Below are 57,671 nucleotides of genomic sequence, written 5' to 3'. Positions count from 1 at the left end.
AATGGCAGCGAGACGATCATGGGCGAGAGCATCATCATACCCATGGCCATTAAGACAGAAGCGACCACTAGGTCAATGATGAGGAAAGGCAAAAAGAGCATAAAGCCGATTTGAAACGCCGTCTTGAGCTCAGAAGTAATGAACGCCGGGATCAGCACCGCCATCGACACCTCTTCTGGAGCGGTTGCGTCGGAGCCCGAAATGTTGACAAAGGTTTCCAGATCTTTAACACGCGTCTGTTTAAGCATGAAATCTTTCATTGGCACTTGCGCCAAATCGAACGCGTCACGTGCCGTGATTTGTTCATTGATGTAGGGTTGAATCGCGTCGTCGTTAATTTTACTCAGTACTGGCGACATGATGAAAAAGGTCAGAAAGATAGCAATGCCAATGATCACTTGGTTCGACGGCGTCTGCTGCAAACCCATCGCTTGACGCAAAATCGACATCACGACAACGATGCGGGTAAATGAGGTCATCAAAATGACCATGGCGGGCAAAAAGCCCAGCATGGTCATCAAAGCGAGAATCTGTAGATTGACGGAATAGTCTTCTGTGCCGTCAGGGTTGGTGGTCATGGTAAAGGCAGGGATACCGCCGCCACCGCCGGTCAAGCTACCGGTCGACAACGTTTGTGCGCTGCTACCAGAAGCGCCTTGTTCACGCTCCATCGCCGAGACAGTCACCGACGATGCGCCCGCCGCATTACTCGGTACCGATGTCGCTAACTCCTCCTGTGCGACCACCGCCGTAGAGAGAAGAGACCATAGCAAGGTCATCCAGACCCAAAAAGTTCGACTACGATTTATCATTCTTTTTCAATAGCTGAGTCAGTTGGCTTGCAAACGGACTGGTGGCTAACTCCTCCTGAGAAAGTGGCTTATCCAACTTCGCAATCAACTGGATAGACTGAGCCGTCACGCCGACTAAGAACTGCTCTTCTCCGGCTTGAACAATCACGATACGCTCTTTGGTACCCACCGCGATTTGGCGTACTACACTCAACCCCGACTGATTGCCAATAGCGGGAACGCGCATTCGCTTGAGTAGCCAAGCCAAAAACAAAATAAAAGCAACAACGAACAAAAGCGACCCAAAGGTGGTCGCTATGTCTAACTGGCTATCGGTTGCAGGCCCCATGGCTTAACGAAGCTTCTTAATACGCTCAGTTTGGCTGATAACGTCAGTCAAACGGATACCAAACTTGTCATTGACCACCACCACTTCACCGTGGGCAATCAAGGTGCCGTTGACCAATACATCGAGTGACTCCCCGGCCAAGCGCTCAAGTTCGACCACTGAACCTTGGTTGAGTTGCAGTAGGTTACGAATGCTGATCTGCGAGCGGCCCACTTCCATAGAGATGGTGACCGGAATGTCCAAGATGGTATCGAGCTTACGGCGCTCGTCATCGGAAATGGGTGAGGAGGTATCTTCTAACTCATCCAATTGCGCTGACATCACTTCATCCACATCGATCTCTGGCGCGTTGGGATCTTCTCCTAGGGCTGCCGCCCATTCGTCCGCCAGTTTCTGATCGTCACTTGGTTCCATACCTAATTCCTACTCTTCAATTAATCTTCAATGTCGCCTTCGTCATCTTCTAACTCGGAGATGACATCTTTGCCCAAGAAGGCAATATCGGTTTTCACTACATCGGGACGCTTAATTTTTTCCGATATTTGCACCGCAAGGTTTTCCCCTGAGCGGCCCATTTTGACCCGATAGGTCGGTAACTCTTCCACAAACATGGTGGCGTGCTCTGGCATATGGATCGGGATAATATCGCCAGGGCGCAGCTCCATCAGGTCGCGCAGGGAAATATCTTGCTCGAGCAAGTTAACGCGAAAGTTCACTGGGACATCCATGATCTCTTCGCGTAGCGCCGTGCTCCAGCGCACGTCAGTTTCCATCTTATCCGATTGAACACCGGCATCGAGCAATTCACGGATCGGCTCTACCATTGAGTATGGCATCACGACATGGAAATCGCCGCCCCCGCCATCCACTTCGATATGAAACGAGCTCACAACGATCACTTCTGTCGGGCTGACAATGTTCGCCATGCTCGGGTTCACTTCGGAGTCGAGATACTCAAACTCGACCCCCATCACAGGCGACCATGCTTCTTTATAATCTTCAAAGACGATTTTGAGCAACAATTGAACAATTCGACGCTCGGTCGGGGTAAATTCACGCCCTTCAATCCGCGCGTGAAAACGGCCGTCACCGCCAAAGAAGTTCTCCACCAAAATGAACACTAAGCGTGCTTCCATGGTGATCAGCGCCGTACCTTTTAGAGGTCGAAAGCGCACCATGTTGAGACTGGTCGGTACGTAAAGTGTATTTTGATACTCGCCGAACTTCATCATCTGCACGCCGTTGATCGAGACTTCAGCGGTTTTACGCAGCATGTTGAACAGGCTGATACGCATATGACGAGCAAAGCGTTCGTTGATCAGCTCGAGGGTTGGCATCCGACCACGAACAATGCGGTCTTGAGAGGAAAAGTCAAAATCGACGGCGCTCGCGTCTTGCTCGTTACTCTCTTCTTCTATCTCATCGACGTCATCGACGCCGTGAAGCAGCGCATCGATCTCATCTTGGCTTAATAGATCAGTCACGCGTCACCTATTGCATTACAAAATCAGTAAATAGCACACGTTCAATCACAGGCTGACCCACAGCTCTGGTCAAACTGGCCTTGATGTCATCCGTCGCTTTGTCGCGCAACTCCACGCGTCCATTGACGCTGCGTAGTTGGTCCACCGTTGCCGAGGCAAACGTGCTCAGCAGGGAACTCTCGATCAGTGGCGAGTGATAGCGGGCAAGGTTTTCATTTTCGCTGCCACGCACCATCAACTGCACTTTGATCTGTACCATGCGGTCACGTTTATCGCCCGTCACGTTAAACAAAAACGGCTGAGGAATATTGACATAAGAGACAGGCTCGGCGGGCGTCACCACTTGCTGTTGCGTTGCAGCCTGTTCACCCGAGGGCTCATCTGACCCCATCAAAAAGAACGCGGCACCACCACCGCCAAGCAGCAAGACAACAACAACGGCCACTATGATCAGTAATTTGCCTTTCCCTTTGGGAGCTTCTGCGGTGATATCTTCGTCTGCCATAACTTAACGGTCTCTAAATCCTAGTTTTTCTAACAGTTTAAGCGTAATAACTGATTCCATCACGCTTTGTTGCTACATTCAAATCAAGATTGGTGTCTGGTTCAAGGTTTTCTTCACCGCCAAAGGCGTGATTGCTGCTCCCTTGACCATTTCCTTGCCCACTGCCTGTTGCATAGCGTCCTTGCTGCTGGCCAGAGGCCTGTTGCTGAACGGAGGTGTCTCCCAGCTGAACCCCTTGCTGAGCGAGCATTTCACGCAGTCTTGGCATCGATTGCTCGATAATATCGCGCGCGCCTTGGTTGGCGACAGTAAAGTGGACAGTGGCGCCGTCACCATTCATGTTCATGCGAATTTGTAAGCGGCCTAGCTCAGGTGGATCAAGGCGAATGTCGATGTTTTTCAAGTTTTTCGACATCATCATCTGTACGCGCTCTGCCACTTGATCCGCGGCTACATCACGGCTGAGCTGCAAAGGAACTTGCGCAGGATTGGCTTGCTCCGCACGCATGCCATTAGGTTGAGTGCCAAGCTGCTGCCCACTCGCGGCAGCCAACTGCTGAGCAAAATGCTCGCCCGATGCCGCCTCTTTGCTCTCCCCACTTTGGGCGGCGCCCATCGCGACTTTCGCTCCCAACGCCGATTTTAACAGTGCCTGCTCTTGCAGTGCCGGGTTCGCTGCCACATTCGGCATCACGCTGGCGCTTAGGTCGGTGGGTATGGGCGATGTGGGAATCGCTTGCGCGGCAGCGTTAGGAATAGGCGAAGTGGCAGCCTGTTGCAGCGGCGTAGGTGTCACTGACTGCGTTTGATGCATCGCTTGTTGTACTGAGTGTGCGAGCACCGCTTGCTGAGATTTCACTTGCGGATCTCGGGCCAGATTGACCTCCTCTTTGACCACCGCCTCACCTTGTACGGCCCATGGAATGGCTGTTGCTTGCGTTGGCGTTTCGGTATCCGTAAGAGTATCGGCCGATACGGTTTGGGGCTCTGCAGTCAAGGAGGCAGCAGAGACATTGGCCGCTTGCTCTGCTCTGTTCGTATCAACGCCAGCTTCGCTTAATTCCGTGCCTACCGTCATGGCGCTGGCATTCAGTGCGTTTGGCGCTGCGGTCGCATCGGCTTGATGTTGCTCGGTGTTGAAACCGTGTTGAGTCGACTTATCTACAGGCAGTGCATCGGTTGGTGTGGGTTCTTGTCCCGCTTTTGCCGCCACACTCGCGGTCACTGCAGCGGCAACCTGAGGCGAAGCACCATCTTGTTCGCTATCCACAAGTGGAGACTCCACATTAAGGTACTTTTTCGCCGATTCCGCTTTCGCCTGCTCAGATACCTCGCTTACAGCAAGCGATTCGCCATCGCTGCCAGTGGCCGAGGCCGAAGACGCGGCGGCTTGCACTACATTTGTATCTTGACCTTCATCTCTCGCCTGGCTATTTGCGTGCAGGGTTTCGCCGTGCACTCTCACCGTTTCACTCTCATTTGAGCGCACAAAGGATTCTGGTTGGGTCTTTTCATCGCCTTGAGCGGAGATGGCGGCGGCTTGAACAGACACTTGCCCTTCAGCAGACACTTTAGGCGTATCCGTTGCAGGATCGAGCTTGGCGGCATTGGCTTCATGAGGCAAGTTCTTGCCGTCTTTTGCCTTGAGGGCGCGATTAGATTCATCCAGACGCTGCAATACTTGGTCATTGTCGGACACAATTTTCGCCGCTTGGTCTTTCGGTAGGGAGGCGTCGCTATCATCCGTCGCAGCCAACACCTTAGCTGAGGCTGCATGGTCACTTTCGCCTTTTGCACCGTCGGCTTTCGAACTTACCGATTCGGCCTCGAGTAACTCGTCGGTAGATTGATTGGCAGTCGATGTCGACTTATCGCTGTTAGACGTTGACTTTGACGTTTCACTTGCGCTTGCTTGCTCTGTGGAGGCTTTTTCTGCGGGTGCTTTCTCTACAGGGACTTTGCCTTGCGCTTTTACCCCATCACCGGAGCCGTCGCCTTTTCCGCCTTCACCTTTAATCAGCCCAGCGAGTTTAGAAAAAAAGCCTTCTCCACTGTTTTTCTCAGTGCTGGCCTCACCCGTGCTTGGCGCGACCTTAGCGGCTTTTCCGCTGTCAGAAACAGACGATAAATTGATATTCATAGTTGAGCTACTCACAGTTAATCATCTCGAAACAGCGCAGAGACGGAACAGGGGTTAGCTAGATATCAGCAAAAATCACGCCATAGTTGGATGCTAATACGAAGTTTTTACGATGATAATGAGCGATCAGTTCGGCTTTCGACGTGAATATTGCAAGGTGGCAAACTCATCCATCAGCTTTTGCTCGCGATGCTCTTGTTCACGCGCTTTTTCACTGCGTTTTTTCTCCATCAGCCATTCATACGAACGTCGCTGTTTGCGACGCTCCAGCCAGTGCTGCTCACAGCTTTCTACCTGACTCTTAAAATGGTGCTCGGCTTTCTGCTGCTTGGCGAGGGTCTCATCGAGCGTGGTTAAAAAGCGGTTTAAGTGGGTATATTGGCTAGCCGTTAACCCTTGCTGACCTCTTTCAACCAGTTGCTGGCAGTAATCTAAACGGTATTGCTCAATCTGTTTGAGCTGTCGGTAATAGCCTTCTAGCTCACCGCGAGCCTGTGTAAGCGCCATGACCGCCTGATTTTCCTGTTCTTTCGCCTGCTCTAGCAAGAATGCCAACGCGTTATCCATCGACTATCACTCCCCTTGCAGCAAGTTCTTGAGCATATTTACGCACATATCGTACGGCACGCTCTCTTTCATTCCTTGCTGTAGATAACCATCGAGTTTCGGCTTGATAGTAAACGCGCCATCAATCGCTGCATCGGTACCCGGTTTGTAAGCACCAATAGAGACCAGATCTTGATTCTTGCGACAAATCGAGAGGATTTGTCTCACCGCTTTGGACATCAAAATATGCTCATCGGTGGTGATCTGTGGCATGACACGACTGACCGATTTTTCGACATCAATCGCTGGATAATGACCCGCATCGGCCATTTCTCGCGAGAGCACAACGTGACCATCGAGAATGGCTCGCGATGCGTCTGCTATCGGGTCCTGCAGGTCATCCCCTTCGGTCAGTACGGTAAAAAATGCGGTAATGGAGCCCTGATCGGGGCCACCGTTACCGGCTCGCTCCACCAAAGCGGGCAATTTGGCAAAGACCGAGGGCGGGTAACCTTTGGTTGCGGGCGGTTCGCCAACCGATAGCGCAATTTCACGCTGCGCTTGAGCAAAACGGGTTAAGGAGTCCATTAGAAGCAGGACATCGAGCCCTTGATCGCGAAAATATTCTGCGATGGTCAGGGCAGTCTGGCACCCTTTCAAACGCATCAACGGTGAGGCGTCGGCGGGCGCTGCAACCACCACGGAGCGTTGGCGACCATCCACGCCCAAAATTTCTTCGATAAACTCTTTCACTTCTCGGCCACGTTCACCGATCAAGCCGACCACCACCACTTGCGCAGTTGTGCCTCGAGTCATCATACCGAGTGTCACCGATTTACCGACACCAGAACCGGCGAACAGACCAATACGTTGGCCTTTGCCCACTGTCAATAAGCCGTTGATCGCTTTAATGCCGACATCCAGCGGCTCCGTGATCGGTTTACGTGCCAGCGGATTAATCGGTTCCACATTAAACGAGGCTTTTTTCTCGGTATAAATCGGGCCAAGACCATCGAGTGGGTTGCCTACGCCGTCAATCACTCGACCAAGAAGCTCCATACCAACAGGCAGGCCTGCATCACTGGTCAGCGGCGTCACTTTCGCCCCGGGCAGCACGCCGGTGATCTGCTCACTCGGCATCAAAAAAAGGTTGTCGCCAGAAAAACCGACCACTTCGGCTTCCATTTCACCGTGCATGGTTTCCACGGTACACAAACTGCCGATCGGAGCCCGGCACCCGGTCGCTTCGAGCGTTAATCCCACCACGCGAATCAACTTACCGGACGCCACTGGGCGACACGTTAACCCGTGGGTTTTGTACTGGCCAAGACGCTGAGCGAGCTCGAGCATCACTCACCACCTTGATGACGATTGACACCACAAAAGCTTTGGATCACGCTGCGAATCCTATCTTCAAGGCGATAGTTGACACTCGACTCCCCCGCTTCAATTTGTACATCGCCCCGATTAAGAGCAGGCTCACTCATCAAGCTCCAATTACGCAGGTTCAATTCGTCTTCGCCATAGGCAGAACGGATAATAGCGACATCGTCGGGGTGAAGTTTTAAGGTAATCGCGTGACCGGAAATAGGCAGAGATTCCACCGACTGTTTGATGGTGTCTAGAATGACTTGAGGATTGGTTTGAACTTCGACATGCACCACCTCTTTCACCAAGACGAGGACCATATCGACTAACTGTTTTTCCACTTGGGCATTCATCAGTTCAAGCGGCTGAGCGAATTGGTTGGCTAAGTTGATGAAGGTATCCACTTGTTCTTTGATAAAGGCTTCGCCTGCCGTGACACCTTCTTGACGGCCCGCTTCGAGCCCTTCTTGATGGCCTTCCGCTAAGCCTTGCTCTTTGCCTTTCTCATAACCTTGCTTGAAACCGGCTTCTTGACCTTGCAGCAATCCGTCTTGATACGCCTGCTGCTTGATGTGCTCAATTTGCTCATCGGTCAGCTCAACGGGCGCCTCTTCTTCAGGTTCGGTGGGCAAAGGCATCCAGCTCGGATCGTAATTCAGCGCCGTTTCTTTGGCTTGCTTGTGAGTGTGTGACGTGTAGTCAGGCATGCCCCAGCGCTCCGCTTTTTGGACCACCACTTCTTCATCATCCAATCGTAAAAAACCGCGCTTTCTTTCTCCGGCCATAACACTTTTACTCACTGAGTTACTGATCGTTCACTGAATTACTGATCGCTCTTCGCGTTGATTTGCGTTGCGGTCATCACTCGGTTGAGCGGTGATGACCCAAACCATTACAAGAACTCGTCTGCGCCGCCACCAAGCATAATTTCGCCCGCATCGGCCATGCGACGGGCAATCGCCAAGACTTCTTTTTGAGCGGTTTCCACGTCCGACACCTTGATCGGAGGCATGGCTTCAAGATCATCACGCATCATCTCAGCTGCACGCTTAGACATGTTCTTGAAGATCTTCTCGCGCAATGCGTCATCGGCACCTTTGAGTGCACGCTGCAACGCATCTTGCGGAACATCACGCAGCAATTTTTGGATACCTTGGTCGTCGACCTCGATCAAGTTCTCGAACACGAACATCAAATCTTGGATCTGTGTCGCCATATCTTCGTCTTGATCGCGCATCTGCTCCATCAAGACGCCTTCGATGTTGTTGTCCATGTAGTTCATGATTTCGGCTGCGGCTTTCAGGCCACCAATCTTGGCGGCTTGCGCCCCTGCTTGACCCGCAAACTGCTTCTCCATGATTTCGTTTAGCTCGGCCAATGCTGAAGGCTGCACTTCCTCGAGGTTCGCAATACGCATCATCAAATCGAGACGATCGCGCTCGGCAAATTGAGACAAAATCTCCGCCGATTGATCGGGCTCTAGGTAAGACAAGACAATCGTTTGAATCTGTGGGTGTTCGTTGACGATGATGCTGGCCACTTGACGTGGGTCCATCCACTTGAGGGAATCAAGGCCTTTTGAGCCCGTACCCAGTAGGATTTGGTCAACCAAGTTATTCGCTTTGTCTTCACCGAGCGCCGCCACTAGGGCATTACGCATGAAGTCTTCGCTACCCATACCAATGTTGGTGTATTTTTGGATATCTTCAAGAAAAGCACGGTGCACCGCCCCAACTTTGTCTTGACTTAAATCCGACGCGCGCGCCATAGCGCTACCCACGCGTTGTACTTGTTTGGGCTCTAAGTGGCGAATAATGCCTGCTGCGTCCTCTTCGTTGAGACTCAACAATAGAATCGCCGCGCGCTCCTCACCCGGTATTGATTCAATATCCACGGTGTTTTCAGATTCTTCACCGCCACCCTGTGGGACCATTTCGTTAGGCATTTTGCATCCAGTTCTTCACAACTTGTGCCGCGAGTTCCGGCTCATTCGCAACCAATGCACGAACCGCTTTCAGCACGTCTTCATCTTTGTGTAGATTTGGAAGGTCAATACTTGAGCCAAACTCAAACAGCTCGCCACCTTCTAAATCACTCCCAATTAAACTTGTTTCACCATCGGCGCCAATCGGTAAGCCATCTGGGCCATACAATTGATCGTCGTCATCCGATGCTGGGTTGAGCAGTTTCTTCATGGCTGGGCGCACAAGTACCAGTACCACCACGATAATCACGAGCGCACTAGCAAACCAACGTACCCAGTCGTTGAAATTCGGGTGTTCCCATAGTGGCACATCTTGGACGATATCCATCTCTGGCTCAGCAAATTGCATGCTCAGCACATTCAATAAATCACCGCGATTTTCGTTAAAGCCAACAGCGCCGACCAACACTTGTCGAATCGAGTTTAGGTTCGCATCCGAGAGCGGCTGGTAGGTCGTCTCACCGGTTTCAGGATTGACCACAGCACGATTTTTTATCGCGACGGCGACCGTTTGGCGATTCACGACACCGGTTTGACGACGCTCATGACTGATGGTGGTATCGAGTTCGAAGTTGCGCGTCGCCTCTTTATGCACAGAACCTTGGCCAAGTAGCGACCCATCTTTCATTTGGGCCACATCTTGAGGAATGGAGGCGTCAGCAGGCGGTTGGTTACTCAGTGCGCCTGGCACGCCAGCGACCACATTACCATTGTTGTAATCTTCAAGGGTGTATTCACTGCGCGTTGCCGGCGTATTAGGGTCAAAGCTCTTACGCGTTTGTTCGACCGCACTAAAATCAAGTTGGATATCGACCTGCGCGGTGTAGTTACCAAAACCTAATATCGGGATCAATACGGAATCAATTTTGTCACGCAAGGCTTGTTCTTGTTTACGCTCTAATTCATGCTCTTTTCGTCTTGCCGCAGAGGCTGGATCTTGCGAGCCAGAGCTCAGTAAGCGACCATGCTGATCAGTCACGGTAATGCGGGTCGGCTTCATGCCCGGAACTGCGCTCGCAACCATATCCACAATCGAGTCAACCTCTTCTTGCTTAAGGCTGGTGCCGGTACGCAAAGTCAAAAATACCGACGCTGAAGCCTCTTGATTGTGACGCACAAACACACTTTGCTTAGGCAGCGCAAGCAGCACACGCGCTTTGCGTACTTGGGTCATCTCTTCTATCGCTTTAGAGAGTTGGCGCTCACGGCTGAGCTTAAGACGCTCTTGCTCGAGACGTTGCGAAACCCCAAATCCCATGTCTTGCAATAAGATCTCGTCGCCCGCCTGTTTCTCGGTGTTGAGCCCCGCGCGGACCATATTGAGTTTGAGTGAGTTGTAATCGCTCGCAGGCACCAAAATAGTGTTGCCGTCGAGTTTGTAGTCTAGCTTTTGCTGGTCAAGGTAGTCTAAGACAGGAATCAATTCCTCGGTATCGTACGCACCGAGTGGACGCATATCGGGCTCTTTGACCCAAAAAAACAGCATCACAATCAATGCGACACAGATTGAGATCGACAGAACCAGCACCACTTGACGCAGCAGGTCGAGATCGCCCACCGCCATATCAAACTTGGAGCTGCTTTTTTCATCAAGATCGGGGTTTTGACCACCGCTATCGATATCCGTAGATAGCATAGTGCTATCGACATGGTCATCCGCTACGGTTAGGTCTGTGGATTGAGTTGGTTCTGCCACCGTCGATACCTACTATTAAACTGGCATATTCATCAATTCTTTGTACGCTTCAACAAACTTGTTTCGTACTTGGATTGTCGCATCAAAAGCCACGCTCGATTTGTTGCGGGCAATCATGACATCAGACAAAGAGACATCTTCATCACCGCGGTCAAAGCGCATTTGTAAGTTGCTCGAGGTTTTCGAAAGTTGATTGACGTTATTGATGGCGTTGTTGAGTAAGTCGCCAAAATCCGCCCCGACCGTATGACCAGTGGCAGCAGGTCTGGTGTTACTTGCTTCAAACATCATGGCTTGCATTTCGCCTTGAAAACCGTCAATTTTCATCCGTACCTCGATTGTCAACTCTTTGACATTTTGTTCTGCTGTTTCTCTGACGCTGCAAACTGCATGCCACGTTTGAATGAGACGAAAAATAGCACGTTAGTTAGGAATATCAATCCCCGCATCACGCATTTTCGCTAACTTGTAGCGCAAGGTACGTGGGCTGATACCCAGCTTCTCGGCCATCTCTTTGCGGCGGCCTTGGCACTCGGCCATGGTCTCCAAAATGATCGCGTATTCTTGGTCACGAAGCTCGCCTCCCAAGCCACTTCCCCCTGAGAGCTGACGCGATGCCTCCGCTTCAGCAATCGGCTTGACGTCCGGCGCCATCACATGACTCTCTTGAACGGCTTGTTGTAAGCTTGACGCATCATGCCAATCGTGCCCTTCCAAAAGAATGTGCTCAGCGCGAATCTGCCCTTGATCGCTAAGAATCAGGGCACGTTGCACCACGTTATCCAATTCACGTACGTTGCCAGGCCAACGGTAAGTCAGCAATTTATGAATCGCACTTTGCTCCAACTGCGGAACCGGCATCCCAAGTTTTGAACAGTGACGCTGGATCAAGTGATTAGCGAGCGGTTCAATATCCCCCGGTCGGTCACACAGTGCTGGCCAAGTAATCGGAAAGACATTGAGGCGGTAGTACAAATCTTCGCGAAAATGCCCTTCTTGGACGTATTGCTTAAGATCGCGGTTACTGGTCGCCAGTACGCGCACGTCCAGTTTGATGCTTTTGCGACTCCCCAAACGTTCCACTTCTCGCTCTTGCAAAACACGCAGCAGTTTGGCTTGTAGGCTCAAGTCCATCTCACTGATTTCGTCGAGCAAAATCGTACCGCCTTGCGCTTGCTCAAACTTACCCGGACACGCTTGAACGGCACCCGTAAAGGCCCCTTTTTCATAACCAAATAAGGTGGCTTCGAGCATGTTATCAGGGATCGCGGCGCAGTTAATCGCGACAAAAGGGCCCTCTTTGCGCAATGACGCATTATGTATGTAGCGCGACATCACCTCTTTGCCCGAACCGCTTGGGCCAAGCACCATCACGCTCGCATCGGTTTTCGCCACTTTATCGGCCAACGCCAGCAGCTTAAGGCTTTTTTGGTCCGCGACTACAGCGTCGCCATTGTCATCCGATTTGATCGGCGCGTATCGGCTGACCATATTAAGTAGGACTTCTGGAGCAAAAGGTTTTGCCATGTAGTCAATGGCGCCCTCTTTCATCGCTGACACGGCATCTTCGATATTGGCGTAGGCCGTCATCAATAGCACCGGCAAGTTAGGCCAGTGCTGCTTGATGTTTCTTAGCAAGGCGAGACCGCCCATGCCTGCCATTTGCACATCGGAAACAACGATATCCACCTCTTGGCTTTTCAGCTTAACCAACGCATCTTCGGCGCTGTCCGCTTCAAGCCATTCGTACCCCGCCAGCGCTAACGTATCGACCAACGCTTCGCGTAGACCTTCATCGTCTTCAACGATTAGTACTTTGCTTTGAGCCATTGTTATTCTCCAGTGCTTAAATCTTGATTGGGTTCCACGTTGCGCTGCAACGGAATACACATGGTGAAGCATGCGCCATCACCCGGTTCTGATATGAGCTCTAAACGCCCATCGTGCGCTCGACACACCATCTGTACCACCGCAAGGCCAAGCCCAGTACCTTGGGAGCGTGTGGTGAAAAAGGGCTCCATGATTTTGCTTTGCAGCTCAGGGGGTACCCCTGGGCCACTGTCTTGAACCGAGATTTTCAGTTCACCCTTCACGGGCCTAAAAAAGACGTCGAGTTGAGACTCTTTGCCTGCAATTTGGATCGCATTCATCACCAAATTGCTCAAAGCTGAGGCTAGCGCATTGGCATTGCCGAGTAGTAATGTCTCTTCTTGCTCTACTTCTAAATGATAGTCTATCTGATTGTTCTTTAACGCGGTCTCCACCATGGGGGAGAACTCATCCACTAACTCGCCAATGCAAAAAGGTTTAACGACTTTGTTGTCGCCACCTTTGGCAAACAGCAACATGTCATTGACCTGTTTTTCCAAATCGTGCAATCGATCCATTAATTTGGATTGGAAGCGGTCTTTCGTTACAGGAGGCAGATTCGGCGCCGCCAAATTGGAAGCGTACAACATGGCACTCGACAGAGGCGTTCTCACCTGATGGGCCAGCGACGCCACCATGCGTCCGAGCGAAGAGAGCCGCTGCAAATCACTGATGCGCGACTGCAGCAAACGCGTCTCGGTAAGGTCAGTGATGAGAATCAATTGCCCCGTCGCCGAGGCGGAAATCGCCAATCGGACTTTGCGCCCGTTGCGCAAAGAAATTTCATGGCCGTCGTCCTCACGCGGCGCAAACGCGTGCTGAATCACTTCAAACCAACGCGACCCCACCAGCGGAACTTCAAGTAATTTTTGCGCTTCAGGGTTGGCTTCTCGCACAACACCTTGTGTATCGAGCAAAATGACGCCTGCAGGCATCACATCCAACACTTGCTGATAACGTGCTACTTGCTCTTCGAGCGTGCCCAATGGCATCGCGGGTTCTGTCGGTGGGTTTGAGGTCATGTCGACATTCTTATCGTAAATACAACAATAGCCTGAAATGCAAATTGCATACCAGGCTATTTTATATATTTTTCAAAGACTTACAAAAGTCGATTATTTGACAGTTGAGTTTTTGTCGCTTTAGCGCTGCAAATTATATTTGCGCATTTTCTCAACTAAGGTGGTGCGTCGCATGCCTAGCATGTCCGCTGCGCGTGCCACAACACCACTTTGCGCTTCAAGGGCTTGATTGATCATGTTGACCTCAAGCTCTGCGAGCATCTCTTTAAGATTGACGCCTTCGGGCGGCAGATCTTGCGGCGCGTTATCAAACTCTTGAAATGGGTCGCTCCCTTCGAAGCTAAAGTCTTCAGAGAAAATATCATGCAAGGCATCACGCTCCTGCTCTTCAACCGACTCCGTGGAGTGGTACTCTGGTTGAAACTCAGGAATGTCACTATAACGATACTTGGTGGGTAAGTGGTTAACGTCAACCAAACTGTTGGGATAGAGGATAATCATACGCTCTACCAAGTTCGCGAGCTCGCGGACATTGCCAGGCCACTCATGTTCCATCAATGAATTGATAGAACGAGGCGTGAAGCAAATAGGCTGCGATCCTTCCGATTCCATTCGCGTCATCAACTCTTGCAATAGCAACGGAATGTCTTCTTTACGATCACGCAGAGCGGGCATTTCGATTGGAAAAACGTTGAGACGATAGTAGAGGTCTTCGCGGAAAGATTGATCCACAATCATATTATCAAGGTTACGGTGAGTAGCGGCAATCACTCGTACGTTGACACGAATCGTGGTGTTGCCACCAACACGTTCAAATGTTCGCTCTTGCAAAACCCGCAACAGTTTAACCTGCATCGGCATCGGCATATCGCCGATTTCATCCAAAAAGAGCGTACCGCCTTCTGCCAGCTCAAAGCGCCCTTTTCTTGAAGTGATCGCGCCGGTAAACGCGCCCTTTTCATGACCAAACAGTTCGCTTTCCAGCAGGTCCGGTGGAATAGCGCCGCAGTTGATCGGCACAAAAGGCCCATTGCGTCGCGCTGAGTGGTAATGAATATTGCGTGCCACCACTTCTTTACCTGTACCGGACTCACCCAGAATCAACACATTCGCTTCCGTGCCAGACACTTGCTCGATTAGGTGACGCACTTCCTTAATGCCCATGCTCTGGCCAACCAGACTTCGGAACAAGGTGTTTTTTCGAGTCGATGCAGAGACATTCACACCTTTGCGGCCTAGAAAGTCTTTGCAGTGGCGTAAGGCTTCACTGAGTTGCGGGTAATTTAATGGGTATTCGAGATCGCCAACATAATTGGTCAGCTCATCGACGGGATAAGAATGCGTACCGGCTATCAGTAAAGGGATATGGTTGGCAGAGGCCAGTTTTTCACTCAGGCTTGCAGGCAGTGAGTCTCCAATCAGGGAACCGACGATACAGCCGCCCCACAAACCAGACCAATTGGGCTCTTCTAATTGGCGAGAAGAGATGGCCTCACACTGTTCTCCTACAAACTCCAATATGTTACTCAGATTGATTCGCGCCTGCGCGTCATCCTCAATCACGAGAATTTTTGCTAAACCTTGCATAGGTGAGAATATTTGCCTTTTATCAGAAACGTTGTGGCTGTTTTATCTGTTCTAACGTCTTTCAATTACAGTGTAGGTGTAACGACAGAGAATGTATAAACTTCTACAACAAAAATAAGCCACTAGGCTACGTAGTGGCTTATATTCTATGTGATAAATAGCAAAAGGCAACCGAGCAATAACTCGGTGTGATGTTAAGCCAAAAGCGCGTTAATGAAAGGCTTTCGACTTAACATTTCTTGACCGAAATGCGGGTTAAATGCCCACATCTGCTGCGGTAAGATTATGAAACTCAGTGGGTATTTGATCCCATGCTGATTTGATTTCACGGATAATCTCAATCACATCATCAATAGGCTGAGGATCATTTTTATGATTCGCTTCCGTGATCTGAGTGATCATAAACTCATAGAGTTGGTCGAGATTCTGTGCAATGTCACCGCCATCATCCATCGATAAGCAGCTGCGTAAGCTGATGATGATGTCTAACGCTTTACCCAAACGCTCTCCCTTCACTGGGACATTGCCAGCTTGCATTGCTGCTTTCCCTTGAATAAGACGCTCGATAGCTCCAGCCATCAGCATTTGCACTATCTTATGCGGGGAGGCCGCACTGAGCTGGCTATCAACCGATACCTTCTTGTAAGCCTGTAAAGAACCACGCATAACTATCCTCTTTTATAAAAACTTTTTGTACTGCTGAACCGAGCGTTGACCATGACGATACTGTTTTAGCGCTTGGCCTGCGAGGGCCGTTTTCTGTTGCATCAACTGCACCATGGCCGCAGTGTCATCTATGGCGCGTTGCCAAGCCGGCAATTGCGCCAACTCAGGGCACTGTTCGATCATGCAGAGTAACTTCTGCAATATCTGTTCCCTTGTATCGACTTGGGCGGTGATTTCTTCAGTATTTATGTCATCTATTGAAAGCAGATGGCCAATAGCTTGATCAATATCACACAAAGTGGCCAGTTGCGCCGAAAAATCATCCGCCAAGTGCATTCATCATCCCTGCTAACTGTGATTGCATTTTACCGGTCGCGTCCTGCATCGCCGAAAATTTGGCGTGAGTTCGCTGCTCCAAACTCGCCATGCGGCGATCCAGTGCCGCCTGATCATCTCGAAGACCATAGTTGCGCTCAATCATGCTCTGCTCACGAGTTCGAATCGAGCCTGTCGCGCCAGTTAACCCTTGAATGGCATCTTCCACTTTCTTGGCAAACCCTTGATTGCCGCCAAAAAAGGCTTCAAGCTTATTGAAGTTATTGTTGATTTGCCTGTCGAGCATCGCGTAATTAATCTCAAGATTACCCTGACGTGTGGTGGTGATACCAAACTCGGTTAATGTTTTGAGGTCATCGGGCGCAGGCTCGATAGCGGATGAGAAGACAGATTTCAACCTAGCATCGGCATTGCGGACGATACTGTCGCCTGATAGTGGGCCCGCCATACCTGTACGGGGATCGACTCCAGACAGTTCTTTTGAGACTTGATAGAACTGATTGTAAGCAGCAACGAATTGCTCAATATCTTCGCGTACACCTTCTCGGTCATACTCAATATCGATTTCCGATGCGGGTTTTCCGGGTGTCGTACGACCTTTTAAGGTTAAATCGACCCCTTCAATGGCATTTTCGATAATGTTGTTGTCACTCGACAACTGGGCGACACCATCAAGCATCACTTTGGAGTCTTGGGCTGCTTGGACCTGCGTCATCCCGCGATAAGACTCAAAAGAGCGTTGTGCGTCCTCAAGGGCTTTTTGCGCTGCATCGACACGTTCTAGATATTCGCGCTCTTCTTTCGGTAATTTTGCTCGCTCCAACTCTTTGGCTTGTTCCGCCGTCAATTCGCCAGCATCAACGCGCTGCTGAAGCGCGGCTTTTTCGTCGGCCACCTTCTGCTCAATACGGGCTTGTTCTGCTTCGAGCTTGGCTTGCGCCTCTTTCGGCGTCACGTAGGAGTCTGTCAGTGTGCCTGACGCGGTGTTACTCCACCCAGGGACATCACCGGCTTTCTCGCGCGCTTTGGCATCGAGCTCAGGCTCTGGTTCCCAATAAGAGTCGAGCAAAGTCCCTGAAGCGGTTTCCGTCCAACCTGGAATGCGATCTTCTGGTTTGATGTACTTGTTCGCCTCAACACCCGCGCCGGCCGCCGCTGCTGCTGCACTATCGGACAGCTCATTCCCTGCTGACGCATCTTTGGCGGCGTTAGGGTCGGCTTGAATGGCCGCTTGCTTTGAGGCATCGGCAATTTCCTGATCGACAAGTTTTGCCGCTTCGATGTTTCTTTGCGCGATGTTGTCGGCAACCGCTTGCTCTTCTGGAGTGAGAGGGACAAGCAGTTCTTGCGCCTGAGCACGTGCACGTTCGAGATCTTTCACGCGCTGCTCAAGCGTTTTGTATTCTAGATTTTTAAGTAGATCACCCGGCTGTGCGTCTGCAAGCAGCGATACGCTGTTCTCTTCACCGGATTTATTGGAGGCGACGATAAGACGAGGGCCGTCTACGTCGTTAATGATTGAGGCGCGAACGCCTGGATTGGCTTTATCGTTGTTGATACCACGTACAATATCGACCAGTTTCGAGCCGGATTGAACATCGACATCAAAACTTCGGTTGCCCATCGAAATCTGCAGCTTGCCCGGTCCAAATTTGCCATCTGCTGGCAAAACATCAGACGCAATTTTATGACTTTGGGCAAGCTGCAACACATCGATAGCGTATCGACCAGCGATAGCTTCTGTGGTTGCCGTCGCGGAGACAACAGAGTCATCGGTCGTATCGACCTTTCTTGCTGCAAACGCTTTCTCTGTACGAAAGTTTTGCATCAAGCTTCTCATCGTATCCAGCGACTCTCTGAGTCGCCCATAGGCACTGATACTAGACTCAATTTCGGCTCGCTCATTGTCGATACGTTGCTGCTTAGGCACACGCTCCGAATCAACAATTTTGCTGACCATGGAATTGATGTCCATGCCAGTGTTCATCCCAATAGGGCCAAAACTCATTCAATCACCTCGAAGTACGATCACACCGTTTGGTTTACTAAGCCCGATGAGTATCGAGCCGTTTGTTCCCTTAGGCGCCGCAATATTACCAGCATCTCTTCGTCGGGTATCTGGCGGATAATATCGCCAGTACTCGCTTCGTAAATAGTGACCACATCTCTCCCCGACTCTTCATCCACTCGAAAGGACAACCCTTTGTTGATGGACGAAATGAAATCATTCATCTCCTCGACCAAACGTTGCCTTTCTTGGCTATTGAGCTTTTCACGAGCTTTCGCCGCTTCTATCGCTTGCGTGACAGACTCGGCAGACTGCTTGCTCATTTCCTGGGTAGAGGCCTTTTCTTTACTTAAAGAAATGGACTGCGCACCATCATACTTAGAAGCAATTTTAGTGCCACTTTCTGAGCCGTAAGGCTGGATGTTCGATGTGTTAGATGGTATGTCCATAACAATCTCCCTTCCACCTCATAGGTCAGTAGCGCATGCTACTACCAATAAGCTCCTGCGAACCTACCGATTAACCTAATAAGCTAAGAGCTGCCGACGGTGACTGCTTAGCTTGCGCTAGAACCGACGTACTCGCTTGCTGGAGAATTTGCGATTTGGTCATCGCTGTCGTCTCTTTGGCGTAATCTGTATCAAGGATACGGCTACGAGACGCATTGACGTTCTCGTTGATGTTATCCAAGTTACTGATCGCATGACCAAAGCGGTTCTGGAACGCACCGAGCTCCGCGCGCTGGCTGTCCACGCTCTTTAGCGCGCCATCAATCACTGACACTGCCAGTTGCGAGCCCGCAACGGTCGTGACATCGACATCTGCGACAGTTTTATCTTGCGCGGCGCCAAAGCCGATCTCTCCACCAAGACCACCGCCAATGGTGACATCACCAGAGACTTTATTGGTCGCAGCGAACAGTTGCAGTTTGCCATCTTCGCCAACCGACGCTTTCACATCTTCACTTTGACCATTGATGTAAGTGGCCAATTGCTCGATGTCGTCGCCTTCTTTCGCGTTGATGGTCAAGCTTTTCGCCTCACCGTGCACGTCAGTATAGTCTAAAGTCAGGTCGCTCGCCCCTGCACTCACTGTCCAATCGGGTGTTTTACCCGCCGTAGCAATATACGCTTTACCGCCCATGTCTGCTGTATCAGAACGCATGTTGCCCATGGATAACATCACCGCCTCACCGGAACTAGCACCAATCTGGAACGACTGACTGCCATAAGTACCATTGAGCAACTTATTGCCACCAAACGAAGTGGTTTCGGCGATACGATTCAATTCATCGTTCAGCGCCGTGACTTCTTCTTGGATCGCAATTCGCTCTGAGCGCGAGTTCGAACCATTTGACGATTGTAGTGCCAAATCACGCATACGTTGAAGGATGTTGGTGGTTTCATTCATCGCACCTTCAGCCGTCTGAGCAATAGAGATACCGTCATTGGCATTCTTCACCGCCATGTCAAGACCACGACTCTGAGACGTTAAACGGTTTGAGATTTGTAGACCGGCAGCATCATCACGGGCACTGTTGATTTTGTAACCCGATGACAAACGCTCCATGGATTTCTGCATACCATCCGACGCCCCATTGAGGTAGCGTTGAGCGGTCATCGCAGACACGTTCGTGTTTACGTTAATTGCCATATATTGATCTCCTTTGGCATTAGGGGTGATGCGCTGTCGTGTCTCTCACCTCACTTCAGCGCATCTCATTTCTCTCAGTCTTGTAACGGCGAAGCAAAAAATACCTTTAGAAAAAAAATGAAGTTTTTTTCTCTTTGCCTCACATCCGTACAATTTCGTGAAACTGATCTAACTACCATGAAAATTCTTGCAAACATCAAACGTAAAAAATCCAGCCGAAGCTGGATTTTTATTTGATAAGCGCGGAGGGCGATTAGCCAAGTAGGCTGAGTGCCGAGTTTGGCGCCTGTTTCGCTTGAGCCAAGATTGAGCTTGACGCCTGAGACAGAATCTGAGATTTGGTCAGTGCTGTTGTCTCTTTCGCGAAGTCAGTGTCTTTGATTCGGCTCTTCGACGCGTTGACGTTTTCGTTGATGTTGTCCAAGTTGTTGATCGCGTGGTTGAAGCGGTTTTGGAACGCACCCAACTCTGCACGGTGACTATCCACATATTTAAGCGCCGCATCAACAATCGCGACAGACTCTTGCGCGCCGCCTACCGTCGTCACGTCAATGGTGTTCACTGTTACGTCTTGACCTGGGCCCATGTTTAGCTCGCCCGCTAGACCACCAGAGAAGCTCACTGCGCCGTCAACTTTGTTGGTACCTGCAAAGATTTGCAGTTGGCCATCTTCATCAACCGAGGCTTTTACCATGTCAGTTTGACCGTTGATGTAAGTCGCAAGCTCTTCAATATCATCCCCTTCTTTCGCGGTGATATTGATGGTTTGTGCTTGGCCGTCGGTGTCAGTCAGGTTGATCGTTAGGTCATTGGTACCCGCTTGAACAGACCAGTCCTTATCTTTACCGTTTTGTGCAACGTAGCTAGTACCGCCCATGCCAACGTTGTCAGAACGCATGTCGTTGAGCGTCAGCATAACGGCTTCACCGTTGTCTGCACCGATTTGGAACGATTTCGTTGCGTAAGTACCGTTAAGCAACTTGTTACCACCAAAAGAGGTCGTTTCCGCGATACGGTTTAGCTCGTCGTTTAGAGCTGTGACTTCTTCTTGAATCGCCACGCGCTCAGATTTTGAGTTCGAGCCATTCGCTGATTGTAGCGATAGGTCACGCATACGTTGCAAGATGTTGGTTGTCTCGTTCATCGCACCTTCAGCAGTTTGCGCGATAGAGATACCGTCGTTCGCGTTACGTACAGCGACATCAAGACCGCGGCTTTGCACATTCAAACGGTTTGAGATCTGTAGACCTGCTGCGTCGTCTTTCGCACTGTTGATTTTAAAACCAGAAGATAGACGCTCCATTGAAGCTTGTTGTGCATTGTTCGCGCTATTTAGGTAACGCTGTGCTGTCATTGCTGCTACGTTAGTATTTACATTCACTGCCATGGTGATTTCTCCAAATTGATTTTCCGATGTATCCGGTTTCCGACGTCTCGGAAAACCAAAGTAGTTCTCTCAAAGTTACTTTTATTAACGGCGTGAGGCGGAAAAGCTTGAGACATTTTTTTTGTTTTTTTCGAAAAAAAGGCAGTTGGGGAGGAAAACGTGATTAACGAGCAATAATCGTTAAAAAATTCATTTTTTCGCTAAAGCTTTATTTAGACCTGTCGATACCTTTCTCTTTTTTGAGATTTTTGTTTTCTCAATAATGGTCATTAATTCAACAGCGTTAACGCCAGATTGGGTTGCTGTTTCGCCTGGGCAAGGATAGAGGTACTCACTTGTTGCAAGATTTGCTGTTTGACCATCTGCGTCGTTTCACGTGCGTAGTCGGTATCCTTGATGCGGCTGTTGGAGGCGGCAAGGTTTTCGTTGATGTTGCCTAGGTTGTTGATCGCATGATCAAAGCGGTTTTGCATTGCGCCTAATTCTGCTCGATGGCTATCGACGTACTGCAGCGCCGTATCAATCACTGATACCGCTCGTTGCGCTCCGCCGACGTTGGAAATATCTAGATTATCGACCGCCTCGTAACCCACCAGCCCCAGTTGCAATTCATTGGCTAAGCTGCCCGAGAAAGATAAGGTTCCTGATGTTTCTTTACCGGCGATAAACAGTTGCAGTTGCCCGTCGTCATTCACCGAGGCGGAGACTGTATCCGTTTGCCCATTGATGTAAGTCGCCAGTTGCTCTATGTCATCACCCTGTTTGGCTTTTATTTGGATTTGTTCTTGCTCACCTGCGGCGTTGGTGTACTGAATATTGAGCATTGATGCCCCTTGCGAGACCTGCCAATCTGAACCTGCAGATAAGCCAGCACGGTAGCTAAACCCGCCCATCGCTAGGGTGTCGGTGCGCATGCTTTTTAGTGACACCTGAACCGCCTCCCCTGAGCTAGCACCGATTTGAAACGAAGAGGTTTCAAAGCCACCATTGAGCAATTTTCGCCCACCAAAAGAGGTCGTTTCTGCTATTCGATTCAATTCGTCGTTTAAAGCGCCCATTTCTTCTTGTAACGCCTGCCTTTCAGCTTGACTGTTCGAACCGTTGGCCGACTGCAAAGAGAGATCGCGCATACGCTGTAAGATGGAGGTCGTCTTTTGCATCGCCCCTTCCGCGGTTTGCATGATTGAAATGCCATCATTGGCATTGCGCATTGCAACATCGAGCCCGCGCATTTGTGACTCAAGACGATTAGAGATTTGTAAACCCGCCGCGTCATCTTTGGCGCTATTGATCCGGCTGCCCGAAGAGAGCCGCTCCAACGATTGATTGAGCATCTCTGTCGCGCTACTCAAATATCGCTGCGCCGTCATTGCTGACACGTTGGTGTTTACGGTGATCGCCATGATTTCACTACAAATTCAATTAAAGTCCTACAGGTTATATCGGCCAATCACGCCATTCTTTAATGACAAATATGAAAAAGCCGAAGCTGGATGCTTCGGCTCTCGAGTTTAAGCTTTATGGGGGAGATTATTTGACGCTTAACGCCGTTAACATTTCCTCAGAAGGCGCGAAGAAGTAAGCCCCGGTTACCGCGGTGGTAAAACGCAACAGTTGATCCGTCTTGCCATCTGTCACACCGTACATACTCTCAAGCATCGCTTTGAAATTGTGCAGCGTATTACAGTAAGCAATGAAGAGCAGACCATGCTCACCCGATACTGAACCATACGGTAAGCTGTGACGCACAATTTTCAGTCCTTTCCCGTCTTCTTTGATGTCAACGCGGCCAACATGCGATGCCGCTGGCACGTCATCTAACTCAATAGAATCCGGTTTTGTACGACCGACCACTTTTTCTTGCGCTGACACGTTAAGGCGATTCCATGCAGGTAAATTGTGCACGAAACGCTGAACCATCACGTAACTACCGCCGGCGAATTCACCTTCAGGGATGATCGCCACTTCATGACGTTGCCCCTCTTTCGGGTTTTCTGTGCCATCGACGAAATCGGTCATATCACGAGAGTCTAGGTAGCGGTAACCGTATGTCTCATCCACAATCTCGACCTCATCGGCCACCTCCGCCATCAGCGTACGCAGAAGGTAAAAATGCAGATCATGACGCAGTGAGTGACAGTGAATCAGCACATCGACATCACTGCTTGGCGCCACCACACTTCCCGTTCCCAAAACAGGGAACGCCATCAATTCACTTGGCATTGGCGCATCGAGCTGCGACCAAAATGCGTGCGTAAACGCAATCGACAGGGTTAACTGTGCGCCCGGTTGCTGCTGATTGAGCTCAGCCACCTTTTGCGGCAGAGCTTGAAGCTTTTCAAGTACCTTTTGCGGATTCTGTTTGATTTTGAGAAGTGTGTATTGAGCAAATGGGCCAGCCTCAGGGAGAATGGCACTTTGTGGCGATGACATTGTTATAACCTCACGTATTTATTGTTCTTTATCCCAGTACGTTGGGAAATCAGTATCTGTTCAATTCTTCTTTAATGGTGAATGCACGATTTACGTAGATGACTTGATTGACTCATTTTCGACGCCAAGCTGAAAGCAATCTTTCACACTGCGACTATTAATTAGATAGATAATGAGCCAAGTCAGCAATAACCCGATACCACCCTGTGTCCAACTGAAGGCACCGTGATGCAAGTATACCTGGTAAGCCCACTGCAGCCACTGAGCAACCGCAATGACTAAGGTGAGCGGGCGACCGTAATACAACACACGAGTGAGCCAAGTGCGCTCGGGACTGCGCAAACCATAAAGCCACATCAACGCAATCGTCGGCAACCCCATCAGTAATCCAAGATAGAGCCCTGTTTGATTAGGGTACACGATAGTCAGTATTTCACTTCCGGACTCTCGACTGGCGCCAGCGACGACGAAGACAATCCAAGCGCGAGCAAGAAAAAACCACCCTAGCCATAGCCATTTTGGCGCTTTTAAAAAACCGTGTTGATCATAGTGTTCGATGGCGTAACGCACGACGTTATTCATTTTCTAAGACGACTAACCCACACTGTAAAGTAAAAGCCGCCACTTTGCGACCCGCAAGCCCCCACAAGCCAAAGCGGCGTGCTATGATAAGCCTTTGTTTACTTTCTCAATAAAGACAGCCATGAAAACCAGCCCTTCCCCTTCACCTGAAACCAAGCAAGACGCGCTAGCCATCGCAAAAGCGACGCAAAAGCCGGGGCAGACCAAAGAGCAAACCAAACTTATTGCTCAAGGGATCGAGAAAGGCATCGCATTGTATAAAAAGCAGCAAAAAGAGAAAGCTCGCCAAGCGGATAAGGCTCGTAAGAAAAATCAGAAAGCCAAAACCGCGCCGACACAGGAAGTGGCGCTTTCCCCTGAACCACAATCGGTTCCTTCTCGCTCAAAGACCAACACTTGGCTCCCTTGGGGGCTACTTATCATCAGTTGGATAGGATTTATTGCTTATGTCGTTAGCCAATAAACATCGCACTTTACTTAACTTTTGCGCGCTCACCTTTTGCGGACTTGCATTGGTAGGGTGCGCGTCACCGAGCATGAGCCTCAACCCTGCGGCGCAGCACGTTCATCTTCGCCAAGATGCCACCTTTGATCCTCTGCGATGTCAGTTCCTTGGTGAAGTGACCGGCAGTGAAGGCCATTGGTACAGCTACTGGTTCTTTGCCAACGATGTGATGATCCAAGGTGCAACCAATGACATCAAAAACCGTGCTCACGCACTAGGCGCAAACACGGTGTATATGGTTTCTCCGCAAGATTTCGTGACTTCATTTACACTCATGGGCAACGCCTATTTGTGTCCGTAAACGAGTACTTGGTATGAGCGGTGCCCCAAGTGGGTTCCACTCACTGGCTAAGCTTTAAAGCCCAAACTGGCTGCGATGTCTGAGCGTCGCTCAATCACCCACTGGCTGTCAAACGGACCCCAGTCTGAAAGCTGGTAATAGCCGTCATTATGGCGGCGTCCATCTTGAACAAACATCAATTCAATACCGATACCGGGCAACGCTTTGATCACATCTTGTATGGTGCGGCGTGGCCACCCCGTCTGTTCAATCAGCTTGGGGACATTGGGCCTTTCTAAATTTTCAACGAGCAGTGCAAGATACAGGCGTCTTGCAAACACAGGACTCAACTCCATTGATAACCTCCTAAAGATTTCTATGGTCATTATTTCTGTTTTGCCTAGCGATGTGTTGCGTTTGATCAATAACTCGACAATCGAAATTCGTTGCAACACATTTTTTTTGCTCAATGAAATATATCGATCACACTTTTGTCTCGTTGCCCAGTTCCTGCTACGATGCGAAAACAATAAAAACAGTCATAAAAAGGTAAGTCATGACCATCACTATGTACGGAATTCCTAACTGCGATACGATCAAAAAAGCCAAAAAATGGTTGGAACAACAAGGCATTGAGTACCAATTTCATGACTATCGCAAACAAGGTATAGAAACGGAGCTCGTCGAGCGCTTTTGCCAACAGCTTGACTGGCAGCAAGTCCTCAACAAACGCGGCACCACATACCGCCAGCTCAGCGATGAGCAAAAAGCCACTTTAGACAAAGAAACGGCCGTGTCGCTGCTCGTTGAGATGCCAGCGATGATCAAACGTCCGATTCTCGATGTCGACGGTACGCTCCACCTTGGTTTCAAAGCAGACCAGTACACAGCGATTTTTTCGTAGAATCCCTCATATTGCATCACCCACATTGTATTGAAATGAATAATTAAGGAACTCAAGGATGACAGATAGCCCAACATTGGCTCTCGCAAAAGATTTAATTAGCCGCCAGTCGGTGACCCCAGAAGATGCCGGCTGCCAAGATGTAATGATCGAACGCTTAAAAGCCTTGGGGTTTGACATCGAAGTAATGGTATTTGAAGACACCACCAACTTCTGGGCAAGACGAGGAACTGATGCGCCGCTGTTTGCCTTTGCAGGCCACACCGACGTCGTGCCAGCGGGTAAGATAGAACAGTGGCAGACGCCCCCTTTTGAGCCGACCATCAAAGATGGCGTCTTATTTGGTCGCGGTGCAGCGGACATGAAAGGCTCACTGGCCAGTATGATTGTGGCGGTGGAGCAGTTTATTGCTGAACATCCTGATCATAAGGGGTCGATTGGTTTTTTGATTACCTCAGACGAAGAAGGCCCCTTCATCAATGGCACAGTGCGCGTGGTTGAAACCTTAATGGCACGCAATGAGCACATTGATATGTGTATCGTTGGCGAACCATCCAGCACAGACATCGTTGGCGACGTAGTGAAAAATGGTCGTCGTGGCTCCATCACCGGCGATTTGACCGTTAAAGGTATTCAAGGCCACGTTGCCTACCCGCATCTTGCCAAAAACCCAGTGCATGAGTCGCTGCTCGCCATTCATGAACTGGCCACGACAGAGTGGGACCAAGGGAACGATTATTTCCCACCCACCAGCTTTCAGATCCCCAATGTGCACGCAGGTACCGGAGCATCTAACGTCATCCCGGGGGAATTCAACGTTCAATTTAACTTGCGTTTTAGTACCGAACTCAATAACGACACCATCGTCAAACGCGTCCACGACACGTTAGACAAGCACCAACTCGACTACGTTCTGAAATGGACATTCAATGGCGACCCGTTCCTAACCGATACCGGAGCGCTACTTGACGCTGTTGTGGATGCGGTGGATGCGGTCAACCAAACGAAACCGCAACTCCTCACGACGGGCGGCACCTCAGACGGCCGATTTATTGCCCGAATGGGGGGGCAAGTGGTTGAGCTTGGTCCGGTCAACGCAACCATCCACAAAGTGAATGAGTGTGTAAAAGTCGATGATCTTGAAAAGCTGACATTGATGTACCAGAAAACGCTCGAAAATCTGCTGGTGTAGTCATGACGCCCTCGCAACTGACCGGCAAAGCCTCCGATCACCTAAAAGAGGTGTTGGTGGGAGAAAAAGCGTTTCTGGTACACCCGAACGCCACACACGCATTGCTGACGTTAAGAGAAGCGGCGCTTGAGGCTGGATTTGACCTGTGCGTTGCGAGCGGTTTTCGGGATTATGATCGGCAAAAAGCGATTTGGAATCGAAAAATGAGCGGAGAGGCTGCCGTGCTCGACAGCCACAGCCGTCCGCTCGACGCTCAGTCGCTCACCATTGAAGAGCGCATCCATGCCATCATGCGCTGGTCTGCGGTGCCAGGCGCGAGCCGCCATCATTGGGGTACGGATTTCGACGTGTATGCGCGTAACTTACTTCCTCGGCATACTTCTCTAAAACTGGAACCTTGGGAATATCACACCGGTCACCAGCAGCCTTTCTATCTGTGGCTTAGTCACACCCTGCAGGACTCCGGTTTTTTCTTCCCCTATCACACCGATCGTGGCGGTGTCGCTCCCGAGCCTTGGCACATCAGTCACCGAGCGACTGCAGATGCTTGCCTTAGCCACCTCACCCCGGCCTTGCTGACTGAGCAGTGGCACGATCCCGAGCTACTGGGAAAAGAGTACCTGATCTCAAACGTCGATACGCTGTATACTCAGTTTATCACCAATATTAGCGCGTAGGCTTGCAATGGAACTGTTCACTAACCCTTGGTTTATCATCATTCTGGTCGTCTGTTTTATGGTCGGCAACATCGCGGCACTGCGCTATGTCTCCTACTTGAAACTCAAGCCGACTAGCAAAACGCAGCCAACAGACGCAGAGCAAGAGCGACGCAGCGATGAAGCGCTACTCAAAGAGCTACTCGAAGAAAGCGAGGAAAGCACGCCAGAGGGCAGCGACCCAATGACCAATAATAGTGCCACTAGCAACACCACTCACCCGCAGAACAAAGACTAAGTTACCTCTCCTATTCTGAGCATTACGCGGAGCCACCTCCGCGTATCAGCCAAGTCGGTTTAGCCCAGCGATCTATTTGATATGATCCCACGACATGTTTGAGACCAATCGGCACTCGTCGCATTTAAAATGAAACACATCATGAAGCGGCTCGTCTAAGCGCCAGTCGCCACCACACTTGGGGCACAACCTAGCCTGCTCAGTCGCGAGGCTCTCGCCTCCGACGCGATACTGATAGTAGTAAGTGGGGATTTGCGTGATGTACTCAATCCGGCCGCGCAAATCCCAGCCACGCTTAAATAGCACGCTGTCCACGTCACCAATCTCATGCAAGGCCGCATGTTCGGCGCGGCACGCACCGGCCATTTGCAGCTCATCGCACGCTTGCCATTCCGTCTGCCATTTGATCACCGCTTTATGATCGCCATTGAGCGTTGGACCATTGCGGTATAAAGGGATAGGCAGCAAGGTATCGCCACTACGAAGCGGCGAGCAAGTATGCACATACGTGGTGTAGAGCACCTGCCAGCTTGGTGTACTGTCATCGGCGGCCTCTTCCGAGTTCATGTCTCGGCCCAACAGACGCATTTTGGGAGCCAGCAGCGCCGCCTCAGCTAGGCGCTTGAGACACACTTTGACAAAATCGGAATGATGTCTTGGGTGTAAGCTCTCTTTCTCTGGGCAGACGACACGGACAAAAAATTCGCCATCGCCCATCACAATAGGGAACTCTCTGCCGAGCACCTGACCGTTGTAACGTAGCGCATCCATCAAACCGTTAATGGCTTTGTCGACCGCACTGATGGTGGTGTTATCAAAACACTCAAACTGTAACTCAACCACGTACATCGATTGATACCACCGGCTCTAACTGGGAAAGAAACTCATCGATACTTGGCGCGAGGACGTCTCGCTTTGACGTGCCGAGGCGCTCAAGAATCACGTTCCCCGTCAAATTGCAGATCGAGACCACATCGAGCTCCGCCTCTGTCGCTCCGATAAACACCGTAGGTTTGAGTTTTAAACGACGCTGGGTAACCAAATGCCCCAGAATGTTCTCTTGCAGGCGCTCAAAGTCGTCATCACTCCACACTTGCAAGAGCGTCAGCTCATTGCCTTGCCAGGTCACGTCCATATCGGCGCTGTATTGAGTGCCGTAAAAGATTTTGATGTCATCGTGAAGGGTCAGCTCAATCGCTTGCTCAACGTTGGAAAAATCCGCTTGACGCTCTCTCGGCTGAGCTTGCCACCAGACTGCGTCCTCATCCTTGTGTACAACACAGGGTGAGACCAAGTCCGCCAACTCTGCGCTTTTCGGCAAATGACCTTGACGATCAAGGTAGGCTTGGCGGTAGCGGTCACTCAACGAGAGCAACGCCTCAGCTACGATATCTTGCATTCAAATCTCCAACATCAATGTTCGCTTTTAGGGGCGGGATTGCGTAAAATTCTCGCCATTCTAATGGAAAATGAACAAAAGTATGAGCAAATATTCTGATGCCAAAGAGCTGGCTGGCCTAACCCTTGGACAAAAAACCGACTACGCCAACCAGTACGACCCAAGCTTGCTTCAACCGGTCCCGCGCAGCCTCAACCGCGACGATCTTCAGTTGGGTGACACCTTGCCATTTATGGGCTGCGATCTTTGGACTTTGTATGAGCTCTCATGGCTAAACAGTAAAGGGCTGCCTCAAGTCGCGATTGGTGACGTCGCCATCCCTGCCACTAGCGCCAACTTGATTGAGTCGAAGTCGTTCAAGCTTTACCTTAACAGCCTTAACCAATCCCGCTTCGACAGTTGGGATGAGGTCGAACGCACGTTGACCCGCGATCTCTCGGCCTGCGCAGGTGAAACCGTGTCCGTCACCCTGCACAGCGTTGAGGACTATACCGACAGCGTGATTGTGACCATGAATGGCGAGTGTATCGATCACCAAGACATCGAAATCACCCACTACGACTTTGATGCGAGCCTGCTGGAAAATGCCACGCTCGCGGAGGACGTGGAAGAGAGCCTCCACAGCCATCTATTGAAATCGAACTGTTTGATCACCAATCAACCTGACTGGGGCAGCGTCGAGATTCAGTACCAGGGCAAGCAGATCGATCGTGAAGCGCTGCTGCGTTACCTTGTCTCTTTCCGTGAGCACAATGAGTTTCACGAGCAGTGTGTGGAACGAATCTTTACCGACATCATGACCTACTGCCAACCAGAGAAGCTCACGGTCTATGCCCGTTACACGCGCCGTGGTGGTCTTGATATCAACCCATACCGCTCGAATCAATACCCAGAACCGTTGCACAACCAACGCATGGCGCGCCAATAACATTCGCTCCTCTTAATTTGGTCAACAAGGATAGCTACCACCATGATTTCACTTCGCTGGCGCTCGATTGTCTTTGCGTTTGTTTTGCTGATTTCTCGCCCGTTATGGGCCAACACGATCTATTCATCCGCCGCGTTGAACGAGGCCAGCGGCGTGGTGGATGTCGTGCCAGCGCAAGCCCGCCAGTTGGTGCAAAATTTCTTAGAGCAGCGTGATTTAATTGGTCAGACGGAGCAAAGCCCGAACGCTTTATCCCGTGACGATTCTGAGAGCCGCACTCGCTCACCAGGTAGCACCATTGACGCTCTGCGAATTCTGTCAAAAGCCGAATACAATCTGCACAACCCAAGAAACGCGCTCCTGCACCTTGAGCAAGCGGAAGAATTAGCAGCGAAATACCAACTCCCCTATCTGCTGCTTGACGTGCGTATCGATGAAATTCAACTGCGTTGGCAAATCAGCGCTGATGGCGCCGCCGCCCGTGAAGGGCTCGAGCTGGTCGAGCAAGAAATCAGTCAAATCGCCAATCCACAGCAATTTGCGCGCGGATTGCAATACCGCACTGCCATGTTGCGCGCCGCGATAGCGTCACAGGAAGGGCAATTGGATCTCGCCAATCAACTCTACCTGCAAAGTAAAGAGTATGTGGACAACTCCAATTCTGACCGTACGTTTATCCGCTTTCACACCACCTATGGACAGCACTTACTCGCGCATAAACAGTACAACCAAGCGCTCTCCGAGCTTCTTGCTAGTTATTGGAAAGCGATTGAAGTGGACTCAGGGCAACAATTGGCAGAGGTCAACCAAGTGCTGGGGCAACTCTTTTTTGAGCGCCGAGTGCTGGATAAAGCGGCGGACCACCTCTCCCAAGCAGCGGATTTTTATGACAACTTTGACTCCTCACCTCGATTAGCCCCCTTGCTCAAACGTATGGGCGATATCTACTACCAGCAAGGGAAATACAACTTGGCGTTGGTGCACTACTTCAACGCCATGGACCATGAAAAGATGCGCACCAATATCGAAAGTGTCATCGACATTCGTCTCTCGCTCGCGACCACTTATCTAAATTTGGTCAACTACCCACTGGCAGAGCAATATTTAGAGCGCGCGCAAGATCTGTTGCAGTACACAGATACCCCACGTCTAAAGGCACACGCTCTGTTGCTTGAAGCCGGTTTGGCGCGTCATCAAAAGCTCGCAAAAGTGGTGTTGGATCGCGCCTTCAAAGCGCTCGCTATCGGTGAATCGCTCAATGACATCACCATCCGTAAACACGCGTTCCAACTGCTCTACTACGGCTATGAACTGAGTGGGGAATACAAAGAAGCGTTAGAGTTTCTAAAACAATTTAACTCCCTATCCATTATTGAGCAGCAGCAACTCGACATCATAAGCGAAGACGCGTTTCGCCAACAAAAAGAGTTCGTCGAGCAATCGCTTCATCTAGCGGGCCAAAAAGAAGAGCTGATTGAAACCCACGCCGAGTACCTCAAATTTCAGAAAATCACAGTGACGCTGTTTGTGGTGTGCGCGCTGCTGTTTATCTTCTTAATACGTCGAGGGCATGTCATCAATGTTCAACGTGAGGAGTTGGATCTGCTCAACGAGCTGATCTACACCCATTCACGTTCTGGCTTGAAAAACCTACGCATGTTGAACGCGAAACTACCGGCGTCATTGGAAGAGAGCAGCCATAAATTTGAGAAATGGCATGTTGGCGAGCTGATTCATGAACCACTCAATGACCGTCTGCGCTTTGTCATGATTGATGTCCCTTTCCTGCGTAACATGTATTTGCAACACGGCTACGCAGAGGGGTTAAAACTGGAAAAAGCCTTTGGTGATTATCTGCACAGCCGAATTGAATCTCCGGCGCGTATGTATCACTTTTCCGATGCCAACCTCCTCTACATTGAGCCAGCCAGCGAAGAGAACCGAGATCCTGAACGACTGTTTGAACGCATTCAGCAGTGGATCTGTGAGTTTGAGCCTCAACGCTCGCTTAACCGCATCGTACGAATTGGTATGGCGGATTACCCCTTCCTACCAAGGGCTTATACGGCCGTGAATGATAAAGAGTTGATTGATGTGTTGTTGATGTCCACCAGCACGGCGCGTACCTTAAGTATGAAAGAACACAGTAGTCAGTGGGTTTACCTCAAGGCGATTGAGAATGCCCCGGCGGCGAGCCTTGCAACTGGTAACATACGTAAAGCGTGTAAACATTCCATTAATCAAGGGTTAATAAAGGTCCATTCATCGTTCAAGAATGAGGACAGTATCAAAAAACTATTAAAAGATGAGTAAAACCTGGGCAAACGACGTCGGTATGTCGTGACGGGCGGATTTATTTTGATATTATCGTTAAATTCGTTATTAAGGTTAGGCTTTTCCTATCCGTCTTAAGTTTAGATTTTCATGGGCGTTCTTGAGCAAGATCTTCAGTCACAGCTGTACAATCTGAAATCTCAATTGGAACAAGTCCGATTGAATCACAGAGATACCTCGTTCAAGTTTCAACGAGAACAAAAGGTATTGAAGCGAATCGTCGCGTCCCTAAGTAGCGCCTATACTTATGAGAACCCTAGGCTTCAAGATGGCTTGATAGAACTGCGTCGAGCCTTAGAACAGCAGCAAGATGTCACTACCATGATACCGAAGCTCGCCGTTCTTGAACGCCTGCTTAAACAGCAGAGCATAGCGATGGACAAACAGAGCGACAATTTAGACTCGAAAATCAAAGCAAGCGGTGAAACCCTGCTACGCTTGACAGGTTTGCCTGCCAAGATTAAGCGTGATCTGCGCGATTTACTCAGTTATTCCAACGGCATTGAGCGGCCAAAAGCAGAACAAGCTTTGACTCTACTTGGCCTCTACGAACGCTCCATCAAAATCATTACTTCCAACCCTGACACTTCCATCAATCAAATCGCCAATAGCTCGGATCGCGAACTGCTTCTGCGCCTTTCGGATGAACTGCAACATCTCATCACTGAATTGGATTTTGAAGGTGAGTCAGGGGATCTCTTAGCGGATATCCGTGCCAAACTGCTGATTGGTGTCTCTTCACATGTACTGCTTGAGCTCACCTTACAAACGCTCAAGTTGGTCATCGAAGGCACCAAGTATGAACGTAAAACCTCTGAGCAGTTTTTAGAGCAAGTGAACACTTCTCTCGCGACGACACTAAAAAGTAGCGCGCAAAATACGCAGCAGTCGGAAAGCTACTTTGAGCAGCGTAAAGAGATGAATATCGAGCTCTCCGAGTTACTGGGCAGTACTCAATCTAAGGTCAACAACGCGCAGTCGCTCGATGATCTCAAGCAAGATCTCAATCCACTGTTGAGTCAGCTCAATGCATTAACCGAACGGTTACACTTAGCGGAGCAGCGTGAGCAAGCCCTCATCGAGCGGATGGAATATGGCAATAATCAGTTGGAAGCGCTGTTCGAAGTGACGCAAGATTACCGTCGTCGACTTGAAGATCAAGCGCAGCGCATGTTACTTGACCCACTGACCAAGGTCTACAACCGCACTGCCTTTAACGATCGTTTAGAGCTTGAATATCGCCGCTGGATTCGCGCGCAACATAATCTTCGCGTGGTGATGTTTGATATTGATGGTTTTAAAGTCATCAATGACAGCTTTGGGTATTCTGCGGGCGACAAAGCACTCAAAATCATTGCACGCACTATTAAGAGCCAGTTGAATAGCACAGATACTGTTGCCCGTTTCTCAGGCGAAGAGTTCATCATTTTACTGCCTGAATCCGATGACAACGCCAGCTTTAAGCTCATCCAAACTGTTCAGTCTCAGGTCTCGAAGCTGCCATTCAAGTTCCGCGACCAAAACCTCTCTATCACCTTGTCGGCGGCCAGCACCTCCTTCAAAGAGTCCGATACCCCAGAAGAAGTACTCGAACGCCTAAACCTTTCACTGAAAGAAGCGAAATCCGTCGGCAAAAGCCAACTGGTTTGGAAATAACCCTCCCCTCATTTCTCAGCTTGATATAAACATATCAAATACTTAGCCTTTATTATCTGTTAAAGCATGCTAAGCTAGTAGTAACTCAGTTATTCACTCCCTCTCCATTTTCCACTGAGCACTAACAATAATAAATCACCGCATGAAACAATTCTGGTTAAGGAGACTTCATGATCACACATATCAGCCCAGCCGGTAGTATGGACTTACTGTCTCAACTTGAAGTTGAGCGCCTTAAAAAAACGGCCTCGAGTGATCTCTACCAACTGTATCGCAACTGCACGCTGGCGGTGCTTAACTCCGGCAGCCACACGGACAACTCAAAAGAGCTACTCGACAAATACAAATCCTTTGATGTCAATGTTTTACGCCGTGAGCGAGGCATCAAACTCGAACTCATCAATGCACCAGAGCACGCCTTTGTTGACGGGGAAATCATCAAAGGTATTCAGGAGCATCTCTTCTCTGTGCTGCGCGACATTGTCTATGTCAACATGCACTTAGCGGACAATCAACGTCTAAACCTGACCAATGCCAGCCACATTACCAACTTGGTGTTTGGCATTTTGCGTAACGCCGGAGCCCTAATCCCTGGGCTTGAGCCTAACTTAGTCGTCTGTTGGGGCGGCCATTCTATCAATGCGACGGAGTACCAATACACGCGCGAAGTGGGTAACGAGCTGGGTCTGCGTGAAATGAACATCTGTACCGGCTGTGGTCCTGGTGCGATGGAAGGCCCAATGAAGGGGGCTGCGATCGGTCATGCCAAACAGCGCTACTACGAGCAGCGTTATCTTGGCCTCACTGAGCCATCGATCATTGCTGCTGAGCCGCCAAACCCGATCGTCAATGAACTGGTCATCATGCCGGACATTGAAAAGCGCCTCGAAGCCTTTGTGCGTATGGCGCACGGCATTGTGATTTTCCCCGGCGGTGCGGGCACAGCGGAAGAGCTGCTTTACGTGTTAGGCATTATGATGCACCCAGAAAACGCCGATCAGCCGCTGCCCATCGTACTGACCGGGCCAAAAGAGAGTGAAGAGTACTTCCGCTCCATTGACCAGTTTATCGGTGCCACGCTAGGAAAAGCTGCACAACAACACTACGAAATCGTGATTGATGATCCCGCGCGTGTGGCGCAAATCATGAAACATGGAATGAGTGAAGTGCGTGCTCATCGTAAAGAAACCGGCGATGCATACAGCTACAACTGGTCACTTAAAATTGAGCCTGAGTTCCAACTGCCCTTTGAACCGACCCACGACAACATGGCAAGTTTGGATTTGCACCTCAATCAACGACCTGAAAACCTCGCCGCTTCTCTGCGTCAAGCGTTCTCGGGTATTGTGGCGGGTAATGTTAAGGCAGAAGGTATTCGTGAGATTGAACGCCACGGCCCGTTCGAACTCGATGGCGATAGTGAGCTGATGAAAAAGATGGACAGACTATTAAAAGACTTTGTCAGCCAAGACCGGATGAAACTGCCCGGAGGCAGTGCCTACGAACCGTGCTATCGGATTAAGACCGCCTAGCAATCTATCACTCAATCATTACAATAAGGGCCTTAGAGCCCTTATTTTATGCCGTTTTGGTAACGCTGTTATGTCTATACACCTTGTGATCATCGATGCCCTCAATTTGATTCGCCGAGTCCACTCAGCGCAGCCCGATCCGTCAGACATCGCACGTACCGCTCAAACCACCTCGCGCACTTTAAGTCGCATCATCAATGAAAGCCAACCCACCCACATCATTGCGGTGTTTGATCATCACCTGCAAGAGCGAGGCTGGCGCGCCGAACTGTTGCCTGAATACAAACAAAACCGCAAACCGATGCCCGAACCACTGCAAGAGGGCCTAGAGAGCATTCAAGAAGCATGGTGGCAATTGGGGGTGGATTCGCTGTTATCTGAAGGTGATGAAGCGGACGATCTGGTCGCTACACTGGCGATGAAGGTCGCGAGTCACGGCGAAAAAGTGACCATCATTTCCACCGATAAAGGCTATTGCCAATTGCTCTCTCCCACCTTGCAAATTCGCGACTATTTTCAGCATCGTTGGTTGGATGCGCCATTTATCGAACAAGAATTTGGTGTCAAACCCGAGCAATTGGCCGACTACTGGGGATTGGCTGGCATTAGCTCAAGCCAAGTGACTGGAGTTCCGGGCATTGGCCCGAAAGCCGCCAAAGAGATCCTGACCCAATTTGCCAACATCGATGAGGCCTACACCAGCGAGAGTTTAGCGCCCAAATATCGTAAAAAATTGGACGAGCATATTGAGCAAGCCAAACTGTGCCGCCAAGTTGCCGCGCTGAAAACCGATATCGAGCTTGGATTCAACTTACAAGATTTGCGCTATTCACCGCCCGAACAAGGATAAAAAAACAGCCCTGACGATGCAGGGCTGTAACTTGACCTTTATCGGTTAGCTTAGTGCGGCGAGATGTTCGATAAACACTGGACGTGTACGGTGATCTCTTCTCGATCATGATACAAGTGCTTCGCTTGCAGCTTGAATTTTACCTTGTTTTCAATCAGGAAAATCTTCAAGTTTTCAATATCTTCCAACACTTCATCGTAACGCCCTTTCATCGGCAACTTTAAATTAAAGATCGCCTCTTTCGCCCAGCCACTGATGATCCATTCGCCCATCAATTGCGCCACACGTGACGGTTTTTCAATCATATCACACACGAGCCAAGTGACGTTCTTACGCGCGGGTTCGAACTTAAAACCATCTTCTTGGTGGTGTTTCACCTGCCCCGTTTCCATCAAGCTGTCCGCCATCATGCCGTTATCAACCGCATGGACAAACATCGAACGCTTGACCAGTTGATAGGTCCAACCGCCCGGACACGCTCCTAAGTCCACACCCCACATGCCAGAGGCAAGACGCTCGTCCCACTCTTCTCTTGGGATAAAGACATGAAACGCTTCTTCAAGCTTCAACGTCGAACGACTAGGCGCATCAGCAGGGAACTTAAGACGCGGGATGCCCATAAAGAATTGGGAGTTGTTGCTAGGTAACGAGTAGCCAACAAAACAGTGCCCTGGCGCCACAAAGCAGAGGTGCAAGACTGGTTTTTTCGGGCTCTCTCTATCAAAAAGAATGCCTTTGCCGCGCATCGCTTGGCGCATCGGTACGGTAAATTTTCGGCAGAACTTGAGTAGCTCTTTGGCCTCATTGGTGTCTGGCGTCTCAATTCGGATATCGCCGCAACGAGGAAAATCTTCGACCTCAGCCATAGATTGTAAAATCGGCGTGATGCGATCTTCACGAGGCAGCTCGTCAATCTCTACCGCCACCGCAAACATCTGACGGGCAAAAATGAGCGACTTAAAGTCGAGCTCTTTGACCAACTTCTCGGCATCGCCCTCTTGATAGCATTCAAACAGCACGTATCCCGAATTCTTTTTCAGGCGAGGGAAACCATACACTTCCAACTGGGTGGCGCGATCTTGAATTTCTCCGGCACACTCTTTCTCAAACCCAGAACGGCAATAGAGCATTAACTGTTTCACTGATTCACCTCGTTACTTTGCAGTGCGGCGACAACAAACAGCGCCCAACCAATCAGAAACATCACTCCACCGAACGGAGTGATCGGGCCAAACCATTTGATGCCCGTGATCGCGAGTGCGTATAAGCTGCCGCTAAAACAAAAGATGCCGATGATAAAGCAAATTGCCGCACGTGCGAAATTTTTTTCTCCCGCGGAAAATGACGTCAACCGAAGGAAAAGCGCGCAGAGCATGATCGCGATAGCGTGGAGGAACTGATAATGGACGCCGGTTTGGAACACCTCCAGAAGATAAGGCGGCAGCATGGCTTTTAAACCATGAGCAGCAAAGGCTCCTAACGCGACACCAAGACCGGAAAACGTGCCCCCCAAGGCAAGTAAGTGGTTACTTTTCACTGTAGACTCCTTGAATAAACTCGGCCAACTTCTCGACCGCTAAGGCGATATTCCTTTGCTCAGTATGCCCAGAGCGTTTGCGAGGTTTAAAGCTATGATCGCCATCTGGAATGAACACAAGCTCGGTACATGACGACAAAGAGAAATTCACGCACTCATCTTTTGAGCCGAACGCATCACGCTCACCTTGCAAAATCAAGGTGGGTTTGTGGATAGTGCTTAGGTGGTCGCCCTTAAAGTTCTCTGGCTTGCCCGGCGGATGAAAAGGAAACCCCAAACATGCCACCGCGCGCACCTTATCGTCATCAGCCAATAAACTCGCCATGCGTCCTCCCATCGACTTACCGCCGATCACCACAGGGGAAGCGGCATGTTGCTCAAGTACCTGTTGATAGGCTTCCAGTAACTTGGGCGCTCTGTCTGGCGGGCGGCGCTTGCCATCTTGTTCGCACTTTTCCATATAGGGAAAATTAAAACGAATCACTTGAATACCGTGACTCGCGAGCCCCTTGGCGACGGCATCCATGAACGCATGATCCATTCCCGCCCCCGCGCCATGAGCAAAAATAAACACAGGATCATGGCTGTGGCCGTCAATACGTCGATTATTCATCCAGCAATACCTCTTGTTCTTTGTGCGCCTTGGCCAGCATCCAATCACGGAAAGTGGCAATACGCCCCATATCCGCCTGCTTCTCATGGCAGACCACATAAAAGGCGTTCTTGGAGACCAATACCTCATCGAATGGTGCAATTAAGCGTCCTGCCTCCAACTCTGGTTGGGCAAGAACGTTGTTACCCAAGGCGACCCCTTGGCCGTGAGCAGCCGCCTGCAGCACCATGGTTGAGTGGCTAAAGATGGGGCCGTGGTTGACATTGACGCCTTCAATGTCATGCTCTTTCGCAAACTGCTTCCAATCTTTGCGCGAGGTATCGTGAAGCAGAGTATGTTGCTTGAGGTCACTTAATGTTTCTAATGGTTTGTTACCTAAAAGTAACGACGGAGAACAAAGTGGGATTAAAAATTCTTGGTAAAGTTTGTCTGCCCGAAGCCCGGGCCAATTACCGCGCCCGTAGTAAATAGCCACATCGACATCATCGGTCAGAGACCCCTCATCCATATCAACAGCTTTAATACGCACGTCGATATCTGGCTCTTGCTGGTTAAAGTCCGCCAGTCTTGGAACAAGCCATTGGATCGCAAAGCTCGGCGGTAAGCTGATGGTTAGGGCACCTTTCTCACTTCTTTCCAGAACTTTATCTGTCGCTTCGGCCAGTGAAGAGAAGATATCTTTGATATCAAGGAAATAACTTTGACCTTCCTCGGTGAGCAGTAACGAACGATTTCGGCGACGAAACAGTTTCAAGCCGAGAAACTCTTCCAGCGCTTTAATCTGGTGGCTCACTGCCGCTTGAGTCACAAACAACTCTTCGGCAGCACGGGTAAAGCTCAAATGACGTGCGGCGGCCTCGAACACTTTTAATGAGTTCAAAGGGGGCAATCTTCTGGACATTAGGGTCGCCTCTAGATGGATTAGTTTTTTTAATCTGAAACATTATAAATTGTCCATTGCCTGACGACTAGAGAAATTCTATATTTCTCACCGCACCAAGAGCCTGAACGGCTTGATATTTCGGTATCAATTGGCTTCTTGTTGCGATGTTGTGTTTGCAAACTCGAATTTCGAGTTCGGTAGTATTCTACCCGCTTTGATAACTATCAAAGCGCATACTTCCTGTATTTATTTTGACCTGTCTGTCAAATTTTTTAGCACCGCCTTATGGCGGTGTTTTTTTATGCCCTGTATTCGTGTTCTTCAGACAATAACGGCTTAACGCTTCCTTATCTGCTCACTTACCCAGTCAAACAAAAACGCGCAGCGTGAGACAATTCAGGCTGCGCGTTTATAGGGTTTAAAAAACCACTATGGGCGATAGACTTTGACGTTACTAAAGCCTTGCTCTTGCAGGTAGAGCGCTTGTAAGCGACTCATCACCCCACGCTCACAGTAAAGCAGATACGTGTGCGACTGATCGAGATCGCCAAATTGCGTGGCTAGCTTGTAGAACGGGATGTGCTTAACCTCGACACCCTCTATTTCTAATGGCTTATCGTCTTCCTCTTCTGGACTACGAATATCCAAAACCACTGCGTGATCTTCCACCGCTTGAACTTGCTCAACTTCAGGCGCCGCTTGCTCTGTCTCTTTCGCAATATCTCGGATATCCATTTGACGCGCTTCGCGCACCACTTGCTCAAGAATATCAAAGTTGAAGTTGGCCTCTTCCGCTTCTAGCTTGCCTTTCACCGCTTTGACGGTTGGCTTTTTAGAGATCACCCCACAATATTCTGGCATGGTCTTAGCGAAATCTTCGGTGCCGATGTTACGCGCTAGGTTGATGATGTCTTCTTTGTCCCAGTTGATCAGCGGACGAAGAATCAAGGTATCGGTCACGCCGTCAATATGACGCAGGTTGGTTAAGGTTTGGCTTGATACTTGGCCAAGCGCCTCACCTGTGACCAAGGCCTGAATACCAAACTTCTCAGCAATCATACCGGCTGCGCGCATAAACATACGCTTTAGCACCACGCCCATTTGACCATCGTCGACCTTTTCCAAGATCTCTGCGACCACAGGTTCAAAATCGACCGAAATAAAGCGCACTTTGGCCGACGAGCCGTATTTGTTCCACAAGTAATAAGAGACTTGTTTAACGCCGATTTCATGCGCCGGACCGCCCAAGTTAAAGAAGCAGTAATGCACTTTTGAGCCACGCTTGATGTGCAGGTAGCTAGAAACACCGGAATCAAAACCACCTGAAATCAGGCTCAGCACATCTTCTTGCGTCCCTAATGGGAAGCCGCCCAAGCCTTTGTGGCGTGCGATCACTTGGTTAAGTTTGTCGCCTGCGACTTCAACCTTGACTGTTACATCTGGGTTTTGCAGCTTAACGCTGGCACTTTCCACCGCTTGGTTAAGGCCACCACCGACATAGCGTTCCAGTTCGATAGAGGTGAAATCATGCTTGCCACGACGCTTTGCGCGCACCACGAACGTCTTACCTTCAATGTTGGGGCGATTAAGTTCTAGCACTTGCTCGTAGATGTCGTGCAAGTCTTTAAACTCTGACTGCTTAACCTCTAAGATATGATGAATGCCCGGCGTGTGCGTCAACACTTCGATGGTTTCGTTGTAGTACTTATCAGACTCGGAGGTCACTTCGATGTGATCACGACGGTTAAATACCGCTACAGACTCCGTTCGGCTTTTGATAATGTTGCGAATATTACACTCTAGAATCTTGGTGAAGCGCTTGCGCACCGATTCACTTTTTACGAAGATTTCTGGATGGGGCTTAACAATAAATTTCATAGTTCACTTCACAAGTTCTGTTTCGCACATAAATAGAGGTTAGCCTTAACGCGTTGCGCTGGCTAAGGGCGCAGGATTATACACGAATGAGTGCTCATAAAAAAGACGAGCCATCGCTCGCCTTTTGACCATTCTCGATGACGCTAAGTTTCCGCCTCACGAATCGCGCTTTTATCCTAACTATTTTTGCCCTGACTACTTTTGCTTACTTTTGCTTTAGCTTAGTTGTCCAGTACAGGCACTTCATCACTGAGCAGGGCTTCCCCTTGCAAGATGCTGATTTCAACTCGGCGATTGCGTGAGCGCTGCGCTTCGGTGTCATTAGGTCCGAGCGGCTGAGTATCCGCCATACCACGCACTTCTAAACGGCTATGGTCAAACCCTCTCACACGCTCCATTTCCTGTGCTACTGATACCGCACGCTGGGCGGAGAGATCCCAGTTCGAGCGGTAGAGCTCCGAATCCAACCTTTGGTTGTCCGTATGACCAGAGACGCGCACCACACCAGGAATGTCTTTAACAAGATCCGCTATCTGGCGCACTAAAGGACGGAACTTCGGCTGCAAGAAGGCAGAACCTTCAGGGAAGGCACCTTTTTCACGAATTCGGATATCGATCTGTTGGCCAAGATTTTCTACCTCAATCGCCCCTTGCTCAATTTCACGTTCTAGCGCTTTCTTGATGCTTTCCATCAAGGTTTCAAGCTCTTGTGACTTCTCTGCCGATTGCTGTTGTTCGTTGTCTGATTCAGAGTTCTGGTTGTCTTGCGTTGACGTGTCGGGTGATTTACCGCCAGTCAGCTTTCCTTTGTCACGTTGGGTTCCCCCGGCGCGATCGGACTCGCCTTCATGAAACTCCAGCGTTTGCTGAGTGATGTCGATGGTTTGCTGCATGATGACGTCAATCGGCGTTGGTTCAGGTCGACCTGGTCTGAACTCTTGAGCAATGATACTGGTCCCCTTCGGGATGTCTTTCACTTCCAAGCGGTTTTGCACACCAAACGCAAACTTCATTGATCCCGCGATCTGTTTGAACTTCAGTACGTCCATTTCAGAGAATGACAACAGCAGTACGAAGAAACACATGAGCAGCGACATCAAGTCGGCAAACGTCCCCATCCACAAGGGCAAGCCAGGTGGCGGACATTTGCAATCGTTCTCGTCGTCCATCTTTATTCCTTACTCGTTATCGACGTCAAGGGCACGCTTACCTTCATTGAGGTAATTTTTCAGATAGCTGTCGATAACACGAGGGTTCTGACCGTCTTGAATAGCCAGTACGCCATCCATGATCAAGCGACGGTTTAACTTCTCTTGTTCTCGGCGCAGGGAAAGTTTGTCGGCAATTGGGAAGAACACCATGTTAGACAAGATCGCCCCGTACAGCGTTGTCAACAACGCCACCGCCATAGCAGGACCGATCGCTTTGGGATCGTCCATGTTCGACAGCATCGCCACCAGACCGACCAAGGTACCAATCATACCCATCGCCGGTGCTACGTCACCAAAGGCGCGAAATACGCTGGTACCAAATTCATGTCGTTCGTCCGTCAAGGAGATGTCTTTTTGCAACGCGGCGCGCACGACATCGGCGTCATGACCGTCGACCAATAAGTCGATGCCCTTTTGCATGAAACTGTTGGTAATTTCCATCTCTTCGAGTGCAAGGAAGCCACCTTTACGAGCAGCGTCAGCCATTTCGACCACTTTAGCGATGAGATCTTCTGGCTCGTCCACCTTGAACATGAAGGCTTTGCCAGCAATCTTCGCCGCGCCAAAGAATTGCCCCATGGTAAACTTCATCAGTACAACAAAGGTCGAACCGCCGACCACGATCAATATCGATGTGACATCGATAAACATCATGATGCTTCCGCCAAGTATCATTGCCATGATGACGAAGGCAAATCCGCCAAGCAATCCCAAAAGCGTTGCTAAATCCACAAAGCACTCCTCATGCTAACTCCAAGCTTCTACCAAATTATATCGGCAACATGTTCAGATCTTTAGTTTTTTATAAGTTGCGCGTCACAACATCCATCTTTGCTTGACCGAAGCCACCGCGCAAGCTCGATTTTTCTGACAAATTTACTCGGTTAAATTTGACCATCATTGGCGGCTAAGGTAACTTTCGTCCATCTTTACAAATGTAGAAAAGTTATGGCGAGCAAGAAACCCGAAAATATGACATTCGAGGCAACAATTGAAGAACTGGATACAATTGTTGCAAATTTAGAGAATGGCGATTTATCGCTCGACGACGCATTAAAGAAATTCGAACGCGGCATCACTCTTGCTCGTGCTGGTCAAGCTAAATTGAGCGATGCAGAACAACGTGTCAGCCTGCTACTTCGTAATGACGATGACGCACCGCTCGTTGATTTTGATGCCCAGCCTGAATAACGGTTTTAGAAGATTCTCCTATGATTGAGGCCTTAACCTCTCTTCAACAGCGCAATAACGCTCAGCTGCAAGCTTGGCTCGATCGCTACCCACACCAGCATCTTCCGCTACTGGAGGCCATGCGCTATGGCTTACTGCTTGGTGGAAAACGCGCGCGACCTTTTTTAGTGTACATCACCGGCCAGATGCTCGGATGTGAGTTGGAGTCATTGGACACGCCTGCAGCGGCGGTGGAATGCATCCACGCTTATTCCTTGATTCATGACGACCTACCCGCGATGGATGACGATGAGCTTCGCCGTGGCCAACCGACTTGCCACATTAAGTTCGACGAAGCGACCGCTGTGCTCACGGGTGACGCATTGCAAACGCTCGCCTTTACCATTTTAGCGCAAGGTCCATTACACCCTGAGGCCGAAAGTCTGCGTATAAAGATGGTACAGGAGTTGGCGAATGCCTCGGGCGCCAATGGCATGTGTTTAGGTCAAGCGTTGGATTTAGCAGCGGAAAACCGCGCCGTGTCTCTTGAGGAGCTCGAAAACATCCATCGGAACAAGACCGGGGCACTGATGAAGTCTGCAATTCGTCTTGGCGCACTCGCCGCCGGTGAACGAGGAGTCGAGGTACTGCCACATCTTGATCGTTACGCCGATGCCATTGGACTGGCGTTTCAAGTCCAAGATGACATTTTGGACATCATCAGTGATACGCAAACGCTCGGCAAACCGCAAGGCTCAGACCAAGCGCTCAACAAAAGTACCTATCCCGCTTTGCTAGGATTAGAGGGAGCCATCAACAAAGCTCACACTCTGTTTAATGAGGCGCTTCAAGCATTGGAAGCGATCCCCTACAATACAGAATTACTGGAAGAGTTCGCCCGATATGTCATCGAGCGCAAGAACTAACACTATAAGCGCGCATAACTATGACTCTTGATATTTCAAAGTATCCGACACTTGCACTGGCTGACACACCGCAGGAGCTACGCTCGCTGCCGAAAGATGTGCTGACAGCGTTGTGTGACGAGCTACGCACCTACTTACTCAACTCGGTGAGCCAATCGAGTGGTCACCTTGCCTCCGGCCTTGGTACGGTGGAACTCACGGTCGCTTTACACTATGTCTACAATACGCCATTTGACAAGTTGATTTGGGACGTGGGTCATCAAGCTTACCCACACAAGATTCTAACGGGTCGCCGTGAACAAATGCCGACTATTCGTCAAAAAGACGGTCTGCACCCCTTTCCTTGGCGTGAAGAGAGTGAGTATGACACCCTCTCTGTCGGACACTCATCCACATCGATCAGTGCTGCGCTCGGCATGGCGATCAGCGCTGGGCGTGAAGGGAAAGATCGTAAAGTCGTTAGCGTGATTGGTGATGGTGCCATCACCGCAGGTATGGCGTTTGAAGCGATGAACCACGCCGGTGACGTTCACCCTGACATGCTGGTGATCCTCAACGACAATGAAATGTCCATTTCAGAAAACGTTGGTGCACTTAACAACCACCTTGCGCAAGTGCTGTCTGGCAGCTTGTACACCTCGATTCGTGAAGGGGGCAAAAAAGTCCTCTCTGGCGTACCGCCGATTAAAGAGCTGGTTCGTCGTACCGAAGAGCATCTAAAAGGCATGGTGGTACCAGGGACTCTGTTTGAAGAGCTGGGCTTTAACTACATTGGTCCTGTTGACGGCCATGACGTTAATGAACTAGTGAAAACGCTGAAAAACATGCGTGAACTCAGTGGGCCGCAGTTTTTGCATATCATGACCAAAAAAGGCAAAGGTTATGAACCCGCAGAAAAAGATCCCATCGGTTATCACGGTGTGCCTAAATTTGATCCAAGCCACAGCTCGCTGCCAAAAAGCAGCGGCGGTAAGCCGACATTCTCAAAAATCTTCGGTGACTTCCTGTGTGACATGGCGGCCATCGACCCGAAATTGATGGCCATCACGCCAGCCATGCGCGAAGGCTCCGGTATGGTGCGCTTCTCTAAAGAGTTCCCCAAACAGTATTTCGACGTTGCGATCGCAGAGCAGCATGCTGTGACACTAGCAACGGGCATGGCGATTGCGGGCAATCACCCTATCGTCGCGATCTACTCGACCTTCTTGCAGCGCGGTTACGATCAACTGATTCATGACGTCGCGATCATGGATTTGCCCGTCATGTTTGCCATCGATCGCGCTGGTCTGGTGGGCGCTGACGGTCAGACCCACCAAGGGGCGTTTGACTTAAGCTTTATGCGTTGCATTCCGAATATGGTCATCATGGCGCCGAGTGATGAGAATGAATGCCGACAAATGCTTTACACCGGCCATCAGCATCAAGGTCCTAGTGCCGTTCGTTATCCGAGAGGCAGCGGCATGGGCGTTGAGATTGAAACCGAGTTCACGGCACTGGAGATCGGTAAAGGGCGAGTGGTTCGTCAATCTCGCCACTCTCAAGAGGGCCCGAGTGTCGCTATCTTGAGTTTTGGTACCTTCCTTGCGAACGCACTCGAGGCGGCTGAGGGCCTAGATGCCACAGTTGCTGACATGCGCTTTGTTAAACCGCTTGATGAAGCTCTGATTCGTGAACTGGCAGCGCAACACGATGTGCTGGTTACCATTGAAGAAAACGCGATTGCGGGCGGCGCAGGTGCAGGCGTGATTGAGTTCATGATGAAGAATAAGCTACTCAAACCTGTGCTTAACCTGGGTTTACCGGATGAGTTTATTGCTCAAGGTACACAAGAAGAGTTGCATCAAGAGCTTGGCCTAGATGCAAAGGGCATAGAGCGCGCGATTCGCGATTATCTTGCTTGCTAAGCGCGTACTTTACCATTTCACGCACTTGCCCTAACAATTCAAGCCATAACAATTCAAGTCATAAAAGAGCGCAGACCCAGTCTGCGCTCTTTGCGTTTGTGTTCTCATCAATCCGTTAAACGTTCGAGCGGCCAAGACATCGACGCCATGATCCTCAGCCAACACTCATCGACTGGCGCAACGATGGTAATGGGCTCTTGGGTATAAGGATGAACAAAACTCAACCGCGAGGCATGCAGCATCAACCTGTGTGCATCAAAGACGTCACGAAATAATCGATTATGCTTACCATCACCATGTGTAGTATCACCGACGATAGGGTGCCTCAGGTGGGCCATATGGCGTCTAAGCTGGTGCTTGCGACCGGTAAGAGGCTTTAACTCCATTAACGCGTAGCGAGACGTAGGGAACGGTCCTGTGGAATAAGGCACCTCCGCTGTTGCCAGTGGACGATAATCGGTAATGGCCTCTTGCGCTTCCTTTTCTTGGCTCGCGAACTTGTCGGCGATTTTATCCAACTCTAACTTAAGCGCGTAGTCGAGGCGAGCCGCCTCATGAATCCAACCGCGCACAACGGCATGGTACGTTTTCTCCATTTGATGTTCAGCGAACATCGGCATCGCCTCTGCTGCCACTTCACTGGACAACGCAAACATCAGCACGCCCGATGTGGGTCTATCTAAGCGATGAAGAGGAAATACATGCTGACCAATTTGATCGCGAAGCGTCTGCATCACAAATTGCGTTTCGTGTTTGTCCAGCCAACTGCGGTGCACCAACATACCCGCAGGCTTATTGACCGCGACAAAATACGCATCTTGGTAAAGAATCTCTAGCGTCATTGACACACCTCATCCACCTGTCTTATCAGTTCAATCAACGGCTGATAGTCGCTGTTTGACTGCCAACACTGCTCAAAATAGGGCGCGATAGCAAAACCGCTCGGAAGAGGCTCACCGTTCTCGATCATTGCGGTCATTTTGTCGACAAAGATCCATTGAAGCCATGCTTCAGGCGCAAGCTTATCCATCGCAAAGGGCTGTGCGCTCACAAATTGTGACTCATCAGGTCGAGTATGTTGCCAGAGTTGTAATGCTTGCAGTTGCGCTTGAATAGACGCAAACAAGGTGAGCAATTGTTGTTGCTGTGTCATAAACCTAAACGTGAAACCTTGAAATTAATGATAAGAGTACCATTTATAGAGGAAAGAAAGTTAGGACAATTCATCGATGGATACCATTCACTCACTCACTGACCTGCTGAAAAACAGCCATTGCGACTACCGTGTCTTCGATTTAGGCCGTCGCATCAGCGTCATTGATGCTCAGACATTTTCTGATGTGGAACAAGGACAGAAACCCTACCCTTACCCACTTCAACGTAAAGCACACCTCGCGATCGCCTATTGGAATGAACACAAGCAACCTTGGATTTGGTTTTTAAAATTCGAGTTGGATGAGCGTGGCTTGTTTCAACAAGCGGACATTGGCCAATTTATTAAATACGTCATCGAGGCGATGGGCTCACGCTTACATCAAGAGATGAGTGAGGAGCAGCAACAGAAGCTATCCAACAACCCCTATACGTTCAAACCCAGCGATGACAAGATGGCGGTTTTCCATAGTCAAATTCGCGCTGAGCTCGACCTTCCTTGTAGTCAGTACTATGAACACGCGCAACACTATTTCTCAGGTGGATTAGGCTTTGAACAGTGGCAGACTGTCGGGCTTCAAGGGATCAGTGATATGTGCGCACGTCTAGGAAGTGACCAAAATGGCGAGCATATACGTAAGTCCCTCACATCGCTACCTAGCCAGCCCCTGTATGCTCTGCTTGGGGTTCTCGAACATACATCACCACTACCAAGCAAATTAGCCGAGCGACTCAGTGAAATGGCGCACAAGGAGATGGAGACCAAAACGCCGGATCTGTTTTTGCTCTCCGCACTGACTCGCGCCTTATCGGGCAGTCACCATCAACTGAGTCACCGCTTGGTTGAAACCCTCTTAGCCTCGCCACTGCTCAGTCATCAAGAAGTGCTCATCGCTATCGCTGGCCGCTGCTGGCACTGGCTGTCAGATCAAGACATCGCAGAGCAGTTCTTGCTGAGACTGGCGCAAACTGGTAATCAAACACTCTTTAATCAGCTGTTTGCCGATTTGGTGATGCTACCAGAGCTGCGTATGGTCCTGCTGCCGTTGCTCCACACTAGCCCCTCCCCTGAGTTGGCTCAAGCGCTGCTGAACCTTCAGAAAGCGACCAAAGCCGAATAGAAAAGAGGGCGTATGATTGACAACTTACTGGCCATCTTGGCACTGAGCTTTGGCTGCTTTATTTTTTGGCAACATCGTCGCCAGGCCGAGATCGCCAAAGCGATCGCCATACGTAAGTGCGACCAATTAGGCTTACAGCTCTTAAGTGTGGCGCTAGATGGACACAAACTAAAAACGCCACAAGGTCAGTGGCGTTGGCATACGATTTACCTGTTTGAATTTTCGTCGCTTGGTGACGACTGTTATCAAGGAAAGATCACCATGCAAGGGTTTCACCTGCGTGATATCTGGTTAGAGCCACATCGCCTGTAGACGCACTAGGGATTAAACCCGTAGCGCCGCTGGACTAACGTCCGTAGGCAAAAGCATCGATAGGAAAAAGCGTGGAATAAGAAAAGCCCCGATACTTACGTATCGGGGCTATAGTCTTACTCGCAGCAGTCCGGCTACAAAAGGTGCTCCATGCATCTTCCTTAATAGTGACTGTGATCCGTCAGTCTCTTCCTACTTCGCCATCCTAGCGGTGTCCTGTTTGTCCTTTGTGCTAACCTTCCCCGTTAGCGCTCATCACTTGTTCCTTGAGCGGTGTCCTTGGCATCTTCCTGATGCTGTCCTGCCTCATCCTAGAGGGGTCCATTTCGTTCCTTGATCGCTAATGTCCTATCAGCGAAACCGTGTCCGTACGGCTATCCTAGCATCCTGCGCGATTGTCCATCCTGGTCAATCTCTCTTCATCCTGAAGTGTGCAATCCGTGCTGTTTCCTGTTCCGTGTCAGCATCCTTCCGACAGGGATTAATTTACGTGATTGACGATTTTGGACAAGTCTGATGGTCATTTTTTTTATGTTTACAACTCATAAACAACATAAATAATCAAATACTATCAGTTATTTAGATTGCACTATTGATATAAGAGCTAACAAAATGACGAATTTTTCTCACACGCTTTGTGCGAGATCTCGCACACGCAATTACCAAATTTTCTATTCGTTTTCTTCATCGCCGACGAGTATCATGTGATCGATTACACACAAGGAGTCACTATGCTTACTCAGGATGTGAGCCAAGAGCTCAAACAGGTATTAGAACAACTCAGCCAAGAAGGCAAAGAGCCGACGGTTGCCTTGGTCAAAGCCCGACTTTCTACTCCCATTCCCATGCCAGCGCTGATCACAACGATTAAAAGCTGGAAATCGTCACAGCGCGTACCAAAAGTTGAAGTCGCGGCCAAGCCGCCGCTTGAAGAAGATCGCGTTGCTCAACTTGAGCAGCAAGTACGCGAGCTCACCGCCCGATTAGCGGCCATTGAAGCGAAGCTAGGCTTATAATCCAACGAGCCCGACAAATAAAAAGGCTTGGCATTTCACTGCCAAGCCTTTGTTTGTATACGTTAGCGTAATGCTAAGATTACCAGCCCGTCACTTCGCGTAGACCTTTACCGATCTCAGCCAGTGATTTCACCGTCTTAACACCTGCCGCTTCAAGCGCAGCAAATTTATCTTCCGCTGTTCCTTTACCACCTGAAATGATCGCACCCGCGTGGCCCATACGTTTGCCAGGAGGCGCAGTGACACCCGCGATGTAAGAGACAACTGGCTTAGTGACATTTTCTTTAATGTACGCCGCCGCTTCTTCTTCCGCAGTACCGCCGATCTCACCGATCATGACAATCGCTTCCGTTTCAGGGTCTTCTTGGAACAATTTCAGGATATCAATGAAGTTTGAACCTGGAATTGGGTCGCCGCCGATACCCACACATGTTGACTGACCAAAGCCTTCGTCTGTCGTCTGCTTAACCGCTTCGTAAGTAAGCGTGCCAGAACGAGACACAATACCGACTTTACCCTTCTTATGAATGTGACCCGGCATGATACCGATCTTACATTCGTCAGGAGTAATAACGCCTGGACAGTTTGGACCAATCATGCGAACGCCGGTTTCTTCCAACTTCACTTTCACGTCGATCATGTCCGTGGTTGGGATGCCTTCGGTAATGGTAACGATAAGCTCAATACCCGCGTCGATCGCTTCTAAGATCGCGTCTTTACAGAACGGTGCTGGTACATAAATCACAGTGGCTGTTGCGCCTGTCGCCTCAACCGCTTCACGTACGGTATTGAATACCGGTAGGCCGAGGTGAGTTTGGCCACCTTTGCCCGGAGAAACGCCACCGACCATTTGCGTGCCGTAAGCAATCGCTTGTTCAGAGTGGAAAGTGCCTTGACCGCCGGTGAAACCCTGACAAATTACTTTGGTGTCTTTGTTAATTAGTACAGACATTATTTGCCCTCCGCAGCAGCAACAACTTTCTGAGCTGCGTCGGTGAGCGACTCAGCTGCAATGATATCAACATCAGAATTCGCAAGCACTTCACGACCGAGATCGGCGTTTGTACCTTCTAAACGAACCACAACCGGTACGTTTACACCTACTTCTTTAACCGCACCGATGATGCCCTCTGCGATCATGTCACAGCGCACGATACCACCAAAGATGTTGACGAGTACGGCTTTAACATTGTCATCAGATAAGATGATCTTAAAGGCTTCAGCAACACGCTCTTTCGTCGCGCCGCCACCCACATCTAGGAAGTTTGCAGGCTTGCCACCATGTAGGTTAACGATATCCATCGTACCCATCGCTAGGCCAGCACCATTGACCATACAGCCAACGTTACCATCAAGGGCAACGTAGTTAAGCTCCCACTGAGCAGCGTGAGCTTCACGCTCATCTTCTTGTGAAGGATCGTGCATTTCACGCAGTTTAGGCTGACGGTAAAGTGCGTTGGAGTCGATGTTAATCTTACCGTCTAAGCAAAGCAGGCTGCCTTCACCGGTAATCACCAACGGGTTGATCTCAAGCAGAGCAAGATCATATTGAGAGAACATAGTGCCAAGACCCATAAAGATCTTCACAAATTGTTTAATTTGGTCACCTTCAAGGCCAAGTTTGAAGGCAAGTTCACGGCCTTGATAAGCTTGAGGGCCAACCAATGGGTCAATCGCCGCTTTGTGGATCAGTTCTGGCGTTTCTTCTGCCACTTTCTCGATTTCCACACCGCCTTCGGTTGAGGCCATAAATACGATTTTACGACTTGCACGGTCGACGACTGCGCCAAGGTAGAGTTCATTGGCGATGTTAGACGCTTCTTCAACCAAGATCTTAGTAACCGGTTGGCCATTCGCATCAGTTTGGTAAGTCACTAGGTTCTTACCTAGCCACTTTTGCGCAAACTCTTTTACGCCGTCTTTGGTTTCGTGCAGTTCTACACCGCCCGCTTTACCACGTCCACCCGCGTGAACCTGACATTTGACTACTTTCTTGGTTGTCGAAATTCGACCGGCTGCTTCGTACGCTTCTTGAGGCGTGCTGCACGCGTAACCTTTAGGTACAGGCAAACCGAATTCTGCAAACAGCTGTTTGGCTTGATATTCATGCAAATTCATTTTGATATTCCGTTTATGTTCCCTTAAGGGATTATTATTTCCATAACGTCGCAGCGAACTGCATTACGTCTGTAGGGTCTTCTCAAATCAACCGCATATCTCGTTACCGACACTGCGATTCAAATGAAGGCCAGACAGTTGAGCGAGTCTAGCCTTTGAAACTTTAGACGTCTAGCTATCTAAGACAGCTAGACGTTTCAGCGATATTAAACGTCTAATAACAGACGTGCAGGATCTTCCAATAGCTCTTTGATGGTCACTAGGAAGCCAACGGATTCACGGCCATCAATCAGACGGTGGTCGTATGAAAGCGCGAGATACATCATCGGCAAGATCTCGACTTTACCATCCACCGCCATTGGACGATCTTGAATTTTATGCATACCCAAGATTGCTGACTGAGGTGGGTTGATGATTGGCGTTGACATCAATGACCCAAATACACCACCGTTAGTGATAGTGAAGTTACCGCCCATCAATTCGTCGACCGTCAACTTGCCATCACGACCTTTAATCGCAAGCTCTTTGATGCCTTTCTCGATATCGGCAAAGCCTAGAGTGTCACAGTCTTTCAATACTGGCGTCACTAGGCCACGTGGCGTCGATACCGCCATGCTGATGTCGAAGTAGTTGTGGTAAACGATATCGTCACCATCAATTGACGCGTTCACTTCTGGGAAACGCTTCAATGCTTCCGTCACCGCTTTGACGTAGAAAGACATAAAGCCAAGGCGAGTGCCGTGGCGCTCTTCGAACTGATCTTTGTACTGTTTACGCAGGTCCATGATAGGTTTCATGTTCACTTCGTTAAACGTTGTCAGCATCGCGGTGTTGTTCTTCGCTTCCAGTAGACGGTTTGCCACTGTCTTACGAAGACGCGTCATAGGCACACGTTTTTGGCTACGTGCCGCTGCTGGCGCTTCAACGGCTGCAGGTGCTGCCGCTTGAGGTGCTGCTTTCGCGTTCGCAAGGTGCGCTTCAACATCTTCACGCGTGATGCGACCACCTACTCCCGTGCCTTTGACTTGGCTTGCTTCAAGGCCATGCTCACCGAGCAGGCGACGCACTGCTGGGCTAAGTGCATCGTTGCTTTCTTCGCTCAACGATGCCTTGTGACGCTTGTCTGGTGACGCTTCTGACGCTTCTGTCGTGTCAGTCGTTGGCTCACCGGCGACCGCACCTGGCTTAAGTTTGGCAAGAAGCTGCTTAGAGAGCACGGTTGCGCCTTCGACTTCAATAATGGCTTCAAGTACACCCGCTTCTGGCGCTGGGACTTCTAGAACCACTTTGTCCGTTTCAATATCCACCAACACCTCGTCACGCTCTACAACGTCACCAGGTTGTTTGTGCCACGTCGCGACCGTAGCGTCAGCAACAGATTCAGGTAAATCTGGAACCAGAATTTCAATTGTCATATCGGTTTCTTCCTTTAACTTCTAGTTCTTAATCCGAAGTTTTTGTATTCACGTTTAGCGCGTCTTCAACTAGCGCCTTTTGCTGTTTCAAGTGTACTGACATATAGCCGACCGCAGGAGATGCTGACGCAGGACGGCCTGCGTATTTAAGATCTGCGCCTTTCGGAATAGCAGCACGGAAGTTGTGTTGACTGCAGTACCAAGCCCCTTGGTTTTGTGGCTCTTCCTGACACCAGACAAAATCTTCCACGTTGGTGTATTGTTCGATAGCGGCTTTCACCTCTTCCAGCGGGAATGGGTAAAGCTGTTCGATACGAACAATCGCGACGTCGTCTTGTTCATTGCTACGACGCTGCTCAAGCAGATCAAAGTAGACCTTACCGGAACAGAACACGACACGTTTCACTTTGGCTGGCTCTAAGTTGTCGATTTCGCCAATTGCCGCTTGGAATGTGCCATCGGCCAATTCATCCATGGTAGACGTACACAAAGGATGACGCAGCAACGACTTCGGAGACATCACAATCAGAGGACGACGCATCGGGCGAACCACTTGACGGCGAATCATGTGGTACACCTGAGCTGGCGTAGACGGCACAACCACTTGCATGTTTTGCTCTGCACATAGCTGTAGATAACGTTCTAGGCGTGCAGAAGAGTGCTCTGGTCCTTGACCTTCATAACCGTGTGGCAACAACATCGTCAAACCACACAAACGGGCCCACTTCTGTTCACCTGACGAGATAAACTGGTCAATCACGACCTGCGCGCCGTTGGCAAAGTCACCAAACTGCGCTTCCCATAGCGTCAGGCCGCCCGGCTCAGCGGTCGCATAACCATATTCAAACGCAAGCACGGCTTCTTCAGACAGCACCGAGTCAAATACCTGGAACGGGCCTTGTTTGTCGTGGATGTTAGACAGTGGCACATACGTGCTGGCGTCCGCTTGGTTGTGCAGTACTGCATGACGGTGGAAGAAGGTGCCACGACCTGAATCCTGACCGGAGATACGAATTCGCTTACCATCGTCAACCAAGGTGGCATAGGCTAAGGTTTCAGCCATACCCCAGTCGACCGCTTTCTCACCGCTTAACATAGCTTGACGATCGTTGTAGAGCTTATTCACTCGGCTCTGGAGCTTGTGGCTCTCTGGGTACTGACAAATACGTTTGCCTAGTTCAAGCAGACGCGCTTTATCAAAGGTATTGCTCCACGGCATATCCCACTCGTGTCCAAGGTATGGAGACCAGTCCACTGAGTGCAGAGCCATCGGGCGCCACTCTTTGACCACCACTTCACCACGATCAAGCGCATCACGGTATTCATTGACCAGTTGCGTGGCCACGTCGATACCGAAATCACCGCGCTCCATCAACACATCGGCGTAGAGCTTACGTGGTGTTGGATGCTTCTTAATTTTTTGATACATCAGCGGCTGAGTCGCGTTCGGCTCGTCCGCTTCGTTGTGACCGTGACGACGGTAACACACCAGGTCAATCACCACATCGCGTTTGAATTCGTTACGGTAGTCAAGGGCGATACGCGTCACAAACGCCACCGCTTCTGGATCGTCTGCGTTGACATGGAAGATCGGTGCTTGGACCATCTTAGCGATGTCCGTACAGTACATGGTTGAGCGCGTATCTCTTGGGTTAGACGTCGTAAAGCCGACTTGGTTGTTCACCACGATACGAACCGTACCACCCACTTGGAAGCCGCGTGCTTGAGACATGTTGAACGTCTCTGCCACGACACCTTGACCGGCAATCGCTGAGTCACCGTGAATGGTGATTGGCAAAACGGTACTGCCGTCTTTATCACCTAAACGGTCTTGACGTGCACGTACTGAGCCCATGACAACTGGGTTGACGATTTCAAGGTGAGACGGGTTAAAAGCAAGCGCGAGGTGGACATCACCACCTGGGGTAGCGAAGTCAGCAGAGAAGCCTTGATGGTATTTCACATCACCCGTTCCCCATGTTTCGTCGTGTTTGCCCGCAAATTCATCAAACAAATCTTGTGGCTTTTTACCGAGCACGTTGACCAACATGTTCAAACGGCCACGGTGCGCCATACCAATCACGACTTCACGCATACCACTTGAGCCTGCGTGACGAATCAGCTCTTTGGTCATAGGGATTAGGGCATCCCCACCTTCGAGTGAGAAACGCTTCGCGCCAGGGAACTTCGCGCCAAGGTAACGCTCTAGGCCTTCCGCTGCGGTAAGCTCGTCAAGGAATGTTCGCTTCTCGTCTTGGCTGAACGTCGGCTGGCCGACGACCGACTCGAGACGTTGTTGAATCCAACGCTTTTGCTCGGTGTCGGTCATGTGCATGTATTCAGCACCCACTGAACCACAGTAGATTTTTTTCAGCGAAGAGTAGATGTCTTTCAACGGCATGGTCTCTTGACCAATAGCAAATGAACCTACGTTGAAGGATTCTTCTAGATCGTCTTCTGTGAGAGAGTGGAAAGCAGGATCAAGCTCAGCCACAGGTGGGCGCTGCCATAATCCTAGGGGGTCTAATTGAGCCGCTTCGTGTCCACGAAAGCGGTAAGCATTAATTAACTGAAGTACTTTTACTTGTTTAGCGTCGACATCTGGATCACTAACTTGGACATTGTAATGCTTTGTTTCTTGAGCGAGTCGTCGGAAGTAGTCACGGACACGCGAATGTGGCTGTTCAACCACTTCATTGTCAGGCTTGGGCAAGCCATCGAATACGCGTTTCCACTCCTCACTTACCAGATCGGGATCACTTAGATACAGTTCGTAGAGGTCCTCTACATACGTTGCATTGGCGCCAGCCAAGTGTGAAGACTCGAGCCATGCCTTCATCACGCCGTTGTGCATATTTTCCCTTAACCAGTAGTTTTCACGTTTGCTTCGGTCTGCGCCGAGCTAATAAGAGCCGGTCACGACATTATGACCGGCAATTTTATTATCCATTAAACCGAGCGGTTCACGAGCATGGTCTTAATGTGACCAATCGCTTTCGTCGGATTTAACCCTTTCGGACAAACACTTACACAGTTCATGATGCCGTGGCAACGGAAAACGCTAAATGCGTCATCAAGATTTGATAAGCGTTCATCTGTTGCCGTATCGCGGCTGTCAATCAGCCAACGGTAAGCGGCAAGTAGGCCCGCTGGGCCGATGAATTTATCAGGATTCCACCAGAAAGACGGACAGGATGTCGTACAACATGCACACATAATACATTCGTACAATCCATCCAAATGAGCACGTTCATCAGGAGATTGTAGGTTCTCTCTTGATGGGGGAAGTGCGCCGTCGTCAATCAAGAATGGCTTAACTTTCGCATAGTTATCATAGAACTGCGTCATGTCAACGATTAGATCACGCACGACAGGCAATCCCGGCAGTGGACGGATGACAATCTTGTCACCTTGCAATGCCGATAGTGGTGTAATGCAGGCTAATCCGTTTTTACCATTCATGTTCAGACCGTCA

At 50.0% G+C, this 57,671-nt stretch carries 58 protein-coding genes (1 of these 58 running past the window's edge); 17 read left to right on the top strand and 41 right to left on the bottom strand.

All coding sequences use genetic code 11. From position 1 onward, the window contains the following. The 24 genes from fliP to AC6R0R_RS05440 form a co-directional block, all read right to left on the bottom strand. Positions 1 to 779: the 5' portion of a flagellar type III secretion system pore protein FliP gene (gene fliP / locus AC6R0R_RS05555; protein ID WP_334555277.1), read on the bottom strand. The gene continues 76 nt to the left of window position 1, outside the view; the window shows 779 of its 855 coding nt (coding positions 1-779); the start codon lies at positions 777 to 779; the stop codon falls past the left edge of the window. A gap of 19 nt (positions 780 to 798) precedes the next feature. Next, positions 799 to 1,140, bottom strand: a complete 342-nt coding sequence (fliO, locus tag AC6R0R_RS05550) for a flagellar biosynthetic protein FliO (protein WP_500625998.1) — start codon at positions 1,138 to 1,140, stop codon at positions 799 to 801. 3 nt (positions 1,141 to 1,143) lie between these two features. Next, the gene (gene fliN / locus AC6R0R_RS05545) at positions 1,144 to 1,554 is read right to left on the bottom strand and encodes a flagellar motor switch protein FliN (protein ID WP_334555254.1); all 411 of its coding nucleotides are present in this window, start codon (positions 1,552 to 1,554) and stop codon (positions 1,144 to 1,146) included. A gap of 20 nt (positions 1,555 to 1,574) precedes the next feature. Then, the gene (gene fliM / locus AC6R0R_RS05540) at positions 1,575 to 2,624 is read right to left on the bottom strand and encodes a flagellar motor switch protein FliM (protein ID WP_334555253.1); all 1,050 of its coding nucleotides are present in this window, start codon (positions 2,622 to 2,624) and stop codon (positions 1,575 to 1,577) included. A 7-nt stretch (positions 2,625 to 2,631) separates the two neighbouring features. After that, positions 2,632 to 3,129, bottom strand: a complete 498-nt coding sequence (gene fliL, locus AC6R0R_RS05535) for a flagellar basal body-associated protein FliL (protein WP_334555252.1) — start codon at positions 3,127 to 3,129, stop codon at positions 2,632 to 2,634. A gap of 37 nt (positions 3,130 to 3,166) precedes the next feature. After that, complete coding sequence (locus AC6R0R_RS05530; RefSeq protein WP_500625997.1) at positions 3,167 to 5,269, bottom strand: flagellar hook-length control protein FliK; 2,103 nt, start codon at positions 5,267 to 5,269, stop codon at positions 3,167 to 3,169. Positions 5,270 to 5,395: 126 nt separating this feature from the next. After that, positions 5,396 to 5,836: a flagellar export protein FliJ gene (gene fliJ / locus AC6R0R_RS05525; RefSeq protein WP_334555250.1), complete on the bottom strand. Its 441-nt coding sequence runs from the start codon at positions 5,834 to 5,836 to the stop codon at positions 5,396 to 5,398. A gap of 6 nt (positions 5,837 to 5,842) precedes the next feature. Beyond that, positions 5,843 to 7,165 (bottom strand): flagellar protein export ATPase FliI, encoded by a 1,323-nt coding sequence (gene fliI / locus AC6R0R_RS05520; RefSeq protein WP_500625996.1) that lies wholly within the window; start codon positions 7,163 to 7,165, stop codon positions 5,843 to 5,845. Continuing rightward, complete coding sequence (gene fliH / locus AC6R0R_RS05515) at positions 7,165 to 7,968, bottom strand: flagellar assembly protein FliH (RefSeq protein WP_500625995.1); 804 nt, start codon at positions 7,966 to 7,968, stop codon at positions 7,165 to 7,167. The genes fliI and fliH overlap by 1 nt, the downstream gene beginning before the upstream one ends. A 107-nt stretch (positions 7,969 to 8,075) precedes the next feature. Further along, positions 8,076 to 9,128, bottom strand: coding sequence for a flagellar motor switch protein FliG (gene fliG, locus AC6R0R_RS05510; RefSeq protein WP_487902636.1), 1,053 nt, complete (start codon positions 9,126 to 9,128; stop codon positions 8,076 to 8,078). Continuing rightward, a complete protein-coding gene (gene fliF / locus AC6R0R_RS05505) occupies positions 9,121 to 10,863 on the bottom strand; it encodes a flagellar basal-body MS-ring/collar protein FliF (protein ID WP_500625994.1) in 1,743 nt (580 codons plus the stop codon). The genes fliG and fliF overlap by 8 nt, the downstream gene beginning before the upstream one ends. Before the next feature lie 15 nt (positions 10,864 to 10,878). Continuing rightward, positions 10,879 to 11,190, bottom strand: coding sequence for a flagellar hook-basal body complex protein FliE (fliE, locus tag AC6R0R_RS05500; protein WP_334555246.1), 312 nt, complete (start codon positions 11,188 to 11,190; stop codon positions 10,879 to 10,881). Between the two features lie 96 nt (positions 11,191 to 11,286). Then, on the bottom strand, positions 11,287 to 12,693 hold the full coding sequence (locus AC6R0R_RS05495; protein WP_500625993.1) for a sigma-54-dependent transcriptional regulator: 1,407 nt from the start codon (positions 12,691 to 12,693) through the stop codon (positions 11,287 to 11,289). Between the two features lie 2 nt (positions 12,694 to 12,695). Next, positions 12,696 to 13,754: a sensor histidine kinase gene (locus AC6R0R_RS05490; RefSeq protein WP_500625992.1), complete on the bottom strand. Its 1,059-nt coding sequence runs from the start codon at positions 13,752 to 13,754 to the stop codon at positions 12,696 to 12,698. Positions 13,755 to 13,874: 120 nt separating this feature from the next. After that, positions 13,875 to 15,341, bottom strand: a complete 1,467-nt coding sequence (locus AC6R0R_RS05485; protein ID WP_334555243.1) for a sigma-54 dependent transcriptional regulator — start codon at positions 15,339 to 15,341, stop codon at positions 13,875 to 13,877. Between the two features lie 255 nt (positions 15,342 to 15,596). Next, positions 15,597 to 16,007 carry a flagellar export chaperone FliS gene (gene fliS / locus AC6R0R_RS05480; protein WP_334555242.1) on the bottom strand — a complete coding sequence of 137 codons (411 nt, stop codon included), beginning with the start codon at positions 16,005 to 16,007 and terminating at the stop codon, positions 15,597 to 15,599. 12 nt (positions 16,008 to 16,019) lie between these two features. Next, on the bottom strand, positions 16,020 to 16,343 hold the full coding sequence (fliT, locus tag AC6R0R_RS05475) for a flagellar protein FliT (RefSeq protein ID WP_500625991.1): 324 nt from the start codon (positions 16,341 to 16,343) through the stop codon (positions 16,020 to 16,022). Beyond that, entirely contained in the window at positions 16,327 to 18,351 is a 2,025-nt protein-coding gene (gene fliD, locus AC6R0R_RS05470; RefSeq protein ID WP_500625990.1) for a flagellar filament capping protein FliD, read from the bottom strand. The genes fliT and fliD overlap by 17 nt, the downstream gene beginning before the upstream one ends. 20 nt (positions 18,352 to 18,371) lie before the next feature. Beyond that, entirely contained in the window at positions 18,372 to 18,800 is a 429-nt protein-coding gene (gene flaG / locus AC6R0R_RS05465) for a flagellar protein FlaG (RefSeq protein ID WP_500625989.1), read from the bottom strand. A gap of 70 nt (positions 18,801 to 18,870) precedes the next feature. Continuing rightward, entirely contained in the window at positions 18,871 to 20,004 is a 1,134-nt protein-coding gene (locus AC6R0R_RS05460; protein WP_487902628.1) for a flagellin, read from the bottom strand. Between the two features lie 253 nt (positions 20,005 to 20,257). Continuing rightward, positions 20,258 to 21,391 (bottom strand): flagellin, encoded by a 1,134-nt coding sequence (locus AC6R0R_RS05455; protein ID WP_334555237.1) that lies wholly within the window; start codon positions 21,389 to 21,391, stop codon positions 20,258 to 20,260. Positions 21,392 to 21,660: 269 nt separating this feature from the next. After that, positions 21,661 to 22,794 carry a flagellin gene (locus tag AC6R0R_RS05450; protein ID WP_500625988.1) on the bottom strand — a complete coding sequence of 378 codons (1,134 nt, stop codon included), beginning with the start codon at positions 22,792 to 22,794 and terminating at the stop codon, positions 21,661 to 21,663. Between the two features lie 127 nt (positions 22,795 to 22,921). After that, on the bottom strand, positions 22,922 to 23,824 hold the full coding sequence (locus AC6R0R_RS05445) for a Dyp-type peroxidase (RefSeq protein ID WP_500625987.1): 903 nt from the start codon (positions 23,822 to 23,824) through the stop codon (positions 22,922 to 22,924). Positions 23,825 to 23,914: 90 nt separating this feature from the next. Further along, positions 23,915 to 24,394 (bottom strand): DUF2919 domain-containing protein, encoded by a 480-nt coding sequence (locus AC6R0R_RS05440; RefSeq protein WP_500626160.1) that lies wholly within the window; start codon positions 24,392 to 24,394, stop codon positions 23,915 to 23,917. Between the two features lie 133 nt (positions 24,395 to 24,527). Here AC6R0R_RS05440 and AC6R0R_RS05435 point away from each other — a divergent pair, with 133 nt between their 5' ends. Both AC6R0R_RS05435 and AC6R0R_RS05430 read left to right on the top strand, forming a co-directional pair. Further along, positions 24,528 to 24,869: a DUF2956 domain-containing protein gene (locus tag AC6R0R_RS05435; RefSeq protein WP_334555234.1), complete on the top strand. Its 342-nt coding sequence runs from the start codon at positions 24,528 to 24,530 to the stop codon at positions 24,867 to 24,869. Continuing rightward, positions 24,853 to 25,212, top strand: a complete 360-nt coding sequence (locus tag AC6R0R_RS05430) for a DUF4156 domain-containing protein (protein WP_420378237.1) — start codon at positions 24,853 to 24,855, stop codon at positions 25,210 to 25,212. The genes AC6R0R_RS05435 and AC6R0R_RS05430 overlap by 17 nt, the downstream gene beginning before the upstream one ends. 47 nt (positions 25,213 to 25,259) lie before the next feature. On the opposite strand, the gene AC6R0R_RS05425 is transcribed toward AC6R0R_RS05430, so the two are convergent. Beyond that, a complete protein-coding gene (locus AC6R0R_RS05425) occupies positions 25,260 to 25,547 on the bottom strand; it encodes a winged helix-turn-helix domain-containing protein (protein ID WP_334555233.1) in 288 nt (95 codons plus the stop codon). Positions 25,548 to 25,747: 200 nt separating this feature from the next. On the opposite strand from AC6R0R_RS05425, the gene AC6R0R_RS05420 reads away from it, so the two are divergent. Genes AC6R0R_RS05420 through AC6R0R_RS05405 form a run of 4 tightly spaced genes read left to right on the top strand, consistent with a single transcriptional unit; the run spans position 25,748 to position 28,241 of the window. Then, positions 25,748 to 26,095 carry an ArsC family reductase gene (locus AC6R0R_RS05420; protein WP_500625986.1) on the top strand — a complete coding sequence of 116 codons (348 nt, stop codon included), beginning with the start codon at positions 25,748 to 25,750 and terminating at the stop codon, positions 26,093 to 26,095. Between the two features lie 58 nt (positions 26,096 to 26,153). Beyond that, positions 26,154 to 27,287: a succinyl-diaminopimelate desuccinylase gene (gene dapE / locus AC6R0R_RS05415; protein ID WP_500625985.1), complete on the top strand. Its 1,134-nt coding sequence runs from the start codon at positions 26,154 to 26,156 to the stop codon at positions 27,285 to 27,287. A 2-nt stretch (positions 27,288 to 27,289) separates the two neighbouring features. Next, a complete protein-coding gene (locus AC6R0R_RS05410; RefSeq protein ID WP_500625984.1) occupies positions 27,290 to 27,964 on the top strand; it encodes a M15 family metallopeptidase in 675 nt (224 codons plus the stop codon). Between the two features lie 7 nt (positions 27,965 to 27,971). Beyond that, entirely contained in the window at positions 27,972 to 28,241 is a 270-nt protein-coding gene (locus tag AC6R0R_RS05405) for a DUF2897 family protein (protein WP_500625983.1), read from the top strand. A gap of 72 nt (positions 28,242 to 28,313) precedes the next feature. Here the strand turns inward: AC6R0R_RS05405 and AC6R0R_RS05400 are convergent, their stop codons facing one another. Together AC6R0R_RS05400 and syd are read right to left on the bottom strand one after the other, a co-directional pair. Beyond that, complete coding sequence (locus AC6R0R_RS05400) at positions 28,314 to 29,090, bottom strand: Zn-ribbon-containing protein (protein ID WP_500625982.1); 777 nt, start codon at positions 29,088 to 29,090, stop codon at positions 28,314 to 28,316. Continuing rightward, on the bottom strand, positions 29,077 to 29,640 hold the full coding sequence (gene syd / locus AC6R0R_RS05395) for a SecY-interacting protein (protein WP_500625981.1): 564 nt from the start codon (positions 29,638 to 29,640) through the stop codon (positions 29,077 to 29,079). Before syd ends, AC6R0R_RS05400 begins: the two co-directional genes overlap by 14 nt. An 82-nt stretch (positions 29,641 to 29,722) precedes the next feature. Here syd and queF point away from each other — a divergent pair, with 82 nt between their 5' ends. The 5 genes from queF to xni all read left to right on the top strand — a co-directional run bounded on the left by queF (position 29,723) and on the right by xni (position 36,940). Then, on the top strand, positions 29,723 to 30,568 hold the full coding sequence (gene queF / locus AC6R0R_RS05390) for an NADPH-dependent 7-cyano-7-deazaguanine reductase QueF (protein WP_500625980.1): 846 nt from the start codon (positions 29,723 to 29,725) through the stop codon (positions 30,566 to 30,568). A gap of 42 nt (positions 30,569 to 30,610) precedes the next feature. Further along, the gene (locus AC6R0R_RS05385) at positions 30,611 to 32,881 is read left to right on the top strand and encodes a tetratricopeptide repeat protein (RefSeq protein ID WP_500625979.1); all 2,271 of its coding nucleotides are present in this window, start codon (positions 30,611 to 30,613) and stop codon (positions 32,879 to 32,881) included. 111 nt (positions 32,882 to 32,992) lie between these two features. Then, positions 32,993 to 34,558: a GGDEF domain-containing protein gene (locus tag AC6R0R_RS05380; RefSeq protein WP_500625978.1), complete on the top strand. Its 1,566-nt coding sequence runs from the start codon at positions 32,993 to 32,995 to the stop codon at positions 34,556 to 34,558. A gap of 170 nt (positions 34,559 to 34,728) precedes the next feature. After that, a complete protein-coding gene (gene ppnN / locus AC6R0R_RS05375) occupies positions 34,729 to 36,090 on the top strand; it encodes a nucleotide 5'-monophosphate nucleosidase PpnN (protein WP_334555223.1) in 1,362 nt (453 codons plus the stop codon). Positions 36,091 to 36,160: 70 nt separating this feature from the next. Then, positions 36,161 to 36,940 carry a flap endonuclease Xni gene (xni, locus tag AC6R0R_RS05370; protein WP_500625977.1) on the top strand — a complete coding sequence of 260 codons (780 nt, stop codon included), beginning with the start codon at positions 36,161 to 36,163 and terminating at the stop codon, positions 36,938 to 36,940. 50 nt (positions 36,941 to 36,990) lie between these two features. On the opposite strand, the gene rlmM is transcribed toward xni, so the two are convergent. From rlmM to pomA, 7 genes are all read right to left on the bottom strand, one after another. Further along, complete coding sequence (rlmM, locus tag AC6R0R_RS05365) at positions 36,991 to 38,082, bottom strand: 23S rRNA (cytidine(2498)-2'-O)-methyltransferase RlmM (protein WP_500625976.1); 1,092 nt, start codon at positions 38,080 to 38,082, stop codon at positions 36,991 to 36,993. Continuing rightward, a complete protein-coding gene (locus tag AC6R0R_RS05360) occupies positions 38,079 to 38,477 on the bottom strand; it encodes a DUF423 domain-containing protein (protein WP_500625975.1) in 399 nt (132 codons plus the stop codon). Before AC6R0R_RS05360 ends, rlmM begins: the two co-directional genes overlap by 4 nt. Further along, entirely contained in the window at positions 38,467 to 39,090 is a 624-nt protein-coding gene (locus AC6R0R_RS05355) for an alpha/beta fold hydrolase (RefSeq protein WP_500625974.1), read from the bottom strand. Before AC6R0R_RS05355 ends, AC6R0R_RS05360 begins: the two co-directional genes overlap by 11 nt. Beyond that, on the bottom strand, positions 39,083 to 39,991 hold the full coding sequence (locus tag AC6R0R_RS05350; protein ID WP_334555218.1) for a transcriptional regulator GcvA: 909 nt from the start codon (positions 39,989 to 39,991) through the stop codon (positions 39,083 to 39,085). Before AC6R0R_RS05350 ends, AC6R0R_RS05355 begins: the two co-directional genes overlap by 8 nt. Before the next feature lie 411 nt (positions 39,992 to 40,402). Then, positions 40,403 to 41,851, bottom strand: coding sequence for a tRNA uracil 4-sulfurtransferase ThiI (thiI, locus tag AC6R0R_RS05345; RefSeq protein ID WP_500625973.1), 1,449 nt, complete (start codon positions 41,849 to 41,851; stop codon positions 40,403 to 40,405). 221 nt (positions 41,852 to 42,072) lie between these two features. Beyond that, the gene (locus AC6R0R_RS05340; RefSeq protein ID WP_500625972.1) at positions 42,073 to 43,020 is read right to left on the bottom strand and encodes a flagellar motor protein MotB; all 948 of its coding nucleotides are present in this window, start codon (positions 43,018 to 43,020) and stop codon (positions 42,073 to 42,075) included. Positions 43,021 to 43,029: 9 nt separating this feature from the next. Beyond that, positions 43,030 to 43,794 (bottom strand): flagellar motor protein PomA, encoded by a 765-nt coding sequence (pomA, locus tag AC6R0R_RS05335; protein ID WP_334555215.1) that lies wholly within the window; start codon positions 43,792 to 43,794, stop codon positions 43,030 to 43,032. Between the two features lie 216 nt (positions 43,795 to 44,010). Between pomA and xseB the strand changes: the two genes are divergently transcribed. From xseB to dxs, 3 genes are read left to right on the top strand one after another with little or no spacing between them, the layout of a single operon-like run. Continuing rightward, positions 44,011 to 44,253 carry an exodeoxyribonuclease VII small subunit gene (xseB, locus tag AC6R0R_RS05330; RefSeq protein ID WP_500625971.1) on the top strand — a complete coding sequence of 81 codons (243 nt, stop codon included), beginning with the start codon at positions 44,011 to 44,013 and terminating at the stop codon, positions 44,251 to 44,253. Between the two features lie 20 nt (positions 44,254 to 44,273). After that, positions 44,274 to 45,158, top strand: coding sequence for a (2E,6E)-farnesyl diphosphate synthase (ispA, locus tag AC6R0R_RS05325; RefSeq protein ID WP_500625970.1), 885 nt, complete (start codon positions 44,274 to 44,276; stop codon positions 45,156 to 45,158). Between the two features lie 20 nt (positions 45,159 to 45,178). Beyond that, positions 45,179 to 47,062 (top strand): 1-deoxy-D-xylulose-5-phosphate synthase, encoded by a 1,884-nt coding sequence (gene dxs / locus AC6R0R_RS05320; protein WP_500625969.1) that lies wholly within the window; start codon positions 45,179 to 45,181, stop codon positions 47,060 to 47,062. A gap of 107 nt (positions 47,063 to 47,169) precedes the next feature. Here dxs and truC read toward each other — a convergent pair whose 3' ends face one another. Further along, positions 47,170 to 47,904 (bottom strand): tRNA pseudouridine(65) synthase TruC, encoded by a 735-nt coding sequence (truC, locus tag AC6R0R_RS05315; protein ID WP_500625968.1) that lies wholly within the window; start codon positions 47,902 to 47,904, stop codon positions 47,170 to 47,172. Continuing rightward, positions 47,901 to 48,215 carry a YqcC family protein gene (locus AC6R0R_RS05310; protein WP_500625967.1) on the bottom strand — a complete coding sequence of 105 codons (315 nt, stop codon included), beginning with the start codon at positions 48,213 to 48,215 and terminating at the stop codon, positions 47,901 to 47,903. The genes truC and AC6R0R_RS05310 overlap by 4 nt, the downstream gene beginning before the upstream one ends. Before the next feature lie 76 nt (positions 48,216 to 48,291). On the opposite strand from AC6R0R_RS05310, the gene AC6R0R_RS05305 reads away from it, so the two are divergent. The 3 genes from AC6R0R_RS05305 (at position 48,292) to AC6R0R_RS05295 (ending at position 50,663) form a co-directional block, all read left to right on the top strand. After that, a complete protein-coding gene (locus tag AC6R0R_RS05305) occupies positions 48,292 to 49,335 on the top strand; it encodes a DUF3549 family protein (RefSeq protein WP_500625966.1) in 1,044 nt (347 codons plus the stop codon). 12 nt (positions 49,336 to 49,347) lie between these two features. Beyond that, complete coding sequence (locus AC6R0R_RS05300; protein ID WP_334555208.1) at positions 49,348 to 49,647, top strand: DUF3301 domain-containing protein; 300 nt, start codon at positions 49,348 to 49,350, stop codon at positions 49,645 to 49,647. A 731-nt stretch (positions 49,648 to 50,378) separates the two neighbouring features. Then, complete coding sequence (locus AC6R0R_RS05295) at positions 50,379 to 50,663, top strand: hypothetical protein (protein ID WP_500625965.1); 285 nt, start codon at positions 50,379 to 50,381, stop codon at positions 50,661 to 50,663. A 79-nt stretch (positions 50,664 to 50,742) separates the two neighbouring features. Here AC6R0R_RS05295 and sucD read toward each other — a convergent pair whose 3' ends face one another. The 5 genes from sucD to AC6R0R_RS05270 all read right to left on the bottom strand — a co-directional run. Then, positions 50,743 to 51,615 carry a succinate--CoA ligase subunit alpha gene (gene sucD, locus AC6R0R_RS05290; RefSeq protein ID WP_334555206.1) on the bottom strand — a complete coding sequence of 291 codons (873 nt, stop codon included), beginning with the start codon at positions 51,613 to 51,615 and terminating at the stop codon, positions 50,743 to 50,745. Further along, positions 51,615 to 52,781, bottom strand: a complete 1,167-nt coding sequence (sucC, locus tag AC6R0R_RS05285) for an ADP-forming succinate--CoA ligase subunit beta (protein WP_334555205.1) — start codon at positions 52,779 to 52,781, stop codon at positions 51,615 to 51,617. The genes sucD and sucC overlap by 1 nt, the downstream gene beginning before the upstream one ends. 206 nt (positions 52,782 to 52,987) lie before the next feature. Further along, a complete protein-coding gene (odhB, locus tag AC6R0R_RS05280; RefSeq protein ID WP_334555204.1) occupies positions 52,988 to 54,196 on the bottom strand; it encodes a 2-oxoglutarate dehydrogenase complex dihydrolipoyllysine-residue succinyltransferase in 1,209 nt (402 codons plus the stop codon). 28 nt (positions 54,197 to 54,224) lie between these two features. Further along, the gene (sucA, locus tag AC6R0R_RS05275; RefSeq protein WP_487903181.1) at positions 54,225 to 57,050 is read right to left on the bottom strand and encodes a 2-oxoglutarate dehydrogenase E1 component; all 2,826 of its coding nucleotides are present in this window, start codon (positions 57,048 to 57,050) and stop codon (positions 54,225 to 54,227) included. Between the two features lie 95 nt (positions 57,051 to 57,145). Beyond that, the coding region (locus tag AC6R0R_RS05270; protein WP_500625964.1) for a succinate dehydrogenase iron-sulfur subunit at positions 57,146 to 57,671 on the bottom strand (526 nt) is incomplete at its 5' end.

Source organism: Vibrio sp. R12-SW3-ISO1, assembly GCF_059834005.1.
The sequence above is the reverse complement of the archived record's forward strand: the minus strand, read 5'-3'. Positions and strand labels throughout refer to the sequence as shown.

Bases quoted from the DNA above. Each gene is read 5' to 3' on its own strand.
- fliO (WP_500625998.1), bottom strand. From the start codon at position 1,140: ATGGGGCCTGCAACCGATAGCCAGTTAGACATAGCGACCACCTTTGGG.
- fliN (WP_334555254.1), bottom strand. From the start codon at position 1,554: ATGGAACCAAGTGACGATCAGAAACTGGCGGACGAATGGGCGGCAGCC.
- fliL (WP_334555252.1), bottom strand. From the start codon at position 3,129: ATGGCAGACGAAGATATCACCGCAGAAGCTCCCAAAGGGAAAGGCAAA.
- AC6R0R_RS05530 (WP_500625997.1), bottom strand. From the start codon at position 5,269: ATGAATATCAATTTATCGTCTGTTTCTGACAGCGGAAAAGCCGCTAAG.
- fliJ (WP_334555250.1), bottom strand. From the start codon at position 5,836: ATGGATAACGCGTTGGCATTCTTGCTAGAGCAGGCGAAAGAACAGGAA.
- fliI (WP_500625996.1), bottom strand. From the start codon at position 7,165: ATGCTCGAGCTCGCTCAGCGTCTTGGCCAGTACAAAACCCACGGGTTA.
- fliH (WP_500625995.1), bottom strand. From the start codon at position 7,968: ATGGCCGGAGAAAGAAAGCGCGGTTTTTTACGATTGGATGATGAAGAA.
- fliG (WP_487902636.1), bottom strand. From the start codon at position 9,128: ATGCCTAACGAAATGGTCCCACAGGGTGGCGGTGAAGAATCTGAAAAC.
- fliE (WP_334555246.1), bottom strand. From the start codon at position 11,190: ATGAAAATTGACGGTTTTCAAGGCGAAATGCAAGCCATGATGTTTGAA.
- AC6R0R_RS05495 (WP_500625993.1), bottom strand. From the start codon at position 12,693: ATGGCTCAAAGCAAAGTACTAATCGTTGAAGACGATGAAGGTCTACGC.
- AC6R0R_RS05490 (WP_500625992.1), bottom strand. From the start codon at position 13,754: ATGACCTCAAACCCACCGACAGAACCCGCGATGCCATTGGGCACGCTC.
- AC6R0R_RS05485 (WP_334555243.1), bottom strand. From the start codon at position 15,341: ATGCAAGGTTTAGCAAAAATTCTCGTGATTGAGGATGACGCGCAGGCG.
- fliS (WP_334555242.1), bottom strand. From the start codon at position 16,007: ATGCGTGGTTCTTTACAGGCTTACAAGAAGGTATCGGTTGATAGCCAG.
- fliT (WP_500625991.1), bottom strand. From the start codon at position 16,343: ATGCACTTGGCGGATGATTTTTCGGCGCAACTGGCCACTTTGTGTGAT.
- fliD (WP_500625990.1), bottom strand. From the start codon at position 18,351: ATGAGTTTTGGCCCTATTGGGATGAACACTGGCATGGACATCAATTCC.
- flaG (WP_500625989.1), bottom strand. From the start codon at position 18,800: ATGGACATACCATCTAACACATCGAACATCCAGCCTTACGGCTCAGAA.
- AC6R0R_RS05460 (WP_487902628.1), bottom strand. From the start codon at position 20,004: ATGGCAATTAACGTAAACACGAACGTGTCTGCGATGACCGCTCAACGC.
- AC6R0R_RS05455 (WP_334555237.1), bottom strand. From the start codon at position 21,391: ATGGCAGTGAATGTAAATACTAACGTAGCAGCAATGACAGCACAGCGT.
- AC6R0R_RS05450 (WP_500625988.1), bottom strand. From the start codon at position 22,794: ATGGCGATCACCGTAAACACCAACGTGTCAGCAATGACGGCGCAGCGA.
- AC6R0R_RS05445 (WP_500625987.1), bottom strand. From the start codon at position 23,824: ATGTCATCGCCACAAAGTGCCATTCTCCCTGAGGCTGGCCCATTTGCT.
- AC6R0R_RS05435 (WP_334555234.1), top strand. From the start codon at position 24,528: ATGAAAACCAGCCCTTCCCCTTCACCTGAAACCAAGCAAGACGCGCTA.
- AC6R0R_RS05430 (WP_420378237.1), top strand. From the start codon at position 24,853: ATGTCGTTAGCCAATAAACATCGCACTTTACTTAACTTTTGCGCGCTC.
- AC6R0R_RS05425 (WP_334555233.1), bottom strand. From the start codon at position 25,547: ATGGAGTTGAGTCCTGTGTTTGCAAGACGCCTGTATCTTGCACTGCTC.
- AC6R0R_RS05420 (WP_500625986.1), top strand. From the start codon at position 25,748: ATGACCATCACTATGTACGGAATTCCTAACTGCGATACGATCAAAAAA.
- dapE (WP_500625985.1), top strand. From the start codon at position 26,154: ATGACAGATAGCCCAACATTGGCTCTCGCAAAAGATTTAATTAGCCGC.
- AC6R0R_RS05410 (WP_500625984.1), top strand. From the start codon at position 27,290: ATGACGCCCTCGCAACTGACCGGCAAAGCCTCCGATCACCTAAAAGAG.
- AC6R0R_RS05405 (WP_500625983.1), top strand. From the start codon at position 27,972: ATGGAACTGTTCACTAACCCTTGGTTTATCATCATTCTGGTCGTCTGT.
- AC6R0R_RS05400 (WP_500625982.1), bottom strand. From the start codon at position 29,090: ATGTACGTGGTTGAGTTACAGTTTGAGTGTTTTGATAACACCACCATC.
- syd (WP_500625981.1), bottom strand. From the start codon at position 29,640: ATGCAAGATATCGTAGCTGAGGCGTTGCTCTCGTTGAGTGACCGCTAC.
- queF (WP_500625980.1), top strand. From the start codon at position 29,723: ATGAGCAAATATTCTGATGCCAAAGAGCTGGCTGGCCTAACCCTTGGA.
- AC6R0R_RS05385 (WP_500625979.1), top strand. From the start codon at position 30,611: ATGATTTCACTTCGCTGGCGCTCGATTGTCTTTGCGTTTGTTTTGCTG.
- AC6R0R_RS05380 (WP_500625978.1), top strand. From the start codon at position 32,993: ATGGGCGTTCTTGAGCAAGATCTTCAGTCACAGCTGTACAATCTGAAA.
- ppnN (WP_334555223.1), top strand. From the start codon at position 34,729: ATGATCACACATATCAGCCCAGCCGGTAGTATGGACTTACTGTCTCAA.
- xni (WP_500625977.1), top strand. From the start codon at position 36,161: ATGTCTATACACCTTGTGATCATCGATGCCCTCAATTTGATTCGCCGA.
- AC6R0R_RS05355 (WP_500625974.1), bottom strand. From the start codon at position 39,090: ATGAATAATCGACGTATTGACGGCCACAGCCATGATCCTGTGTTTATT.
- AC6R0R_RS05350 (WP_334555218.1), bottom strand. From the start codon at position 39,991: ATGTCCAGAAGATTGCCCCCTTTGAACTCATTAAAAGTGTTCGAGGCC.
- thiI (WP_500625973.1), bottom strand. From the start codon at position 41,851: ATGAAATTTATTGTTAAGCCCCATCCAGAAATCTTCGTAAAAAGTGAA.
- AC6R0R_RS05340 (WP_500625972.1), bottom strand. From the start codon at position 43,020: ATGGACGACGAGAACGATTGCAAATGTCCGCCACCTGGCTTGCCCTTG.
- xseB (WP_500625971.1), top strand. From the start codon at position 44,011: ATGGCGAGCAAGAAACCCGAAAATATGACATTCGAGGCAACAATTGAA.
- ispA (WP_500625970.1), top strand. From the start codon at position 44,274: ATGATTGAGGCCTTAACCTCTCTTCAACAGCGCAATAACGCTCAGCTG.
- dxs (WP_500625969.1), top strand. From the start codon at position 45,179: ATGACTCTTGATATTTCAAAGTATCCGACACTTGCACTGGCTGACACA.
- truC (WP_500625968.1), bottom strand. From the start codon at position 47,904: ATGACGCTAGAGATTCTTTACCAAGATGCGTATTTTGTCGCGGTCAAT.
- AC6R0R_RS05310 (WP_500625967.1), bottom strand. From the start codon at position 48,215: ATGACACAGCAACAACAATTGCTCACCTTGTTTGCGTCTATTCAAGCG.
- AC6R0R_RS05305 (WP_500625966.1), top strand. From the start codon at position 48,292: ATGGATACCATTCACTCACTCACTGACCTGCTGAAAAACAGCCATTGC.
- AC6R0R_RS05300 (WP_334555208.1), top strand. From the start codon at position 49,348: ATGATTGACAACTTACTGGCCATCTTGGCACTGAGCTTTGGCTGCTTT.
- AC6R0R_RS05295 (WP_500625965.1), top strand. From the start codon at position 50,379: ATGCTTACTCAGGATGTGAGCCAAGAGCTCAAACAGGTATTAGAACAA.
- sucD (WP_334555206.1), bottom strand. From the start codon at position 51,615: ATGTCTGTACTAATTAACAAAGACACCAAAGTAATTTGTCAGGGTTTC.
- sucC (WP_334555205.1), bottom strand. From the start codon at position 52,781: ATGAATTTGCATGAATATCAAGCCAAACAGCTGTTTGCAGAATTCGGT.
- odhB (WP_334555204.1), bottom strand. From the start codon at position 54,196: ATGACAATTGAAATTCTGGTTCCAGATTTACCTGAATCTGTTGCTGAC.
- sucA (WP_487903181.1), bottom strand. From the start codon at position 57,050: ATGCACAACGGCGTGATGAAGGCATGGCTCGAGTCTTCACACTTGGCT.